Origin of the sequence: Nocardia sp. NPDC049220 (assembly GCF_040647855.1) — a bacterium.
Lineage (GTDB): Bacteria > Actinomycetota > Actinomycetes > Mycobacteriales > Mycobacteriaceae > Nocardia.
Map to the genome: position 1 here is coordinate 1 of NZ_JBEZDA010000024.1, position 50,139 is coordinate 50,139.

The window sequence follows — 50,139 nt, forward strand, 5'->3', positions numbered from 1 at the left end:
GGTTCGCGGCCCCTTTGGGGCTCGCGTCCGAGTGACCGCTGCTCGCGACTGCGTCACATGCGCGGCGGTCACTCGGACGCGAGCCGGGCCGCGAACGCGCTCGCAAGACTCGCGCCGTGTGGGTTGCAAGGGTGCAATCGGCGAGGTTCGCGGTGTGTGCCCGTGGTGAGACTCACGGTGCGCGGGTTGGTGAGACTCGCGGAACGCGCGCGATGTGAGGTTTGTGGTGTGCGGGCGTTGTGAGGCTTTGCCGTTAGGAGGCACTCGGCCCAGCAGGGGGGCGATCATCCGCGCAACTGGTAACCCGCCGCCGCGACCAGTGCCGTCGCAAACGTATACCCGATGACCACCGCGAGGGCGAGCTGCACGAGCGGGACGACCTGCACGGATGCGAATCGTGTGGTTACCTCCGCTACCAACTCGACCAGCGGAGTGGGTCCGGGGGACGAAGCCCCGCCGGGCGGGGCGTGGGGGTCGCATCCCACAAGAAATGACGAAGTGAGCCCTGTACGCGCTTTCTGCGTACAGGGCTCACCCAGTGAACGGAGTGGCAGGTGTAGGATTCGAACCTACGTAGGCTCACGCCGACAGATTTACAGTCTGCTCCCATTGGCCGCTCGGGCAACCTGCCTTTTGCGCTTCGTTCTGCGCGCTGAGCAGAATACATCGAACTGGCACCCTAAATGCAAACCGGCTGGCTATCGGCCATGCCGGACGACTAACCTCAGCTCTCCGGGTAGAACTTGGCGATGGCCGGAAGCATCCGGTTGTGGTGACCCGTTCGGACCGTCAGGACAGGAGCGCAGCGTGGCTGATTCGTCTTTCGATGTTGTGAGCAAGGTTGACCGACAGGAGGTCGACAACGCCCTGCATCAGGCGGAGAAGGAGCTGAACACCCGCTATGACTTCCGTGGCACCGGTGCCACGATCGAATGGTCCGGTGAGGACAAGATCGTGCTCACCGCCGAGGCGGAGGAACGCGTGAAGGCCGCGCTGGAGGTGTTCAAAGAGAAGTTGATTCGCCGCGACATCTCGCTGAAGGCGTTCGACGCGGGCGATCCCGCCGCGTCCGGCAAGGTGTACAAGATCACCGGTTCGCTGGTACAGGGGATCGATACCGAGCATGCGAAGAAGATCTCCAAGAAGATCCGCGACGAAGGCCCCAAGGGTGTCAAGGCGCAGATCCAAGGCGACGAACTGCGGGTGAGCAGTAAGAAGCGCGACGATTTGCAGGCCATCATCGCACTGCTGAAGGGCGAGGATTTCGGTATCGCTCTCCAGTTCGTCAACTACCGCTGACCGCCGAGCCCGCAGGTTTCACCTAGCGGCGCGGACCACCCACCATTTCCTCGAGGCGGGTGATGCGCTCGGCCATCGGTGGGTGCGTGGAAAACCACCGCGCCGCCCGCTCACCCGGGCGAAACGGGTTGGCGATCATCAGGTGCGACTGCGCGGTCAACTGCGGCTGCGGCGGCAAGGGTGCGGCCTGCACGCCGCGCTCCAGTTTGCGCAGGGCGGAGGCGAGGGCCAGCGGGTCGCCGGTGAGCTCGGCGCCGGACCGGTCGGCCTGATATTCACGCGAGCGGGAGACGGCCAGTTTGATCAGAGTCGCGGCGATCGGGCCGAGCAGCGATACCAGGAGCACGCCCAGGATGTTCGGACTTTCACCGTTGCGGTTGCCGCCGAACATGGACGCGAAGAAGGCCAGATTGGCCAGACCGGAGATGACGGCCGCGAGCGCACCCGCGATCGAGGAGATCAGGATGTCGCGGTTGTAGACATGCGAGAGCTCATGGCCGAGTACGGCGCGCAATTCTCGCTCGTCCAGGATCTGCAGAATGCCGCTGGTCACGCATACCGCGGCGTGGCGCGGGCTGCGACCGGTGGCGAACGCGTTGGGCGCGTTGGTCGGGCTGATGTACAGCCGCGGCATCGGCTGCCGCGCGGTGGTGGCCAGTTCGCGCACGATTCGGTAGATCATCGGCGCCTCCAGCTCGCTGACCGGCTGTGCGTGCATCGCCTTCAACGCGATTTTGTCGCTGTTGAAGTACGCGTACGCGTTCATCCCCACAGCCAGCAGGATCGCGATGATCAGAATCGTCGGGCTGCGGAACATCGCACCGGCGAACACGATCAACGCCGAGAGCCCCACCATCAGCCCGAAGGTCTTCAGTCCATTCCCCAACGCGTGCCCGTGCATGCCTATCCGCCTCTCCGCGTCTTCAGCTATACAGGTCGGCGCCGCGAGACTTGATAACAGGTCCTACGTCGGATTCCTGGTCGACTTCCGCGTGTACCCGACGAGTTACCCATGTGCTCACGAAATCAGTTGTCGCGCCGAGCCTGGTCTCGACTCTCTGTGCGCCAGCGCCTCGTCGATTGCTCTACACCAGGTCAACGATAGGAGACCGAACAAGGTTCCTGACCACAACGCTGGTTCGCTGTGAGTTTGTGCCGTTATCCGACACGTTCGATGGTGTAGCGGACCAGTTTCTCGAGCGCGGCGTTGGCCGGCCCCGCGGGCAGCGCGGACAGCGCGGCGTACGCGATATCGGCGTAGCCCTGCAGCTTGGCTTTGGCAAGCGCCATGCCGCGGGAGCGGGCAAGCAACTCGAGCGCCTCCGCGACCTCGTCGTCGGTCTGCAGCGGGTGGGCGAGTAGTTTGCGCAGGCGTTCGCCCTCGGCGCCCTCGTCGCGCAGCGCGTACAACACCGGCAGGGTGTGCACGCCCTCGCGCAGGTCGGTGCCTGGGGTCTTGCCGGACTGCTCGGAGGCCGAGGAGATGTCGATGATGTCATCGGAGATCTGGAAAGCGGTGCCGACCGCGTCACCGAGGCGGGCCAGCCGCTCGATGTGCTCGATGTCGGCTCCGGAGAAGGTGCCGCCGAACCGTCCAGCGGCGGCGATCAGCGAACCCGTCTTCTCCCAGACCACGCGCAGGTAGTGCTCTACGGGATCCTGGGATTCGCGGGCGCCCATGGTCTCACGCATTTGACCGGTGACCAGTTCGGCGAAGGTCTCGGCGATGATGCGTACCGCGTCGGGGCCGAGTGTCGAGGTGAGCCGGGAGGCGTGTGCGAACAGGTAATCCCCCGCCAGGATGGCAATGTTGTTGCCCCAGCGCGCGTTCACGCTCGACGCGCCACGGCGCATCGACGCCTCGTCCATCACGTCGTCGTGGTAGAGCGTGGCCAGGTGCACCAATTCGACCACGGTGCCCGCCGTGATCAATGCGGGATCGGTGGGGCGCGGCCCGAGCTGCCCGGTCAGGATCGTGAATAGCGGCCGGAACCGCTTGCCGCCCGCTTTGGCCAGGTGTAGGGCAGCTTCCTGCAGGAACTCCTCGCCATCGGACAGTTCGTCGACCAGGAGTTTCTCGACTTTGCCCAAGCCGTCGCGCACTGTCGCGGCAAGCTCGATGTCACCTAGATCGACCCCGGCCACCACCGTGCTCACGTCGCTCCCGACTCCGGCTCGCTGATGCTCGCCCCCGTCGTACCTGCCGCGCGCTGTGTTCATGATTCGCTCGCTTCGCTCGCTCATGGCCGATGTGCTCATTTCTTCTCCCAGCGATGCGTCCGACCCCACGGTAGAGAACCTAGCGTGTCCCCGTCCGATGGCCCATGAACACCGTCACTCTGCGGGCGATCCGACAATTCCACGCAGCGTTGTTCGCGATCGCCGATGACTCGGGTGCGACCGCCGTCGACACCGCCGAGACTGCCCTGCGAGTATTGAGCCCATGGGTTCACCGGAAGTCACTCCCACAGGCGGCAACCGGGGCGCGTTGCCCACCCGGGCCGAGGTGCTGGTCATCGGTGCCGGCCCGGCCGGTTCGGCCTCGGCGGCCTGGGCCGCTCGAGCGGGTCGGGACGTACTGCTCATCGACTCCGCCGTCTTCCCGAGGGACAAGACCTGTGGTGACGGCCTGACCCCGCGCGCGACCGCCGAATTGGAGCATCTCGACCTGGGCGACTGGGTGCGCGCGCACACCGTCAACCACGGCCTTCGGATGACCGGTTTCGGCCGCGAGGCCCTGCTGCGTTGGCCGAGCGGTTCCTTTCCGACGTACGGAAGTGCCATTCCGCGAACCGAACTCGATGACAAGCTACGCGAGACTGCGGTGAAGTCCGGCGCACGGATGCTCGACGGGACAAAGGTGGTCGATGTCACCCGCGCGGACGACCGGGTCACCGGGGTGACGGTACGCACGGCCGACGGCGCGCGAACGATCGCGTGCCGCACGTTGGTGGTCGCCGATGGCGTGCGCTCATCGGTCGGACGGCTACTCGGCCGGACGTGGCACCGGCAGTACGCCTACGGCACCGCGGCCAGGGCCTACATCAGGTCCGGCCGCAGCGACGACCCGTGGATCAGTTCGCATCTGGAATTACGCGACGCCGCCGGCGAACTGGTTCCCGGATACGGCTGGGTCTTTCCACTCGGCAACGGCGAGGTCAATATTGGTGTCGGGTCCCTGGCGACAGAGCAGCGACCGTCGCACATCGCGCTGAAACCGCTGCTCGAGCACTACACCTCGCTGCGCCGAGCGGAGTGGGACTTCGAAGGCCCGCTGCGTGCGGTGGCGTCGGCGCTGCTGCCCATGGGCGGCGCGGTGTCGCATGTCGCCGGACGCAACTGGGTGCTGGTCGGCGACGCGGCGGGCTGCGTGAACCCGCTCAACGGTGAAGGTATCGATTACGGCCTCGAAGGTGGCCATATGCTGGCCGAACTGCTGGACGAGCCGGATTTCACGAGCATCTGGCCGCAGCTGCTGCGGGCGCGCTACGGTCGCACCTTCTCCGTCGCCCGCAGAATCGCGGGCCTGGCCACTCACCCCCGGGTGGTTCCGCTAGCCGGTCCCCCCGTGATGCGCTCGAAGTATCTGCAACGTACGGCGGTGCGCGTGATGGGCAACCTCGTCACCGACGAGGACGTGGACCTGACCGCACGGGCTTGGCGCACCGCGGGACGCGGGTCCATGCGCTTCGACGAACTGCAGCCATTCACGTAGGAGGTTGCGGTGGGTGTGACGGACGGACAATGGATGGCGGGTCGACCGACGCTGTCTCTGCTTCCACACCTGCGCCGCGCCAAGGACCTCGCCGACCGCCATTACGCGCAACCACTGAACCTGACCGAGCTGGCGGCGGCCGCCGGCGTGTCCAAATACCACTTCCTGCGCGCCTTCGCCGCGGTTTACGGATCGACTCCCGCCGCGTATCTGGCCGAGCGACGCATCGAGCGCGCACAGGATCTGCTGCGGGCGACCAACCTGACTGTCACCGAAGTGTGCATGGTGGTCGGATACAGCAGCCTCGGCTCGTTCAGCAGCAAGTTTCGCCAGCTTGTCGGGGTCACTCCCTCGCAGTACCAGGCGAAGTTCGCCGACGGCGCCCCTCGGATTCCCGGCTGCTTCGTGTTCATGCACGGATTGTCGGATCGCAAGCGTCCCATTTGACCAGCACCGCCCCGCCTGAGGCATAACACCGCAATTTCGGAGAAGCCTGCGCTTCGGCGCCCGCCCTAGCCTGGTCGCATGACGACAATTACGAATGTCTCCCTGGTCACGGTGTATGTCACGGATCAGGACGCAGCCAAGCAGTGGTATCTCGACAAGCTCGGATTCGTCGAGACCGCCGATGTCATGATGGGCGACAACGGCTTCCGTTGGGTCACCGTCGCGCATCCCGCGCACCCGGAGTTGGAGATCACGCTGATGCTCCCCGGCCCGCCGTTGGACGAGAACTACGCCGACGCGGTTCGGCGCGCGCTGGCCAGCGGCACGCACGGCTCACTCGGCCTGCGGACCGAGAACTGCCAGAAAACCTTCGAGGAACTCACCGCCAAAGGGGTGGAGTTCATCCAGCCGCCCGCCGATCGGCCCTACGGGATCGAGGCGATCATCCGGGACAACTCCGGGAACTGGCTGGTGTTGGTGGAGCCGAAGGAGTTCTCCCCGGGAGACTTCGCCTGATCCGCGCGCCAGGTATCCGCGACGGGTTCGCCCACCGGGCCGTTGCGGGCGACTGGTGCGTCTCGGGCGCTCAGGCGTCGGGCCGAGTATCCAACCACTCCTCGATGGAGTGGCACTCGCCCGCCAGCACCCTCCGGTGCAGCTTCTCGGCGAGCGGCTCTATGGCTTTACCTACCAGAGCAACCTTGACCCGCACGCTGCCGATCACCTCGATCTCGGAACCTTCTGCGGTGGGATGCATCTCGTAGGTCCCGGACATCTCGGTTTTGATTCCGCCGGTGGCGATCTCGAAGGTGCCCTTGGCCACGGCGCCGTCGAGCGGCTGCCAGTTGTCGACGCGGGAGAAGGTCAGTTCGCTCGTGAGCACCTTGCGCACGAGGCCCGGAATCTTGTCGTCCGGGGCCTTTTCGGTCATGTGGATGCGAATGGAGTCGGCGCCGTCGGGATGCGACAGATCGAGGGTCGCCGTCTCGGCCACCGCGAAGCGCGTCTGCCAAGCGTCGTCGGTGGTGATTGCCCGGTGGAGATCTTCGACCGGGACGGCATAAGGCACGGTGAAGTGGAATTTTCGGGACATGGCCGCCACCGTAGTCGAGCCGGTAGCCTGTGGCGGTGTCGGAAACCAGCGAGTCCACGCGGCGGTCGATCCGTCTGCGGCGGGCCAGGATCGGGGTGCTGACCGCGGCGACGGTGATCAGCGTGCTCGTCGGACTGCTGGTGCTGGCCGCGTGGCGCAACGACTATCTGATCAGTTCCGACAAAGGCAGCACCACCGCCGAGGTGCTGTCGGCGGGCCGGCTGCGCTCGGCGGTCATGTACGTCACACCCGACGGCGAGACACATAACCCCAAGGTCGGCGTCTTGTATCCGACCAACCTCACCGCGGGTGAGCGCATCCGGGTGGAGTACAACCGCGCTGATCCCGACCTGGTGCGGGTGGAAGGCCGCGACATGCGCGTCGCGGTCCCGCCGGCCCTGTCGGTCATCGTCGTGGTCTGGCTGCTCACACTTCCGGCGCTGTGGCTGCTCACCCGCGCGTACAAACGCAGACTCGTGCCGGCGGTCTGACCTCCCCGACAGTTCGCCGGAACTTTCCGCGCTCTTCACACCGGTGTGACGGCCTGGCACATTGTGCAGGTCAGGCTGGGCGGGTGCGTGTAGCGATCGTTGCGGAGTCGTTTCTGCCGAACATGAACGGCGTCGCCAATTCGGTGCTGCGGGTGCTCGAGCACCTGGACCGGCACGGGCACGACGCGATGGTCATCGCGCCGGACACGCCGCGCGGACTCCGCCCTGCCCTGCGCGGACACGGACGCTTCCCGGTGTACCGGGTGCCCGCGGTGAACGTGCCGAAGATCAGCTCGTTGCCGGTCGGGCTGCCGGAGCCGGGCATCATCTCGGCCATCGCCCACTTCGACGCCGACGTGGTGCACCTGGCTTCGCCGTTCCTACTCGGCGCCGGCGGTCTCGGCGCGGCGCTGCGCTTGGACCTGCCGACGGTGGCGGTCTACCAGACCGATGTCGCTGGGTTCGCCAAAAGCTACGGGCTGGGGCTGGCGAGCCGCGCGGCGTGGAGGTGGACTCGGCGCATCCACGAGGGCGCCACCCGCACCCTCGCACCGTCCCGGGCCGCGGCCGAGGACCTGGCCGGGCACGGCATCCCCCGCGTGCACCGATGGGGCCGCGGTGTGGACATCGCGCGCTTCACACCATCGGCCAGGTCCGCGGCGCTGCGCGAGGCCTGGCGGCGCGGGCCGGCGAAGTTGCTGGTCGGCTTCGTGGGGCGGCTCGCGCCGGAGAAGCATGTCGAACGACTGGCGGTGCTCGCCGCCGATCCCGACATCCAGTTGGTGATCGTCGGCGACGGGCCGGAGCGCCGCCGACTGACCCGTCTGATGCCGAACGCCGTATTCACCGGCGAGCTCGGCGGTGCCGACTTGGCCAGGGCGTACGCGAGCTTGGACGTGATGGTGCACGCGGGTGAGCACGAGACGTTCTGCCAGGGCGTGCAGGAAGCGCTGGCCTCGGGCGTTCCGGTGATCGGCCCCGACGCGGGCGGGCCGCGCGACCTGATCGCGCACTGCCGAAACGGCTACCTCCTGCCTGTCGACCGATTCTGCGAGCTGCTGCCGAGCGCCGTCGCGGCGTTGCATGATCCGGCCCTGCGCACCAAATTCGCGGGGGCTGCGCGGAAGTCGGTGCTGTCGCGGACCTGGCCCGCCGTCTGCACCGAGTTGGTGGGGCACTACGCCGAGGTGACCGGGGCACGGATTCGGTTGCCGCATACAGCCTGAACACCGCTCGTCTCGCGGTCGCGCGGCCACAATCGTCGTGCCACGCTGAATACGTCCCGGCGAGCAAGTTAGTGTCAGTGGCGTGGCGAAAACGCAATCGTATCGGGCTTCGCTGGACAAGCAGCCGCACGAGGTCGCGTCGATGTTCGACGGTGTCGCACGGCGATACGACCTGACCAATATCATCATCTCCGGCGGTCAGGATCGCTACTGGCGTCGGGCGACCCGCAAGGCGCTCGCGCCACGGCCGGGTGAGCGTCTGCTCGACCTGGCCGCCGGCACCGGTGTGTCCACGCTGGAGTTACAGAAGTCCGGCGCGTGGTGCCTGGCCGCCGACTTCTCGCAGGGCATGTTGGCCGCCGGGCAGTTCCGCAGGGTGCCGATGGTAGCGGCCGACGCGACGGCGCTGCCGTTCGCGGACGACTCGTTCGACGCGGTGACCATCTCCTACGGGCTGCGCAATATCGTCGACGCCGATCTCGCGCTGCGCGAGATGCTGCGCGTCACCAAGCCCGGCGGCAGGCTGGTGGTGTCCGAGTTCTCCACCCCTACCTTCCCGGTGTTACGCACGCTCTACATGGAATACCTGATGAAGGCACTGCCCGCGGTAGCGCGCACCGTGAGCAGCAATCCAGACGCATACGTCTACCTGGCCGAATCCGTCCGGGCCTGGCCGAATCAGCGCCAACTCGCGATGCGGATCGCGGCCACCGGGTGGGCGTCGGTGCAGTGGCGTAACCTCACCGGCGGCATCGTGGCCCTGCATCGGGCATACAAACTCGGCTGAGCCGGAGACCCTCGTCACACCTCACCAACGAATGGTGCGGCGGTGCGGCGGAATGTCACCTGCCGCTAACGCGCGGTAAATTCCGCGCAATCGGCGGTCAGCATGATCGGAGGTATGTCCGACGCACTGACCAGCCGCAGCGGCGGCACCGCCCGTACGGCGTGCTCGTACTGCGGCGTCGGCTGCGGAATCACGGTGCAGACCGCCCCCGGCGACGCGGGTAACCCGGTAATCGCCAAGGTCGCCGGCGACAAACTACACCCGGCCAACGCCGGCAAGCTGTGCACCAAGGGTGCGACGCACGCCGAGTTGATGCGCAGCACCGGACGCATGCAGACCGCTTACCGGCGTTCCGAGCGTGGCCAGGTCCCGGTGCCGTTTCCGGTCGACGACGCGGTGCACGAGGCGGCGACCCGGCTCCGGGCGATCCTGGACGAGCACGGTCCGGACGCGATCGCGCTGTATGTCTCCGGGCAGATGTCACTGGAGGCGCAGTACCTCGCGACCAAGCTGGCCAAGGGGTACCTGCGGACGGTGCACCTCGAGGCGAACTCCAGGTTGTGCATGGCCAGCGCGGGGACCGGGTACAAGCAGTCGCTCGGCGCGGACGGGCCGCCCGGTTCTTATGACGACTTCGAGCACGCGGACCTGTTCTTCGTGATCGGCGCGAACATGGCCGACTGTCATCCCATCCTGTTCCTGCGGATGGCCGAACGGCTCGCGGTGGGGGCGAAGTTGATCGTGGTCGACCCGCGCCGCACCGAGACCGCCGTCCGAGCCGACCTCTTCCTCCAGATCGCGCCGGGCACGGATCTCGCCTTGCTCAACGGACTGCTGCACCTGCTGGTCACGAATGGCGACATCGATGCGGGGTTCATCTCCGAGCACACCGAAGGCTGGGAAGCGATGCCGGAGTTCCTCGCCGACTATCCGCCACAGCGGGTCGCCGAGATCACCGGACTCGTTGAAGCCGACATCCGCACCGCCGCACGGTGGATCGGCGAGGCCGGCGAGTGGATGTCGCTGTGGACGATGGGACTCAATCAATCCACGCACGGCACCTGGAACACCAACGCACTGTGCAACTTGCACCTGGCCACCGGCGCCATCTGTCGCCCCGGCAGCGGCCCGTTCTCACTCACCGGGCAGCCGAATGCCATGGGCGGACGCGAAATGGGTTACATGGGGCCGGGACTGCCCGGCCAGCGCAGCCTCCTGTCCCCCACCGACCGTGAATTCGTCGAGACCGCATGGGGCCTCGAACCCGGGACACTGCGCACCGAAGCCGGGCCGGGAACGATCGACATGTTCCGCGCGATGACGACGGGAGAGATCCGGGCGGCCTGGATTATCTGCACCAATCCCGTTGCCACCGTGCCGAATCGACGACAGGTGATCGCGGGCCTGGAGGAAGCCGAACTGGTGATCGTCCAGGACGCCTATACCGATACCGCGACCAACGCCTACGCCGACCTGCTGCTGCCCGCCACATTGTGGGCGGAATCCGATGCGATCATGGTGAATTCGGAACGCAATCTGACCCTGTTGCAAAAGTCGGTCCCGCCGATCGGCGCCGCGCGGCCGGATTGGCGACTGATCGCCGACATCGCTGCCGCCATGGGGTTCCCTGGTTTCCACTTCGGCTCCAGTGCGGAAGTGTTCGCCGAGATAAAACAATTCGCGAATCCCGCGACCGGCTACGACTTGCGCGGCGTGAGTTACGCAGCGCTGCGTGCGGGACCGATGCAGTGGCCGTGCGCGGAGCCCGGACACAGGCGCAATCCGATCAGATACCGCAACGACGGTGTCAGCCAAAAGCTTTTCCTCGACGCGAACGGGCATCGGCCTCGGCTCGCGTTCGCCACGCCGACACGTCGCGCGGTGTTCTGGCCGCGTCCGCACCTGCTTCCGGAGGAGATGCCGGACGACGACTACCCGTTCCTGCTCAACACCGGTCGCCTACAGCATCAGTGGCACACGATGACCAAGACCGGAAAGATCGATAAGCTGAGCAGACTGACCGGCGCCCCGTTCGTCGAGGTGCATCCCGCCGATGCCGAACGACTCGGTCTGCGCGCGGGCGATCAGCTCGAGATCGCTTCGCGCCGCGGTCGGGCTGTGTTGCCCGTGGAGGTGAGTGACCGAGTTCGTCCGGGCGATTGCTTCGCCCCATTCCATTGGAACGACGAGCAGGGCGAGTACCTGACCATCAACGCGGTCACCAATGACGCGGTCGACCCGGCGTCACTCCAGCCCGAGTTCAAGGCATGCGCCGTGGCTTTGCGGCGGGTCGCGACCATGCCCGACACCCCGGCCACGCTTGCGCACGCGTCCTCAGCGCACCCGTTGGCCGCCGTGCTCGGACTCGACAGCGCCACACCGCCCACGCTGAGCGAGACCGAACGCGTCTACCTGAGCGGGTATCTCGCCGCACTACAGTCGATTACGGTGTCCGGCCAGCCGGTGGTTCCGGAATCGGCGCCGATTTCCGCGCGCAGCAAGGTGTGGATCGATGGGCTGCTTGCCGGAATATATTCGCGCGCAGCAGTGCCGACGACTGCGGTGAATGACGCGCAGGAGCATGCGATCACCGTGTTGTGGGCGTCGCAGACCGGCACCGCGGAGGAATTCGCCGCGCGGGCAGCGGCGCGCCTTGCCGAAGGGGGCTTTCACCCCAGGTTGCTCGACCTGGACTCCTGCGAGCTGAGCGCGGTGACCGGTGACGTGCTGGTGATCAGCAGCACCTTCGGCGACGGAGGTCCGCCGGACAACGGAGCCGATTTCTGGAATCGGCTGGCCGCCGCCGCGATCCGGTTGACCGGTGTGCGATACGCGGTGTTCGCCTTCGGCGACTCCGCGTTCGACGACTTCTGCGGGTATGGTCGCAAACTCGACGAGAAGCTGGCCGAACTCGGCGCGACGCGGCTGCTACCGCGCGTCGACAACGAACCGGACTATGCGGACGCGGCGGCGGACTGGCTCGAAGACGTCCTCGTCGCGTTCGGCGACAGTCACGCCGATGAGCGGGGCGACTCCCCCGCCGATCCCCCTGTGCGGACCGGAAACGGTGCCGGGCGCACGGCGAGCCGCAGCGCAGTGACCACTGAGCAGTCGCCTGCCGCCGACCCGATGCTCGACCACACCCGGATCAGGTCCACGCCGTTCACCCGCGCTGCGCCGCTGCGCGCTGCGCTGATACGCAACCAACTGTTGTCCGAGCAGAGCTCGCCGAAAGAGGTGCGCCAGTTCGGGTTCGACCTGAACGGGCTCGATGTCGGATACCAGGTGGGCGATTCGCTGGGCATCTGGCCGGTGAACAGCTCGTCGCTCGTCGCGGAGTGGCTGTCGGCCACCGGGCTCGACGGCCGCCGCATCATCGAGGTCGACCACCACGAATTGCCACTCGCCGAGGCGCTGCACGCGCACTACGACATCACCAAGGTGAGTCATGACTTGCTCGGGTTCCTCGCCGAGCGCAACCACAGCAACCAGCTCGCCAAACTGCTGCGCAAAGACAACCGGAACGAGCTGGAGAACTACCTGTGGGACCGCCAGGCCGTCGACGTGCTGCGGGACTTCCCGGTGCGCGCGGACCTGGTCGAGTGGCTCGGTACGCTGAAGAAGCTACAGCCGCGCACCTATTCGATCTCGTCGAGCCCGCTGGTCAGCCCGGATGAGATACAACTGACCGTCAGCGTGGTGCGCTACGGTGACCCGGCGGCCATCGGGTCGGCCGCCCGGCGCGGTGGGGTGTGCTCCACGTTTCTCGCCGACCGAGTGGGCGCCGGACGCGCGGACGCGGCGGTGCCGATCTTTCTGCAGCGAGCGCCGCACTTCCGTCCACCTGCCGACCAAGGCGCGCCGATGATCATGGTAGGTCCGGGCACCGGCATCGCGCCGTTTCGCGGCTTCCTCCAGGAACGCAGGGCGTTGGGCTGTCTCGGACGTAACTGGCTGTTCTTCGGCGATCAGCACGCGGCACAGAATTTCTACTACCGCGCCGAACTGGAGGACATGTTTCGCTCAGGCTTCCTGACCCGCCTCGACCTTGCCTTTTCCCGCGACCAGCGGGAGCGGATCTACGTGCAGCACCGCATGATCGAGCACGGTGGCGAACTGTGGTCCTGGCTGCGCGACGGCGCCCACTTCTACGTCTGCGGTGATGCCGAACGCATGGCCAAGGACGTCGACGAGGCCCTGCTGCGGATCGCTCGCGTGCACGGCAAGCTCGATGAGGACGCCGCCCTCGCTTTCAAGAAGCAGCTGATCGCCGAAAAACGCTATGTTCGAGATGTCTACTGACTCGCCGCACCGACCGCGGCTCATCGCGATCGGCTGCACGGTGTCGCGATCGCGAGCGTGACACCAGATTCGCTCACACCAGGGGCGGGTTCAGGCGGGCGAAGTCGGCGAGGCGATAGTACTGGTAGTAGGGGTAGGGCGGGGTGGTGGCGCCGGCCTTGTCCAAACGCGCGATCTGGTCGGCTTCGAGTTCCCAGCCGACGGCGCCGAGGTTCTGCCGCAACTGGTCCTCGTTGCGGGCGCCGACGATGACCGTCGAGACGGTGGGGCGGCGCAGCAGCCAGTTGAGGGCGATTTGCGCAACCGTCTTCCCGGTCTCGGCGGCGAGTTCGTCCAAGACGTCGACCACGTCGTAGAGTTTCTCGTCGTCCACCGGCGGACCTGCCTCGGCGGTGTGGTGCAGCCTGCTGCCTTTCGGAAGGGCGTGGCCGCGGCGGATTCTGCCGGTGAGCCTGCCCCAGCCGAGCGGACTCCAGACGACCGCGCCGACTCCCTGATCCCGCCCGAGCGGCATGAGTTCCCACTCGTAGTCGCGCCCGACCAGCGAGTAGTAGACCTGATGCGCGACATACCTGGTCAGGCCATTCCGGTCGGCGGCAGCAAGCGATTTCATGAGTTGCCAGCCCGCGAAGTTCGACGCGCCGACGTATCGGATCTTGCCCGCGCGCACCAGGTCGTCCATAGCTGTGACGACTTCGTGCACGGGGGTTCCGGCGTCAAAGGCGTGTAACTGGAACAGGTCGATGTACTCGGTGCCCAGCCTGCGCAGCGAAGCCTCCACCGCCGTGACCAGCCTGGCCCGGCCCGACCCGGCGTCCACAGGGCCGGGACCGGTCGGCAAGGACGCCTTGGTGGACAGCAGCACCTGATCGCGCCTGCCCTTGATAGCGGCGCCGAGCACTTCTTCGGAGTTTCCGTCGGAATACACGTCGGCCGTGTCGAACATGGTGACGCCGGCCTCCAGGCTGATGTCGACCAACCTCCGCGCCTGTTCGGCGTCGGTATCGCCCCAGGCGCTGAACAATGCGCCGCGACCGCCGAAGGTGGCGGCGCCGAAGCTCAGGGCCGGGACGAGTAGACCTGATGCGCCGAGCCGCCGGTACTCCATAAGAACTCCTAAGGGGTCTATTGTCCCATTAACCATCGAGACGATACGCCCACTCGGCATTAAATGAAACTGGAGTCCCGTTATGGATCACGACGAGCCCGCACCCGGTTCGGTTCGCCCTGGCGGACGGACCGCGCGGATCCGCGCGGCAGTGCTGCGCGTCGCGGGCGATCTGCTCGCCGAACGCGGCTTCGGCGCATTGGATCTGGGCGAGGTCGCCGCCGCGGCCGAGGTGGGCAAGACCACCGTCTACCGGCGCTGGCGCACCCCGGCAGGCTTGGTCACCGACCTACTGGCGGACATGGCCGAACAATCCCTTTCGCACGTCGACACCGGCACACTGCTCGCCGATCTCACCACCAACGCCCGCCTGGTCGCCGAGACCCTGATTGCCCCTCGCCAAGGACGATTGTTTCGGGCTGTCATCGCGGCCGCTACCTGCGACGAGACCGCCGCCGCCGCGCTTCGCCGGTTCTACGACATCCGACTCACCGAATGGGCTCCCTGCATCACGGCTGCCATCCGCCGCGGCGAGGCCCCTCCCGGCACCGACGCCCGAGCCGTCCTGTCCGCCGTCGCCGGACCGCTCTACTATCGCCTGCTCGCCAGCGGCGACCCCATCGACGACACGACGATCCGCGCCGCAGCCGCAGCCGCCACATGCGCAGCACGGGCCGGGGTGTTCGTCACCGATACGGAAACGATCGCGCCCAGCAAACTCTGTGACTCGAGTTCGGTGGGTGCGCATCGATCCGGGCACCGTCCGCCGTCTTGAAACACTGTCGCGGCACCCTCGGTCGGATTCGACGCAGACTAGGCGATCCAGCCCGGATCACGCCCGGTGCGGCCCAGAATCCGGTGCAGCACAGACGCATCGGCCGGGACAGGTACCACCGGGCCGAACAGACCCGGCGCGCCTTCGGGCGGCGTATCGCGCAGGAATTCGATAAGTACCGCGAGGTCGGCAGCAGCAAAGTTGGATTGCTGACCAGTTGCCACAGCGAGGTCCCAACAGTGGATGACCAATTCGTCCAGCGCGACCACAGCCATCACCGAGGCGAGCATCGAGACGCCGCCCGCCTCGGTAACACCGTCCCATGCCGCGGGTTCGCGCCACGCGGAGACAAGACCCTTCAGTTGGGCGGGAATTCGGTCGCGCCAGTCGGTCACGAGCAGATCGGCCGGCACCGAATTCGGCGCGACGGAGCCACCGACCGCTTTTTGGTGGCAGCCTGTCGAAAAGCCTCGGTCAGGTCGACGACGTGGACAAGCAGGTCACCCACAGTGGTGTCGACGCACGGCGTCCGAACGCCGAGCTGATCGTCGGTAATGCCGCCGACGACTGCCGCTAGCGCGGTAGCGGCTGGCTCGAAATCGAATTCGGGGTTCATCGAAACTCCTGAGGGCGGTGACATCTCCGCATGGTGAGACGCGGTAGTCCGACAGAATTCATCGGTCCGAGTAGACGCGCCGTAGTGCGCGGCCGCCTCCGGGCCGGCCGTTGAGGACCTCGACGACGTCGCGGGTGCGGTAGAAGCGGCGCGGTCTTCGTGTTCGCATTGTTCGTCGATGAGGTCGCGGTATTGGCGCACGGTTTACCGTCCAGGCCAAGTAGTTTCGCGATCCCGCCGAGGGTGCGCAGGGTATCGGGATCTTCGGGCATCGGGTGCGGGTCGGGCCGCTGCTGTGCTTCCGGTGGCTGACCACCGGCGCGGTGGAAGCATCCGCGGCGGCGGTGAAGGCCGAGGTCGACAAGCTCGGGTTTCTGCGCAATCTTGGTGCGGACCGTTTGGACCTCTCGGTTCTGCCGGCGGAGCGGCGCCGGTTTCTGGCCACGATGGGGTGCCGTCTGACCGGGCAGGCGTTGGAGCGGCGTGACCCGCAGCGCAGGTATCCGACCCTGTTGACGCTGCTGGCGCAGTCGGGCACCGACGTGCTCGACGAGGTGGTGGCGCTGTTCGATCAGGCGATCTCGGCGAAGCTGAGCCAGGCCGAGAACAGGATGCGCGACGCGCTGGCCGAATGCGGCCCGCTGTTGGGTGCCTTTTCCGGGATAGGTTGCGCATGTAATCGCGGCCGATGACGCTCCGACCGGTGTCACGCGGCCCCGATCGGACTCAATAAAACTCGGGACTTGACCGCCGGAACCGGACAAGGTCATGACCGGACTCGTGTAGCCGGGTGGATCGTAGGGTATTCCCTAATACCTGTTGCGGGCTTGGGTATGTCAGCATCGCTGTGAGGCTTGCTGAGCAGCTGAAATGACGTCGACATACGGGTGGCAGGACATAGCGTTGGGAGGATGAGGTCTTAGGGCTGGACATGGCTGGTGCCGGGCCGGTCGAGATACTCGAGCCAGCGGAGGTCCGCACTGTCGCACGGTGCAGACCCGATCCATGACGTTTTCGAACAGGCGGAGCGAGGTCACACGTATGTATCGTGCGGCTTGAGCGACTGCCGTCGATTCGCATAGTTCGTGAGTCAATGCCTGTGCATATTTTCGGCAGACCCGACCATCGTGCAGTTATTTCGATCTTCTATCGGTAACAGTGGGGTATCCAAAGGTGAGGGTATTCAGGGTGTCAGCATTCGAGGAATTCATAGGTATCGAGAGTCTTTCGCGCAAGAAGCAAGGGAACTTATGAGTGACTGGGAAATCGCTGTCGATCGTGACGCGTGCCTGGGGTCGGGTTTGTGCATCGCGGCGTCGGGCGGTGCATTCGTGCTGGATGGCGACCGCTCACGGCCCGTGGCTTCACCATGTCGCGCCGGCGAAGAAATCCACTTGGCCGCCCTGGGCTGCCCAACCGAAGCCATCACGATCGTCGAGGTCGCCACCGGGCGGTCTCTGTTTCCCGAGGAGTACTGATGCCGCGTGCATTGGACGCACAGCTCATCTTTCCGTTCACCATGCAACCGGGGCTCGAGATCGAGCCCGAATATGCCCGTCTTCGAACGCATTCTCCGATTGTGCCGGTCCAACTGCCGGGGGGTACCGCATGGCTGGTGACTCGCTATGCAGATATCCGGGCGATCATGACGGACAACCGGTTCAGCCGGGCACTGGCATGTGAGCCGGGTAGGCCTCGGATGACGCCTGTGCCACCGCCGAATTCGACGATCCCCAGTATGGATCCACCGCATCACACCAGGATCCGAGGCATCGTGGCGCGGGAGTTCACTGTCCGTCGCGCGGAGCAGTTGCGTAGAGGTACGGAGAAGATTCTGGCGCAGCTGCTGGATCGAATGGAAAGCTGCGGCACGCCAGCCGATTTCATATCAGAGGTGGCCGAGCGCTTCCCGGCGTTGGTCGTTGGCGACCTACTCGGTGTCTCGGAGTCCGACCGGGATGTGTTCCGTGAGTGGGCTAGAGACCTGCTGAGCATCACTTCCGTGCAACCCGAGCAGGGTATGGCCGCGCTGATGCAGCTGGCCGACTACGTGCGCGGCATCGTCGAGCAGCGGCGGGCCCATCCCACCGACGATCTGATCGGCGCGTTGGTCCGGGCTCATGACGATCAGGGCAGGCTCACCGACGACGAGCTGGTCACCTTCGGAATCACTCTGCTGGCAGCAGATTTCGACACGACCTCCGACCAAATGGCCAATTCGCTGTACGTGCTACTCACCGAGGAAGACCAGTACGGTCGGCTCCGTGACCATCCCGAGCTGGTGCCTACTGCGGTCGAGGAACTCGTGCGCTATGTCCCGTTGGGGAGCGGAAGCGGCCTGCCGTATGTGGCGACCACCGATGTGGAATTCGGTGAAGTTACCGTGCGCAAAGACGACACCGTCGTGCTGTCGATCATTTCCGCGAATCGTGATCCGGAGGCGTTCCCCGACGCCGATCGGCTCGATCTGGAGCGAAATCCGAATCCGCACATCGGCTTCGGGCATGGGGTGCACCATTGCCTGGGCGCCCAGCTGGCCCGGATGCAGTTGCGGGTGCTGTTCACCATGTTGCCGCAGCGGTTCCCGAATCTGGCGCTCGCTACGTCGGTCGACGAAATTCCTTGGAAGCAAGGGAAGCTCACCCGCGGTCCGGAACGGCTTCCCGTCACCTGGTGATCAATGGCCCCTAGTCTTCTCCGTTCTTCGGGATTCTCCTACAGGGTCGAGGCAAAGTACGACCGTAGGGATCTAGTGCCGCACCCGGGAACCTCCCGGAACGAGCATTCCAAACGAGTGCTGGGCTGATTGGTGGCCGATCATATACGCACCGAGTTGGTCACCGACACCCTGGACATGACGGTGCCACACGCGGTGGACACGGCCGCGAGGTCGTTCTACATGCCGGCCGCGGCAGCCTATACACCGCTTCGGCTTGCCACCGTCATGGCCTGCACCAGTCGATAGGCACCATCGGAATATGCCGGGAAAACGCCGCCGCCAAATCGCTGTGGTCGGCGTTCGAATACGAGTACTACTACCGGCACGTTTCTACGCTACAAAATTGAACTTGTTGCCGCAGTTGACAAATAGATGAATCGGCACAACACCCAACGCCGTCATTCATCGATCGGGGTGATTGCCCGATCGTTTATGAACAATCACTCGCAGCGGTCCCTACACCTGCATAATCCCCTGTCCACCATTCGGGGAACCTCACGCAAAGAGAGAAACCATGAGAAGAGAGAAAACCATGAGTGGCGTAAGCGAAAAAGTTGCTGTAATCACTGGTGCCGCACGCGGGCAAGGGCGTTCACACGCGATGCGGCTGGCTGAGCAGGGGGTGGACATCGTTGCCGTGGACATCTGCGAACCGATCGCCTCGATGCCTTACCCGATGGCAACCCCTGATGAGCTCGCCGAAACAGTCTCTCTGGTTGAGCGAGCAGGTCAGCGAGCCGTCGGCGTGCAAGCCGATGTCCGAGACGGAGCTGCCTTGTCTGACAGCGTCGCGAAGGCCGTGGCAGACTTCGGCGGCAGGCTTGACATCGTGGTCGCGAATGCCGGGGTGTCGACGATTCGGCCGACCGAAGGAACGTCGAACGAGCAGATCTGGCAAGATACTGTCGACATCAACATGACGGGTGTCTGGCACACCGTCGAGGCGTGCCTTCCTCATATGCTCGAAGCCGGATACGGCGGCTCGATCATCCTCATCAGCTCGACAGCCGGCCTGAAAGGTTTGGTTGGCGCCACCGGTACCCCGGCAACTCTGGCATACACAGCCAGCAAGCACGGGGTTGTCGGACTGATGCGAGCGTACGCTGTTCGTCTAGCCAAACACTCCATCCGGGTCAACACAGTGCACCCGACCGGCGTGCGTACACCGATGGTTGAGAACCCTGATCTTTACTCCTATTACACCCAACATCCGGAGGATGCGGCCATGATGCGGAATGCGCTGCCGGTCGAGGCAGTTGACGCGCGAGACATCAGCAGTGCGGTAGTCTGGCTTGCGTCTGATGCTGCACGGTATGTCACTGGTGTGACGCTTCCGGTGGATGCGGGATTCAACGTCCTGTGACGGGAAGAGCTGGCTGGACGTACTCTCGGATTCACGGACCCAGCAATCTTCAGCCCTCCTAGTACCAAGGCCGCGCAGTTAGCCGAGTGGGCTGGTTCATCAACTGGGTGGGGGGTGGTGAATTGGGACAGCGGAACTGCTGGTAGAGAGGTGCTGTCGGCCAAGACAATCCACTCACCCGAGGAGTACGCTGTCGGTTCGGTGTGTCATTGATCGTTCCGCACGGGTTGCGGATCCTATTCGTCATGCCGCGAATTATGAAGCGCCCCACCGACATCAGAGCCTTTTGAGGGTAGTTGGGAAGCGACCAAGGATTACGGGGCAAGCTCTCCCGCTGAGGGAGAGCGCGGCAGCACCTCAAGACGGGGGATACAGACCAGTTGAATACGGATCCTTACCAGTCTCGACCCCCGGATAGCACAATCAAGCGATGCTTGGGTGGGTGAGCGCCGTCCTCTCGCCTCCAACGCAATGGGCAATTTCTGCTTCGATGTCACGCTGAACTACCGGCGGCTGGAACGTCTTCGGCGCATCGCGGGGGCGATGTGACATGTCTGTTGTTATCTTTGTGTCATGCGTGTTGCTGATAGTCGTTGTGGCGCTGTGGAATTCGCGCTTCGGGTCAACACGGCGGTGGGGTTGTTGGAGGCGGGTGCTGAGGCTGCGCGGGTGTTGGCGGCCGAATTCGACTGCTCGTCACGGCAAGCTCGCCGGTATGTGGAGCGAGCCGCGTCGGGCGGTCGGGTGGTCGTTCCGGAGGAGATGGTGGTGTTCACCGTCAAAGTTCCTGCGGCGCTGGCTGTTCGGGTGCGTGAGCGGGCCAAGGAGTCGGGCGGCACGATCTCCGCCCTGGTCACCGCGGCGTTGATCGGTTTCTTGGCGCGGGGTCACACACAGCCCCGGCGCAGGTGAACGACAGGGTGGTCGAGACGGAATTCGTTTTCGACCGCCACGCGGCCACGGATTTGTCGGTGGCTTACGACATTCTTGTGCCACATCGCCGGGCCCGCGTCACGCGGACCTGGGAGGAAGGACTACCGCCTGATGACGAGCGCGGTGATATACGCCCGGGTGTCTTCGGCCCGGCAGAAGAAGGACGAGACGATTCGCTCGCAGACCGCAGCGTTGCGCGCCCACGCCGAGCAACTGGGACTTGAGGTCCCCGCGGAGTGGGTCTTCGAAGACGAAGGACACTCCGGGGCCACCCCGCATCCGGCCGGCGCTGGAACGGTTGCGTGACCTGGTCGCCGGGGTCGGGGTGGATGTGGTGCTGTGCTACTCCCCGGACCGGTTGGCCCGCAAATTCGCCTACTAGGCACTGTTGATCGAGGAGTTCACTCGCGCCGGAACCCGGGTCGAGTTCGTCAAGGGCCCGCGCGGGGACACCCCGGAGGATCAGCTGTTGGTGCAGTTCCAGGGCATGTTCGCCGCAAGAAGTGGACCGAGATCCCAGTGCCCGCGATCGTGACCGAAGAGACCTTCGACCGGGTCACCCAACGCCTGACCGACAACAAGCGATTCGCTTCGCGCAACAGCAAGATCCCCTCGCTGCTGCAAGGCATGGCAGCATGCTCGAGCTGCGGATACGGCTAGTACCGCACCTCGACCCGCACCACGAACAAGAAGATCTACTACTACCGGTGCCTGGGCTCTGACGACTACCGCTACGAGGGTGGGCGGGTCTGCGCCAACAAACCGGTCCGCGCCGACTACCTCGACACCGTCGTCTGGGACCACATCACCGCGATGCTCGCCGACCCACAGCTGATCCGCACCGAGATCGACAATCGCCTCGTCGCCGAACGCAGCAGCGACCCGGTCATCAAGCAGCACAAGCAGCTCGACACCGCACTGGCCAAGGCTCGTGCGGGGATCGCCCGCATGATCGAAGCATTCGGTGAGCAACTGATCACCATCGACGAGTTGCGCTCCCGCATGCCGGACCTGCGAGCACGAGAAGTCAACCTACACAACCAGATTCAAGCACTCGACAGCCAACTCGCCGACCGTGAAGGCTACCTCGCGCTCGCCGCCGACCTCGAAGGATTCCTCGGCCAACTCCACAGCAAAGCTGAGGCCTCGACAGTCCCCGAACGCCAACGCGTGCTGCGGCTGCTCGTCAAAGACGTCCTCGTCGGAGCCGACAAGATCACCATCCGCCACCGCATCCCCATCCGGGAACGCACCGGCAACGACACCCCAAACGCCGAGAACGCCGACTCGGAGGGCGAACATTGCCCATTGCGTTGGAGGCGATCTCACCCGGCGAACGGAACGGGCGAGCGCGACGGTGAATAGGGGTCACCGACGGATCCACCGCTGCCCACCGTGTCGTTCCCGCATTGCTGCGCCGAAGCTGGTGGCCACGCCGAGCTGCCGCCGCCATGAGTGAGTGCCGCTGACCCCCAACCGACACGCGGACATGGTTGCCCCGGAGCCGTACGGCGGGCATCCTCGAAGCTGTCGGATTCGGTGTGCCCGGGTCGATGGTGGCGTGTCACGCCGGGTATGCCGATCGGGAGTACTACGCGGAGAGGAGTGCACGATGACAGATCCCATCACGGATGCGGTCCCGGAGGCCGATCTCGCGGAGCAGTCGGTTCTCGCGTACCCGGACGAGCCGGTGACGCTCGATGACGTACCCGGGCCGGACGACAGCGACGAGTTCGCGCTCATCGAGCGCAACGAATGGGATGCGAACCCGGCGGACGTGGTCGAACAGTTGATTCCGGTCCCGCTCGACGACGAGGCCGACCTCGAATACTGACCGGTCGAGCCTTGTCAGGCGATCTTCGCCCGCACTGTCGCGTGTAGCTCGCGCAGGCTCGACCGCTCGGTGGCCACCTCGAGCACGCGCATGCCGTGCGCGTGCCCGATGAGTTCGGCGGCCAGCTGCTCCGGATCGACCTGGCGGTGCGGAATGCGGTAGGCGGCGCACAGCGCGGCCAGATCCATTCCGTGCGGGGTGCCGAAGACCCGCTCGAACACGCCCGCGTATTGCGGATCGCCCTGTTCCAGCAGCTCGAAGATGCCGCCGCCATCGTCGTTGGCGACCACGATGGTCAGGTCGGTCGGGCGCGGTTCGCCGGGCCCGATCAGCAGACCGGACGCGTCGTGCAGAAAGGTGAGGTCGCCGATCAGCGCGATGGTGCGGCCCTCATGGTGTAGCGCGGCGCCGACCGCGGTGGACACCGTGCCGTCGATGCCCGCGACACCACGATTCGACAGCACCTTGACGCCTGGCCGCGGCGGCGAGACCAGCGCGGCGTCGCGCACCGGGTTCGACGCGCCGAGCAGCAATTGGTCGCCAGCACGCAACGCGTCCATCACGACCGCCGCGACGTGCAGTCCGGTCGGCTTCGGATGACGCGCGAGTTCGGCGCGCACCACCTGATTGGCCTTCGCGTCGAGCTCACGGCAGTGCGCCAGCCATCGGGCGCTGGGCGTGCCGCTGGTGACCGCGCGCGTTCCAGTGCCGAGTACGTTGCCCGACACGTCGGGCCAGCGCGGGCCGGTAGTGAGCGCGTACACCCGAACGTCCGGATCGGCGAGCACCTTCGAGACCTGCCGGTGCAGCGTAGGGCGCCCGGTGATGATCGCCTGCCGCGGCTTCAGTAAGGGCAACACGAGCGGGTGTAGCGCTGGGCCGTGCACGGGAGCGGTGGGCTCGGCGACGGTCGGCAGATTCACCAGTTCCGGGCGAAGTCCGGCGCCGTGGCCGGAGATGACGACGGTGTCGGGGGTGAGATCGAGGTCGAGTGGCACGTCCAGCGTCGCGTACTGGGTCTCGGTCCAGGCATGCCCACCCGCGCGGCCCGCCGGGGCGGACTCGCTCGGCGCGAGATCCGGAACCAGTGGCTCACGCAAGGGAATGTCGAAGTGCACCGGGCCCGCGTTGCCGGAACGAGTGCCACGGGCCGCCGCCAGCACACGGCAGACGGTCGAGCGCCACTGGCTGTTCTGGTGTCCGTACGACGCGTGGTCGGCGTCACTCGCCTCCTGTTCGGCGAGTCCGAGCGAGATGGCGGCGCGCACCTGGCTACCGAACAGGCCGAACTGTTCGACGGTCTGATTCGCGCCAGAGCCGAGCATCTCGTAGGGCCGGTTGGCGCTGAGCACCACCAGCGGCACCCTCGCGTAGTTCGCCTCGAGCACGGCAGGTCCGAGGTTGGCCACGGCGGTTCCCGAGGTCATCACGACCGGAACTGGAAGACGGCTCGCGATGGCGAGCCCGACGGCGAGGAAGCCGGCCGTCCGTTCGTCGATCCGCATGTGCAGCCGCAGCCGGCCGGCCGCGTCGGCGGCCTGCAGGGCGAAAGCCAGCGGAGCATTGCGGGAGCCTGGGCACAGGACGACATCCCGTACGCCCCCGCGCGCGAGTTCGTCGACGACGACCTGCGCTTGTGCTGTTGACGGGTTCACGGCTCCAGCCTCCCAGACAGTGGCCGCGCAGTCTCCCTTGGGAGGAGGTGTCTGTTGTGCGGCGCATACTCGCGACCCTTCGATGGCTCGCGACCGGCGACCGAGGCTCGCGACTATGGTCGCTTGTGCTTCGGCCGCCTGGGCGCGAACCGGACCACCAACGGCGTCAGAACTCGCGCGGTGGTGGTCGATGGTGACGGAGCCCCTGGCGGGCCGGGGACCGTCAGAGGCGTCGTGCGCGCGCACATCGAGAGCCGAGTCGTGTCCGCGCTCTCGATGTGCGATCGACGCCGCACCGAATCAGTTGGCGTGCTTCTGGATCAGGTCGCCGACCCGAGGAAGCGCCTCGATGACGTTCTTCTTCGCCGAGGAACGCATCGAGGAGTAGACCTTCTGCAGTGCGGGGCGGGTGGACGACTCGGCACGCGCGTCGGTCACCGCGAGCAGCGCCTCGGCGACCTCGTCGGACTTGGCGACCAGCAGGTCGGCGAAGGTGCCCGCGCCCGACGCGGCGTATTCCTGCCAGAACGGCTCCAACTGCGCGACCAGCTTGGGCGCCAACGACTCCAGCGCGTCGGACACGATCGACGGGCTGATCTTCTTGACCGCCGCGTAACCACCCTTCACCGCCAGGCCGGACGCACCACCCTTGTCCGAGACCTCGGCATCAAGAACCTCGACGGCATCGGCAAGGAATGCCGTGCGCTTGGCGTCGTCGAGCAGGGATTCAGACAGTGCTGCAACCACTTTCAGGTTCCTCCGGATCAGTTTCAATGAACGAGCGAGGGAAACTATACGCACCTGCGCCCGCATTCACCCGGCTACGGCTGCCAGGGCAGCAACTGGACCATCAACCCTTCGCAGTCCGCGAGCAGATTGCCCTGCTCATCGAGCAATTCGGCGATGATGAAAGTTTTGCGCCCTTCGATCCGGTCCACCCGCCCGCGAACGGTCAGCGGCGTTTCCAACGGCGTGATCTTCCGGTAGTTCACGTGCAGATAGGCCGTGCGGCTGATCGGCCGTCCCGCGTAGTGCACGATCATTCCGAGCAGATCGTCGAACAGCAGCGGCAGTACGCCGCCGTGCGCGGCGCCGTTGCCGCCGAGATGGAAACGGCGGAATTCTCCGGTCATCCTGATGCCGTCCGGCCCCGCCTCGACAACCTGCCACGGCAGCAGCAGAAGGCTGCCACGCCCGGGCAGTTCGACGGCTCGGCCCGCGGGGCCCTGCAACTCCGGCGCCCGATGGGGCTCGAGCAGATCGATCAACTCGCAGGCTTTCGCGAGCGCGTCACCGTATACCGCGTCCGGCGCGTCCACCGAGACCGCGAGATCTTGCAACGTCCGCATAGCCTCGACGAACGGACCGAAGTTGGGCCCGGTCCGCGCGCGGGAGACCTTGGGAAATCCCCCGTGCTGCTCGTAGCGGGACTCGTCCACCGCACTCCGGTCGATAACCGGCTTCACTCGCTCGCTCATACTTGCACGGTAACGCCTGGTTTTACACCGTCAAGTCGGAACCATCGCACCCACCCGCGACCGACGGCGCGGCGGCGCGGGGCCGATGCCGAGCAATAATCACAGGCGTGACGTTCACTCCGAAGCTGTGGCGACCCGTACCCGGGTTCGAGAATCTGACCGACATCACCTACCACCGGCATATCGAACAGGGCACCGTCCGCGTCGCGTTCAACCGGCCGGAGGTGCGTAACGCGTTTCGCCCGCATACGGTCGACGAACTCTTTCAGGCTCTCGACCACGCCAGGATGACGCCAGACGTCGGCGCGGTATTGCTCACCGGTAACGGTCCGAGCCCCAAAGATGGTGGCTGGGCCTTCTGCTCCGGCGGCGATCAGCGCATCCGCGGACGCAGCGGATACCAGTACGCCAGCGGCGACACCGCGGACACGGTGGACCAGGCCCGCGCGGGCCGGTTACACATCCTGGAGGTGCAACGACTGATCCGTTTCATGCCGAAGGTCGTCATCGCGCTGGTGAACGGCTGGGCCGCGGGCGGCGGACACAGCCTGCACGTGGTCTGCGACCTCACCCTGGCCAGCCGCGAGCACGCCCGCTTCAAGCAGACCGACGCCGATGTCGGCAGTTTCGACGGCGGCTACGGCAGCGCGTACCTGGCCAAGATGGTCGGCCAGAAATTCGCCCGCGAGATCTTCTTCCTCGGCCGCCCCTATACCGCCGAGGAGATGCACCAGATGGGCGCGGTCAACAAGGTGGTCGACCACGCCGAACTCGAAGACGTCGCGCTGGAGTGGACCGCCGACATCAACGGCAAATCCCCGCAGGCGCAACGGATGCTGAAATACGCGTTCAACCTGCTCGACGACGGGCTCGTCGGTCAGCAACTGTTCGCGGGCGAAGCGACTCGGATGGCGTACATGACCGACGAAGCCGTCGAGGGCCGTGACGCGTTTCTGCAGAAGCGCACACCGGACTGGAACCCCTACCCCTGGCACTTCTGACATGGACATCCTCAGCAGCCGAATCATCCTGCGCCCCGCCGATTACGTGGTCACCCTCGCGTTCTACCGCGACGGGCTGGGGTTGGCCATCGCGCGCGAATATCCCGCCGGCACGGTCTTCTTCGCGGGCCAGTCGTTGATCGAGGTGGCCGCGCACGGCGGATCGGGAGACTCGTCGTCGTTCGAGGGCGCCATCTGGTTGCAGGTTCGCGATGTGTTCGACGCGGCCACCGAACTCGCACTGAAGGGAATCGCGCTGGACCGGCCACCGGTCGAGGAGCCATGGGGACTGATCGAAATGTGGGTGCGCGATCCCGACGGGGTACCGATCGTCTTCGTCGAGGTCCCGCGCCTGCATCCACTTCGACGGGATTCGCGCTGGTCGACAGAGTGACATCGGTCCGTTCGGCATGTCGGAGCGCGTGACCGAGTTGCCGACACGGCAACCATCGAGGACGATGACGGTCCATGGTCACCGACCGCCGATGTCCGGGAACCACGTCCGCGTTACGTCCGACGAATGAATCGCAGTCTCGATGCTTGGCGACCCTGAGTCCGATCTGTCCGAATGGCCGCACCCTGGTGCGCTCGACTCCGCTAGACCGACCCGTTCCCCATGCGGCGACGCGGGCATGACACGATCCCTACCGTGAGGGAGCGCAGCGAGCGAGCCATGTCCACCGTGCGGGAGCGCAGCGAGCGAGCCATGTCCACCGTGCGGGAGCGCAGCGAGCGAGCCATGTCCACCGTGCGGGAGCGCAGCGAGCGAGTTCGCGCGGCAGCGCCTCTTGGCACGACGGAGTCGGGCGAACGGCGAGGCGAGTCGTGAGCAGGACACTGCGGACCTTGCCGATGCCCACCGGATCAGGCATCGGCGAGGTCATACCGCATCTGCGGGAGGCGATGGAGGGCAGCGGGCCGGCTTGGCTGCCGATTCCCACCAGCGACCGCCGCGAGGCACGGCGTCTGAGTGACGCTCTGTCACCGGGTGAGCCGATCGATGACGAGGTCGCTCTCGTGGTGACCACCTCCGGTACTACCGGCGTGCCGAAAGGCGCGATGCTCAGCGCGTCGGCCCTGCGTGCCAGCGGCACCGCGACGCACGACCGCCTCGGGGGTCCGGGCAGCTGGCTGCTGGCCTTGCCGACCCACCACATCGCGGGCATTCAGGTGCTGCTGCGCAGCGTTCTGGCGGGCGCCGAACCCACGGTGCTCGACGTGTCTGGCGGCTTCCTGCCCGAGGCGCTGGCCGGCGCCATCGCCGGTATGCGCGGCGACCGCAGGTACACGGCGCTGGTCCCGACACAGTTGATCAAGGCGCTGGACGCACCGGTCGCGACGAAGGCACTGGCCGGCCTGGACGGCGTGCTCGTCGGCGGCGCGGCGACCCCCCTTCCGGTCTACGAGCGCGCGCGGGCCGCCGGAATCACCGTGGTTCGCAGCTACGGCATGAGCGAGACCTGTGGCGGCTGCGTGTACGACGGCGTCCCGCTGCACGACACGACGGTGCGCATCGAGGACAGCCGGGTGGTGCTCGGTGGCGCGATGATCGCCTCGGGCTACCGCAACCAGCCCGACCATCCCGCCTTCGCCGAACCGGACTGGTTCCGCACCGAAGACGCGGGCACCTTCGAAGACGGCGTGCTGAGCATCACCGGACGACTCGACGAGGCCATCATGACCGGCGGCTTGGTGGTGTTTCCGCAGGTGGTCGAGGCGGTGCTGATCACTCATCCGGCGATCAACGAGGTCGTCGTACTCGGGCTACCGGATGATCGACTCGGGCAACGTGTGGCGGCCGCGGTGGTCCCGAACGCGGGCACAGCGCCCAACCTCGCCGAACTACGCGACCATGTACTCGCGGAACTGGACTCCATCGCCGCGCCGCGCGAACTGGTGTTGCTCGACGAACTCCCACTGCGCGGCCCGGGCAAGCCGGACCGGGCCAAGCTCCGCGAACACCTTCTCACCAACTCGACACACTAGGTCCTCGGTCCTCGACGACGATCCAGCTTTCCGATACTCACCCACTTGAATTCCCGCGTCCAGCACGAGATGCTCGGGCCGACATGACAGCTCGACCCGGCCACAAGCATGGTCGGCGAATAAGCCAGCGCCGCAAGCCAGCGCCGCAGCCACTGTCGACATCCCGCGGAGCACGGCTGAAAATTCCGAGTAGGTCAATCGGCGGTACGGACCTTGATACCGTGAGAACTCATCTCATCGCGGTGGAGGACCTCGTGCGCCATAACACGCCGAATATCATCGCCGCTGGAGCGATCTCTCTAGCACTGAGTCTGCAGTCCACGATCGCGGCAGCAGCCCCGGACGAAACACCGCCGGAACCGGCACTGTCCGCGCGAATCCACACGACAACTCCTTTCGATCCCATCTGTCCCCTGTGCTTCCTGCGCGAATTGCTCGAGAGCGGCTCCAGCCAGCGATAACTGTCGCCGCAGGGCTCGCTGCGGCCTGGGCTGCCGCGACCTACGGCGAAGGGGCGAGTCTCAGTCGGAGAAGGCTGACCAGCAGATGCTGTTGCGTCGTTTTTGGTCTTCGAGGACAAGCCCGCGGACCGAATCGGGGAGCTGATCGCGTTGCCAATCACGCTCGATCCGGCCTGCCTGGGAATTGTCAGGTTGTGCGCTTCGCACTGCTTTGATCGCGTACGCAGCGGCGCCGAGATCGTGTTCGGCGACGTGTCCGACGCATGCGGCCTGTCCGGCCGAGTAGGCCGCGAAGCGGACGGCCCCGATCTGGGCCCGGGCAGCGCTCATCGCGTGCCCCCCTATCGCGCGCGCCCGCATCATCGGCATATCGCCACGCGCCCACGCTCGGGCAGCGGCGATTGCGTCTCGTGGCCGTGGATCGTCGGGCCGCTCGCGCTCGAAATAGCCCAGAACATGTTCCGCGCATACTGCTGCCCACAGCGCGAGCAACCGATGATCTACATCGGTCAGCGAGCCACCCCGACGGATGGTCACCAGGCGGGGATCGCGGACCTCGGGCAGGATCATCGCCACTCCAACGCTCGGTCGTGCCGTCCGAGCGGGATTGGAAGCTGGTCTCGTAGATGGACGTCGAGTTCGTGCACGAGTCGGCTGATCCTATTCGTGCCCGCACCGATCCTCGGGTAACGGTGCAGGACGTCGATCAGCACCGGGGTTGCGAGGTTTGCGATGTGCTCGACCGAATTGCCCACAGCCCCTTCTTCGCCGGGGCACATCTCGAAGACGCGGATGGTATGCGCAGATGCGCGCAGGATGTGGTTGACCTGGGCTGCCTCTGCCAGCGGATGCAGGTATGCCGACGCGGCGGCATCTCCGGCGGCCATCGCGGCGTGGAATGCGACAGGCGACGCTGATTCCTTCGCGGCCCGGTGGGCGGCGGGCGCCGTCACACGCTGGGCGCGGGACCGGTGGTCTCCTCGAATAAAACCAGTGGCGGCCTCGAGCGCCGCACGAGGTCTGCTGTCGTGGGGGCGGTGCGCCTCGAAGAGCGGGAGCGCTCGCTCAGCTGAGGCCACGGCGAAGGCAGTCACTGCCTTCAGCTCGTCCACGGTCAACATGAAGTCTGGAGTACGCGGCTCGCGGCGGGTGGGACGCTCGGGTTGGATGTTCACACCCTCTGATCGTAACTTTGAACTGTCGGTTGAACGTCTCGGTGGTCGGCCGTCGCCTACAGTTGGACAACCTTCAAAAGATCGACGCGGCCGGTGGATCTGGCATGAGCAGTAGCCCTCTCCCAGCAGACGGTGCGCAACTACGAAGAGGCTGGCATTCGGCCGCCCGCCACCCGCTGGCCCCAACGGCTTCCGCAGTTACAGCGAGACGCATTGCCAGCAAACCGGACCTACCAGGCGAACCAGCCCTAAAAGCAGGCGTCGCGGCCCAAAACGGCCCGGCTCGCGTCCGAGTGGCCGCCGCGCCCGCGACGAAGTCGCGAGCAGCGGTCGCTCGGACGCGAGTCACACAAGGGCCGCGAACGCGCAGCGCCGCAGGCGCTGCCGACGACAGAGCCATGCAAGGGCGACGCAAGTCAGGGCCGCCACAGTCATGGCATGACTTCTTTCGCACCAACCGCAGCGCTCGCCGTCGAGGCGGACGGCCTGGTCAAGGTGTTCGGCGAACAGCGAGCCGTGGACGGGGTGAGCCTGGCGGTGCCGCGCGGCTCGGTCTACGGTGTGCTCGGACCGAACGGCGCGGGTAAGACTACGACCATCCGCATGCTCGCGACGCTGTTGCGCCCGGACGGCGGCCGCGGCCGGATCTTCGGCCACGACGTGGTCGAGGAGCCGACGGCTGTTCGGTCCCTGATCGGCGTCACCGGCCAGTATGCCTCGGTCGACGAGGATCTCAGCGCCACGGAGAACCTGATTGTGTTCTCTCGTCTACTCGGCCTGAGCCGGACCGATGCCCGACGCAAGGCGGTCGAACTGTTGGAGGAGTTCGACCTCACCGAGGCGGCGAACAAGCCGCTGCGGAACTTCTCCGGCGGCATGCGGCGCAGGCTCGACCTTGCCGCCAGCCTGATCGCGACTCCGCCGCTGCTGTTCCTCGACGAGCCGACCACCGGCCTGGATCCGCGTACCCGCGCCCAGATGTGGGAGACCATCCGTCGTCTGGTCCGCGAGGGTGCCACCGTATTGCTCACCACGCAATATCTGGATGAGGCCGACCAGCTGGCCGACCGGATCGCGGTGATCGACCACGGGAGGGTGATCGCCGACGGCACCGCCGACGAACTCAAGGCATCGGTGGGCGGTTCTTCGCTACATCTGACCCTGGTCGATCGCGGCCAACTCGACGACGCGCGCCGTATCGTCGGCGATTTCCTCGGCACCGAGGCGCAGGTCACCGCCGAGGCGGGCAGGCTGACTGCCCCGCTGTCCGACGCCGGCGTGACCGCTGACCTGTTGATTCGCCTGCGCGAGTGGGAGATCGAGGTCGACGAGATCACGGTGAGCAAACCCAGCCTCGACGAGGTCTTTCTCACCATCACCGGCCACCCGGCCGAAGATGGCACCGACGAATCCGAAAGGAGCGCGGCATGACCACGCTCACCGCGACCGACACTACGGCACCTCATCCGGCACCCGCGCCGATTCCCGAGGTGCGCAACCGCATTCCGCTCGACCAGGCGGTGGAGAACTCGTTCACCATGGCCTACCGTGGGCTGCTGAAGATCAAGCACAAACCTGAGCAGCTGTTCGATGTGACGGTGCAGCCCATATTGTTCACCGCGCTGTTCGCCTACATCTTCGGCGGCGCGATCGGCGGCAGCGTGCGTGACTATCTGCCGATCCTGATTCCCGGCATCTTGGTGCAGACCGTGGTGCTGACTTCGGTTGTCACCGGCACCCAGTTGCGCGAGGATATGGAAAAAGGCGTGTTCGACCGGTTCAAATCCCTTCCGATCGCGCGCATTTCCGCGCTGGCCGGAGCGCTGATCGCGGACATGGTGCGCTACGTGATCGCGACTGTGCTGACCATCCTCGTCGGGCTGTGCATCGGCTACCGCCCTGCTGGCGGTGTGGTGGGCGTGGTCGCGGCGGGCCTGGTCATCGTGGCCTGCTCGTTTGCGATCAGTTGGATTTGGGCGCTGGTTGGTGTCACCGGCAAGAGCGCGGCGGGCGTGCAGGGCATCTCGATGATGATCATGTTCCCGTTGACGTTCATGTCCGGCGCCTTCGCTCTGGTGACCACGATGCCGGGCTGGATGCAGGGGCTCAATCACGCAAATCCGGTGTATTACATGGTGAACGTGTGCCGGGCGCTGATGAACGGCGGCGAGTATGGCGGCGACCTGGCTTGGTCGCTGATCGGCGCGCTGGTCGTCATAGCGATCTTCGCCCCGCTGACCGTCAAGGCGTACATGCGTCGGGCATGAGGTACGAGGTGGTACGCCGGGTGGCATCGGGTCACCCGGCGTACCGTCGTCGGCTGCGCCGCGGGCGGCGTCAGCGAGGTATGTTCAGCTCACCGAGTATTCGCATGATGCGCTGGGCGGAGTCCCTGCGGCGCAGGTGGCGTACCCGGTCGCGCGCCTCGGTCACCCGGCCGGCACCGAGTGCCGCGTCCGCGGCGTCCGCGTGCCTGGCCCAGCGCATCGAGGGAAAGTCTTGGCGGCAGTGGATATTCGGGGCCAGCGAGAGCAGCTCTAGACCGCGCGCCACGTCTCGGTCGGTGGCGATCAGATACGAGCCGATCGCACCGGCGACGGCACCGATCTGCGGCAGATCCTGAAATGGCGTCATTATCGGCAGCGTGATCTCGATCAGTCGCGCGGCCAGTGTCGCGGCGGAGTCGGTTGCTCCGTGCAGCACCTGTGCGTCCAGTGCGGCGGAGGCGAGCATCAGCGGGCCGGGTCCTGGGCCCGCCGAGCTGTCCGGCCAACCACACAGGTCGAGGGCGCGCTGGTAACGGCGCAGTCCGCCCTCGATGTCGCCCTCCGCGAACGCCACCTCGGCCGAACTCTGCACGACGGTGGCCAGCAGCCAATTGTGCCCACCGGTCGAACTCTCGATATCCACCGTGGCGAGCGCGAGGTCGAGTTCGTGCGCCGCCTGCTCGAGTTCGCCGATGCCGACCAGCGACGCCACCAGCATGCTGCGGGTCTCCACCGTATCTTCGTAGGCGCCCAGTTGCTGCAGCATTTCCAGCGAACGGCGGTAGTACGTCACCGATTCCGCGTAGTGCGCGATCTGGCCGCATACTTGGCCGAGGTGCCGGCACACTATGGCGGTGTTCCAGACCTTGTCATGCTCGAAGAGCTCGAGCGCTCGGGTCGCGTCGACGGTCGAGCCGCGCACGTCGCCGAGGTTCTCCCGGATGTTGGCGCGCAACAGCAATGCGGTGGCACGGGTCTGCGGATCGTTCGATCGGATGGCGTCGGCGATCAGTCTGCCGAGGCCCGCACCGTCGGCCCGGGCGAGAAGGACCCGGCCGATGAAGAGGTTGCTCTCGGTGAGGTCGACGCGGCTGCGCAGCAACCGACGCACGCGCAGGCGCAACCGGGCGAGCATGCGAGCGTTGCCACCGGCGTACGCGAGGTGCACGAACATCATCTGGTAGGTGGTGAGCACAAGGTCAGCCGACGGCGCGTCGGCGCCCGTGTAGCGCGGTTCCAGTTCGATGACTCGTGCGGTCCAGCTGATCACCTCGGTGTGCGAGCCGCGAACCACCCACAGCACGGACATGACCGGGAAAACCGTGTACGCCGTTGTCGCATCCCGCCGTTCGACCGCGCAGCGTAGCGCCGCGAGGAGGTTGTCCAGCTCCAGCGCGACCGAGAGCGCCCACTCGACCTGGTCGCCGGTCAGGTATCGGTGCGCGGCGTTGTCGGCGTAGTCCTTGGCCCACCGCATCACCGCGGTGTCGACCGATTCCGCCTCGCCGCCGCTGCGGATCAGTTGCTCCTCGCCGTACTCCCGCACGGTCTCCAGCATCCGGTACCGGGTGCCGAGCGCTTCGTGGTCCAGCACGGTGAGCAGTGACTGGTTGACCAGACCGTCGACCGCCGCTGCGACGTCGTCCACCGCCGTCCCGCCCGCTACCGCCTCGGCGGCCGCCATCGTGAAACCGGCCGGGAATCGGCATAATCGGCGCAGCGCCACCTGCTGCGGGGTGTCGAGCAGGTTCCAGCTCCAGTCGATGACCGCGTGCAGCGTGCGATGCCGTTCCGGTGAGCTGCGGTCGCCGTGGCGCAGCAACGCGAACCGATCGGCCAGCCGCTCGGTGATCTCCTCCACACTCATCACCCGTACTCGGGCGGCGGCCAGCTCGATGGCCAACGGTAGTCCGTCGAGGGTGTGGCAGAGGCGGGCGACGACGTCCGGGTCCAGCCGAACCCCAGGGCGCACCGCCTTGGCTCGCGCCGCGAACAGCTCGGTCGCGGGCGAACCCGCGGGGTCGATAGACAGGGGCGGCAGCGGATACACGGTCTCGGCGGTGATCATCAGCGGCGCCCGGCTTGTGGCGAGCACGGTCAGACGCTCGGCGCTGCCGATCAGATCGGCGACCACCACGGCAACGGCGTCGATCAGATGCTCACAGTTGTCCAGGATGAGCAGCATCGAGCGGGCCGACACCGCATCGCGCAGGCGCTGCCTGGCGTCGAGGGCTTTCCGGGAACGCAGCGTGGCGGTGTCGAAGGTGACCTCGCCCACGCCGAGCACCCCGGCGATCGCTGCTTCGACCTCGATTCTGGCTTGGGCGCCGTCGGCACGCACCGAGGCCAGTTCGACAAGCACCACCGGACGGGCGGCCGCCACGCGTGCACCGATCTCGTTGGCGATCCTGGTCTTTCCCGCGCCACCCGGGCCGAGCACGGTCAGCACCCGAGAACCGTGCAGCAGTTGCGCGATCGCGCCGAGATCGGCTTCTCGGCCGAGCAGCGCATTGGGCGCAGCACGCAGGCCGATCGCGTTGTTTTGTTGGAATTCCGCTGCGACATCGGTGTTTTCGCTCGAGCGCGGTGCGCTGGACAGGGAAACGGTCCGGGAGACACCGGCAGCGTGCGATACCGCTGCCCCGACGGTCGCGGACTGCGGCGCTATCGCCACCTGGCCCACCGGTTCCCCGCGCAAAATCGCGGTATTCAACGCGACGAGCGCCGATCCTGGGTCCATGCCGAGGTGCTCGGCCAGCCGGGAACGGAAGGCCGCGAACGACTCCAGCGCCTCGTTGGCGCGGCCGGCTCCGACGAGCAGACGCATCAGGGTCTGTTGTGCGGGCTCGTCCAACGGGTCAGCGGCGGCGCGGTGGCGGGCGAGGCGTAGCGCGCCGTCGATGTCGCCGCCGGACTCCCGCGCCGCCAGTTCGAGGGCGTCGAGTTCGGCGAGCCGATGCCCGGCGACGGCGCGCAATTCGTCGGCTAGATCACCGGAGGGCAGGTCGGCGCCGGGTTCGCCGCGCCACAACGCCCGCGCATGCCGCACTGCCATCAGGCACCCGGCGAGATCGCCCACCGCGCGGCGTCGGCCCGCTTGCTGCGCCAGCTCGCCGGCCAGGGTCAGATCGACCCGAGCAGTGCCGAGGGTCAACCGGTAGCCCGCGGGGCCGATCTCCAACGCACCGTCGGGCAGGGCGGACCGCAGCCGGGAGACCTGCGTGTGCAGCGCATTCATCGGCGCTCGCGGCGGGTGCTCGTCCCAGACCTCGGTGATCAGGGCCTGCGCGCTGCGGCTGCGACCGGGTCGCAGCGCGAGCGCCGCGAGCAGCAGCCGGGAGCGGGCGCCCGGCAGCGGTGTGAGCACGCCATCGCGTCGCAGCGCGACCTCGCCCAGCAGGGCCACGACGACCGATTCGCCTGCGGGCGCCGTCAATGCTCGACTGTGGCCGTTCGGGCCGCTCTGATCCGAAAACATTCCGCGGTCATCGTATGCGAGCTGGGCTGATCGGGCCGACACGATTTCGGTGCCCCCATTCCTGGTGGTCGGTGGCTTAGGCTGACCGCATGGCTGAGTTCGAAGTGGTCCGGTCGGCCGTGATCACGGCCGAACCCACCCGAGTGCGCAAACTGATCGACAATTTTCACGAGTGGACCAAGTGGTCGCCGTGGGAGGATCTCGACCCGCAGATACAGCGCAGCTATTCCGGCGCCGCGTCCGGTGTCGGCGCGCGCTATGCCTGGAGCGGAAACCGCAAGGCCGGCGCGGGCAGCATGGAGATCGTCGCGAGCGCCGAACACGAGATCGGTGTCCGCCTGCGATTCCTGAAACCGATGAAAGCGACCAATAAGGTGACCTTCACCCTCGACCCGGTCGAGACCGGCACCGAGGTGACCTGGCGGATGTCCGGACAGCAGTCCGGACTGATGGGCCTGGTCGGGAGGTTCATCCCGATGGACAAACTGGTCGGCAAGGACTTCGAAAAGGGACTCGCCCGGCTGCAGCAGGCGGCGTCGGCCGAAACGACCTGACTGCGCGGCGCGCATTAGGCTGCGGAGATGGCTACTGCAGCGCAATGGATCGAGGGTGCGCGACCGCGTACCCTGCCGAATGCGATCGCCCCGGTGCTCGCCGGGACCGGCGCTGCCGCGTCCGTCGACGGCGCGGTGTGGTGGAAAGCGATTCTCGCGCTGCTTGTTTCGCTGGCGCTGATTATCGGCGTCAACTACGCCAACGACTACTCCGACGGTATCCGCGGCACCGACGACGTCCGGGTCGGCCCACTGCGGCTGGTCGGGCAAAAACTGGCTTCGCCGGCCGCGGTGAAGAGCGCCGCGATCGTCAGTCTCGCCATCGGTGCGGTCTTCGGCCTGATACTCGTCGTCACGAGCGCGTGGTGGCTGCTGCTCGTCGGCGTGGCCTGTCTGGCCGGCGCCTGGTATTACACCGGAGGAAGCAAGCCATACGGCTACAGCGGCTTCGGCGAAGTGGCGGTCTTCGTCTTCTTCGGCCTGGTCGGCGTGCTCGGCACCCAGTTCGTGCAGGCCAAGTCGATCGACTGGGTCGGCGGGCTGCTCGCGGTCTCGGTGGGCGCGTTCTCCAGCGCCGTGCTCGTCGCCAACAACCTGCGCGACATCCCGACCGACACCGAGTCCGGGAAGGTCACCCTCGCGGTGAAGCTCGGTGATCCGCGCACCCGCACGCTGCACCTCGCGTTGCTCGCGGTGCCGTTCCTCGCGACGGTGATCCTGGTGGCCCGGACCCCGTGGGCGCTGGTCGGCCTGGTCGCCGTGCCGCTGGCGGTACGCGCCAACACGCCGGTGCGCCACGGTAAGGGCGGACTCGAGTTGATTCCCGCTCTGCGGGATTCCGGCCTCGCACTGCTGGTCTGGTCGGCGGTCACCGCGCTGGCGGTCGGGCTCGGCTAACGAGCCCGCGTCAGTTCCTAGTCGCCGTCCGGGACCAGGATGCCGAGTACCCAGTTGACGATCGAGACAATGATGCCGCCGAGTACCGCGGCCCAGAAACCCTCGACTCGCAGCCCGTAGTCGCTGAACGCCTTGGTGATCTCCGCGGTGAGCCACAGCATGAGCGCGTTGATCACCAGCAGGAACAGCCCGACCGTCACGATCACCAGGGGCAACGACAGCAGTTTGACGATCGGCTTGACCAGCGCGTTCACTACCGTGAACACCACGGCCACGATGAGCACGACGACGATCTTGACGCCGTCGCCTTGGTCGGTGGGGCTGACGATGTCGATATTGGTGACCCAGGCGGCGGCCAGCCAGATGGCCACCGCGTTGATGATCAACCGAATCAGAAGCTGCATGCGCCAATGCTAGGCCCGCGAGCCGGACATGTGCTGCCAGAAAACGCATATCGCGACAGCGCATCTCCGCGCGCTCACGCGGCATGGTCCAGTAGCGCGTGCACCTTCGGACGCAAGTCGTCGATCGCGCCGGAGCCGCCGAACAGGCGCACGGTGGTCTGATTGGGCGCCCGCAGGATCCCCAGTAATACGTGCCCGGATTCGATGGACTTGTCCCTGCGGCCGAGCGCCTCACGCAGTGCGAGTTCGAGCACTTTCTTCGAGTCCTTGCCGAACGGGATGTGCCCGAAGTTTCCGCCGCCGCGCCCCCAACCGAACGGCCCGCGCCGAGGTTCGGGCAGCGCGCGGTCGAGCGCGTCCTCGCCGAACTCGGCCTTCAACGACTCGCGCACGGCATCGAGATCGATGCCGATGGAGCGCAGGGCGTCGGCGTCTTCCGCACCGAGCGGTTCCCCTTTCCCCTGGGTGGCCAGCGTTTTCAGCACGCTCTCGTGGGTCAGTCCGGCCTCGCCGAGCAGCGCCTTCAGTTCCGGGTCGCCGTGCGAGAGCAGCCCGAGCAGCACATGCTCGACCTCGATGTTCGGCGCCCGCAGCCCCCGTGCGTCCTCGTGGGCGACGACGACGGCCGCCCGCGCCGATCTGCTGAACCGTTCGAACATCAGTGGGTCCTGCCTCTCCGGTGGTATTTCTGGTGGACCGCCTGCTTGCTGACCTCGAGCGCCGCCGCGATCGCTTGCCATGACCAGCCCTGTTGGCGGGCGTTGGCCACCTGGATCGCCTCGAGACGTTCGAGCAGCCGACGCAGCGCGAGCACCGCGCGCAGCCCGACCTTGGGGTCGGGACTGCCTGCTGCGGCCGCCAGGGTGGTTGCTTCCGTCATATCGTCAATTTTGATTGACCCCCCGCTTGATGTCAATCAAAATTGACGGACCGAGCCGCGCGGAAGCTCGAATCCACTACCGAAGAACGAACGACACCGGGTCGCTCAGCCAGATCCGCCAGCCGCCCATACGCAAGGCGCGGCACCAGGTATTTCGTTCAGCCTTCCCAGATTCCGGTCGCCATGAACTCGTCCAGGATCGCGGCGGGCTCAGCCAGACTCAACCCCTGCGAGGCGACCCAGGCGTCATCGAAATACGTTCCCGCGTAACGATCTCCGCCGTCACAGAGCAATGTGACCACGCTACCGCTGCACTTCTCGGCGATCATCTCCGCGACAAGGGCGAACGCACCGCACAGATTGGTACCGGTTGATCCACCGACCCGGCGGCCGAGCCGCGCGCCGGCGTGCCGGGCGGCCGCGATGGAGGCAGCGTCGGGCACCTCGAACATACGATCCACCACCTGGCCGACGAACGACGGTTCCACCCGGGGACGGCCGATGCCCTCGATCCGCGAGGACATCCCGGTCCGATAGCCGTGATCCACGCTCTCGTAGCCGCCGAAAAACGCAGAGTTCTCTGGATCGACCACCGCCAGCTTCGTCGCATGCCGGCGATACCGAATGTAGCGGCCGATCGTGGCACTGGTACCACCGGTCCCCGCGCCGACCACGATCCATTCCGGCACCGGATGGGTCTCCAACGCCATCTGCTCGAAGATCGACTCAGCGATGTTGTTGTTGCCACGCCAGTCGGTGGCGCGCTCGGCGTGCGTGAACTGATCCATGTAGTGACCACCGCACTCGGCGGCCAGCCGAGCCGCCTCGGTGTACATATCCGGTGGATGTTGCACGAAATGACAACGGCCACCCTGCGCTTCGATCAGCGCGACCTTCTGCGGCGACGTCCTCGCCGGCATCACCGCGACGAAGTCCAGGCCGAGCAGTTTCGCGAAGTATGCCTCACTGACCGCCGTCGATCCGGAGGACGCCTCCACCACGGTGGTGCCTTCGGTGACCCAACCATTGCAGATCGCGTACAGAAACAGCGAGCGGGCCAGCCGATGCTTGAGACTGCCGGTGATGTGCGTGGACTCGTCCTTCAGGTACAGCTGGACGTTCCACTCGACGGGCAGCGGGTAGCGCAGCAAGTGCGTGTCGGCACTGCGCTGAGTGTCGGCGTCGATCAGTCGGACCGCGTTGTCGACCCAGTGTCGCGGCGTGCTTCGGTCGCAGGTTTTCACGAGGACGCCCCAGAGTCCTCCGGGTTCTCGCCCCGCAACCGCGCACGCAACTGCGCTTTGTCCTTGCGTCGACGCTCGTCCACGAGGGCGATGTCCTCGTTGACCCTGGCACGCAGTCGCTTGAACAGCGTCAGCGACAGCGGCATCGCGATGATCAGCGCGAACAGGGCGGCGACCACCAACGGAATGTCCACCGATACCAACCGCGCGGCCAACACGATCACGGCCGTGATCACTACGACGAGAGCCAGTCTCGCGAGTGTGTAGAGCGCCAGATCGCGAATCAGCCGACGGCCCGTGCCAGCAGTTTGCTGCCCAGGAACACCTTCCGGTGGAGTTGCTTCACGCACACCTGTCAGCCTATGCGAAGCTGTTGCCCACCCCTGGTGCGATCCCGTGGTCGGGGGTGCGGCGCACATCCGTTTTGTCTATTACCTCCCCTTTACCAACTGTAGGTGGTTCGAGTACCTAGGGGTTTCAGTGCGACGATGGCGCCATCTGATGAGGGAACTGTCGAGAACGGAGAGGTTTGCTATGACTGCGATCACCGTCGGCGGCCAGGACACCCTGCTGACACCGGGCCAGGTTGCTGCCCTGTTTCACGTCGACCCGAAAACCGTGACGCGCTGGGCGCATGCCGGGCGCCTCGGGTCACTACGCACACCGGGGGGTCATCGCCGGTTCCGCGAATCAGAAGTACTCCAACTGCTGCAGTCGCTCACCACCGAGGCGACCGCACACTGATCGCAGGACGCGCGGGCCCGGCGCGTTCGGGCCCGCGCGGGCCCGCGGACAGAATTTCCTGTGCGCGGTGTGCGGGATTCACGGACGCGACTACCCTCGGTATCAGGAGGTGAGCGACGTGATATACCTGTTGGCACTCATCGCGGTCGTAACTATCGCGGTGTTGTGCTGGAAGGCGTTCGGCCCCGAGAAAGCTGGACGCACCACACCCCAAGCGCATTCTCCGCGACGTCGGCGCGCTATCGGGCCCGACGACGACCCGGAGTTCCTCTGGCGACTATCCCACCAGCAACGCGACGGCGAGTCCGGCCCAGCCGACCGCTGACGCGGTTGCTTGCCTTACCTCCATAGACGCGGTCCGAGTGGACCGGCGACGCCGTGACGTTGTGCCACGGCACTTCCTCGGCACCGTGGTATCGCACGCGTACCGAGCGCGGAGTCCAGACCACGTGACCCGCCCGATGACGAGTCGGTACTTGCGCGGTTACCCGACGGCCACCCATCGGGATGCCGCCGCCGGCGGCACAGTAATGCCACGACGGCGATCAAAGTGATATTCACCACTATCCACTCGACCGGACGGGCAGGCGCGCTGCGGTGCGCCTGCCCCTCACGCGAGCGACTGCCGATCAGGGCTCGCCGTTGACGACCGCCATCAGAGCGTCCATGAACGGCTGGCCACCCATGATGTATCCACCCGCGATCGCACCGACGACCAGGCCGATCGGTCCGGTGATGATGCTGAAGAAGCCGAGACCGATCAGCGCTCCGAGCAACCCGCCGAGCAGTCCACCGACGACGACGCCGGCGACGTTCTTGTTGAGTTCGGTCATCAGCCGGTTCATCGAGCTGATCGGCTGCATCTCGCCGATTTCCTTGGCGTCCGCGACCGGCGTGAGCGCGAGCCTCGTTCCGTTGTCACTGATCTCGTGCGCGACCGGCAGTTTGCTGCCGGAAACCTCGTAGGTCAGCGGAACTTCGGCGACGACAGCGCCGGTGTCGGACGTCAGCGCGATCTTGGCGCCGTTGTCGACGACCGCGAATGTGCCGTGCTCGACGGAGGTGGTGATCGTTCCGGTCTCGTCGGAGACCGTGGTGTGATAGTCGACGCCCTGATCGACGCCGGTCGAGACCATCTCTCGATCCGCTTGCGCGGGTTGCGCATTCGCGGTACCCGCGGCTATTCCCACTGCGGCGACCGCACTGAATGTTATGGCGGCAATTGTGCCGAACTTCATGCTGTAATTCCTTCTCACCAAGACCCGGCGCCGGAGGCCGGATGGCGTGGACTGTACAACCCCCATACCTTGTTGCCAGACCTGGCGAACGGCCAACCGCCTCAGTAGAATTCGTTATTCGATTGTGACCGAGGCGGATATTCGACGTGAATGCGCTCTGGCAACCCGGCCGAAGAGCGCATCAGCTCGACGCGGACGCGCCGAATAGTGTATGCATGGCGTGGTCTTCAATTCGCAAGACTCACAACTCGGATCTCCTCGAGAGCGAGTTCGAAGGGTTACAGCCGTGGAGGACGTGTCGTGTCGCGCCAACGTATTCGTGCCGGTATCACTCTGACGGTCTTCATAGTTGGGACCGCGCTATCGGCGGCGCTCGTAGCCTTTGCCGCGGTGTCGATGAACGGATCCGACGAAGAACCAGCGCAGGCTGCTCAGACCAGCAGCACGACGACCACATCCACACCGCCCACACCGCCGCCGCCAGCTCCCGAAATGCCCTCGTCCACTGCCGAGGCTCCGCCGACCGCCACCTCGGGCATGCGCGGTGCGGCGAACAAGAGCGCTACCACGCTCCAGGTGAACGTCGGCGATTGCGTGCGCCTCGCCGGCTCCGGCGGAATCGAGAAGTCGTCCTGCGGTGGCACCGGCGCCACCTACAAGGTCGTCGAGAAGGCTCCAGCGAACAGCCCGTGCCCCAGCGACGCCGACCACACCTACAACGACACCCTGCAGGGCGCCGCGCAAGCCGCGTTGTGCATGGACATCGACTGGGTGGTCGGCGGCTGCATGGAGCTGATCCCCGGCAGTCCGAAACGCCTCGACTGCGCGGCCCACGGCACACCGAACGGAGTGCGCGTGGTGGAAATCAAACAGGGCACCGTCGACGTCAACTCCTGCGCCGCCAGCGATAGCGGAATCGTGTACGGGCAGCGTCATTTCATCGTCTGCGTCGCCCGCCTCTGAACCACCCCGCAGTGGGCCGGCCCTCGGCGGAGCGAGCAGTGGAGTGCCGACCGTCCTGTGCCGTGGGACGAGATGACAGCGATCGGCACCGATCCGGAAGACTCCGCAGAAACAGTTCGGGTGCTGTCGCCGAAGTCGATCGGGCGGGAGCCTCGCTCCGGTGCTAACCTCCGGTTCTCAGTTGATCTGGTTATCGGCCGTGGGAGCTGGCTTCAATGACGAACCCCCAGACGTTCATCGACCATATGATTCCGACTGTTCTCGGCACGGTTCGGGTTCGAATCACCGGTTCGGGTGCACCCATACTGTGCTGGCCCAGCCTCTTGATGACCGGCGACATGTGGATTGCCCAGGCCGAGTGTCTGGCCGAACGGCACACCGTGATCATGGTCGATCCGCCCGGGCATGGCCGCAGCCAGCCGTTGACCGCAATGTTCGGCTTCGATGACTGTGCTCAGTGCATCGTCGACATCCTCGATGCGCTGCACATCGACGTCACGCACGTGCTCGGCAATTCTTGGGGCGGGATGATCGGCGGCACATTCGCCGCACTTCACCCCGATCGCATCGGTCGCGCGGTCCTGATGAATTGCACCGGCTCAGCGGCCGGGCTCGGACAGCGGATCGAGTACGGCGCACTGTTGCGCCTGGCCGGTCTCATCGGCGGATTCCGCGGACCGCTGGTTCGATCCGCAGTGAAAGCGTTCCTCGGGCCGACGACTTTTCGGACAAGACCCGACGTGGTGGACTATGTTCGCGCATCCGTGCGGTCGGTCGATCTGTCGTCGGTTTCCTTTGCCATTCGAAGTGTTGTGCCGGCTCGTGTCGACCAACTCGAACTGTTGGCAACGATTTCAGCCCCGGTGCTGGTCGTCGCCGGTATCGAAGACGCGACCTTCGCCGTGCCGGAGACCCGCGCGATGGCGAATGCGATACCCGGGTCGACATTCCAGGTGCTCGATGGTGTCGCGCACCTTGCCGCCCTGGAGAATCCGCCCCTGATCAACGCATTGGTAGCGGATTTTCTGACCGGATAGTCGCGCCAGCGCGCCGCAGACGTGGCCACCCACCGCCCGTCGATCTGCTCGAACACGCAGGGTAGTCGGCGGTCGGACCATCGAGTCACCGACGATCAGACCGTCGGCGAACTCGCGGTGCTCGGCAACCTACCTCGTTGGATGTCCTTGCAGTTCTCCCTCTGCGGCGTCGAGCAGCACCGAGATTTCTCCGGGTACACAGTGCAGCCGGAAATCCGCCGCGATGCGCTGGATTCCCCGTTCGACTTCGGCGCTGGTCGCGCCCGCGAACCGGAATCGGGCTCCGCAAAGCTCATAGCTCGCCACAGCGGGCAGCACCGAACCTGGTTCAGGGAGCACACTCGCATACAGGCTGCCGTCGACCTGCTGCGGCTGCGAGACGGCCGTGACCGTGCACGGAGCCGGAATCGACGGCTTGATGATAAGCCAGCCGGCCACAGCGGAATTCGGGAGCGGATCCGACTCGGGCCGGCGGCCCAGTTGAATAGCGGTGGCGGCCGCCATCAGGTCGAAGCCATGCACATCGCGCCACAGGAACGGAATCTCCGCGCCGCCAGGGCGGGCGGCGATCTCCAGAAACTGAATTCGCGGTGTGCCGTCCGGCTCGCGACCCAGGAATGCCTCGAGATGAAAGACCAGTGGCGACGGGCCGCTCATCGCGGCGCACACCGTGCGGGTGAACGCCTCGATATGCGACAGCACCTCCGGATCGTCGATCTCCACGGAACTGAGTACGTTGTCGCGGTCGAAATCGCCGCACTTGGTCAGGTACCGCGACGCGCGCCATGGTCGCAGTTCGCCATCGCTCCACAGACCATCGATGTGCAAGATGTCGTCGGTGCAGAACTGTTGCACCAGACGCGGCTCGGTCGCAGACTCGGCCAACAAGGCGGCATCGGACGGCGAATGCAATTGGATCACTCCTTCGCTCCCACCACCCCATCGCGGTTTCACGATCACCGGCCAACCGTGCGAGTCGGCGAACTCCAGCACGGCGGCGGTATCAGGAGCATCGGCGAAGGCAGGCAGCGGAAGCTGAGCATCCGAGATGACCTGGCACATGACCAGCTTGTCTCGGAACTTGGTGATGTCGAGGGGCCGATGACCGGGGACATCGAGATCCTGTCGCAACTGCGCGACCACCTCGAGGTCGTCCTCATAGAGGGCGACGATTCGATGGGGGTTTCCGAATCGTCCGGAGAGTTCGAGGACAGCCGCGCGCACCGCGGCGACATCATCGAGGTCGGCGACGATGACGGCTGCTGCCACAGTGTCCGGGACCGACGGCCGTGCGATTTCGCGGCAGATATACGTCACGGCATAGTCGTCGTGATCGATATAGCGAGGGTACTCGGCGTAACGGTCACGCCAACGGTGGAGTACGACAATGTGTGGCTTCATTCCAGTCCTAGCACACTCGAGCGACTACTGCGATATTCCACCCGGAGCAGTCTGCGATTCCGGGTTTCGATTTGATGGCCGACGTTGTTCTCAGCCTTGTCACGACCTCTGTCGGGCCGCGTGTCCAATCGCCTCTGCTTACGCGGGTCCCATACCTGACATGTCACACAATACGGTGGCGTCGCGGTCCGAAACATGGTGCGTACGCACGAAATACCCCGAAGAACACCGGACTTCCTTGTGCGGATACAACGGGCGAAATTGGGATGTTTCGACGACTGCCGCAAACTTGCGGCGAATACCGCTCGATTCCACGGTCGGGTCAGCCGGCATCTCGGCTCGAACGCGACGTTGCGCGGTCTCGGCAGAAGTGTGTACGACAGCCCAGTGCACCACCGGTAGTCCAGTCCGGTTGAGGTGAGGTTTCATGACAGCCTTCTGGGTCGACCCGACAGCATAGTCCCGTCGTAACCGACGACACGCAGCAGCGAATGCACGAAACCGGGTGCCGCGACAGCCATCCCGTCGGGGACCATGGGACCGGTCAGCGAGGTTTTCGTCACGGTGTCGGCAATTTCCGCAAGGTCGGTCCACGAACGTACGGTCCACAATGGCGCGCATGCCCCGGGCCGCCGCCGAATATCTTCCGCGCCAGCCGGTTTCAAGCATCCTCACATACCCATCTACGGGTTTCAGAAATGCATGGCGAACTGTGGGCAAAAACGAGGGGAACCAGTGTGATCGGCCACTGAGGCTATTGCGCAACGACCGACTGATCGGACTCCGAATCTCGGTCCTGTTCGCGGGACACCCGGAGAACCAGTCTCTTTTCGATCAAGTCGAGACGCTCGTAGGCTTGTGCCTGACTGTCGGCGGAGACAATCATGAACCCGATTCGAGCTGTCTCCACATTGCCCTCGGGCGGCAGGATGACATTGTCGCCGACAGGGCGTTCCCAGCAGATCCGCTCCAGCCAGGGATATTCCGCGGCCGGCGCGCCGGAGACCTCCCGTGCCGTGAGGATGCCGCTGTGCGTCGGATACAGCATTCTGATCGCCGCGCTCTGCTGCTCCGATGGGATCAGTTCGGGTGTCCGGCCACAGGCGATGTCAGCTGCGATGCGCGGTAGGTCGAGACCGGTGGCGAGCCGGACGAGAACACCGATCAAGTCCCCAGCGATGCGCGAGTTGACCTCGATGATCCGTGGCCCCGTGGCAGTGAGGCGCATCTCCACATGTTGCACCCCCTCTCGGACACCGAGAGCCTGCACCGCTGCGGCAGCCACGGGAGCGACCTCGGGCAGCAGTGGGTCGGCCGCGGTCACCGCGTGGCCGAGCTCCTCGAAGTATGGCGCGAAACCGAGCTCTTTGCGGACTACCGCGAGCGCCGTCGTGCGTCCCTCGATGGTGGCGCACTCGACGGAGATCTCTGGCCCCGCCAGGTATTCCTCCACCAACACGCCACTGCCTTCACGGCCTTGGCCGGTCGCGCCCGCAGTGCTGAAACTCCATGCGGCAGGTAAGTCTTCGGCAGCGTCCACTCGGATGACACCGATGGCTCCGGCGTACGACGCAGGTTTGAGCACGATCGGATATCCGGTGTGGTCGGCGGCGGCGGCTGCGGCCGCCAGACTGTCCGTCGGCGTGGATTTGGCTGACGGAACACCGTTTTCGGCGAATTTTCGCCGACTGGTGGCCTTGTCACGGGAGGCGCTCATCGAGGAGATCGAATTGCCCGACAAGCCGAGATCAGCGGCCAGGGCGGCTGTCGGAATGAGCGCGAACTCATCCCAGGTGAGCACACCGGCAATGCGGTGGCGGAGGGCCAGCGACCGCCCTGCCGCCCGGACCGAGTCGGAATCACGGGTATCGGCGACTTCGTGATCGACAATGAGTCGGCGTTGCCAGGTAGGCGGTTCGGCGGTGATCACCGCGATCGAGTAGGCCGCTGCGATCCATTCGTGACTGTACTCACGGTAGAGCTGATCGGATCCGCCGACGATAATGATCAGCGACTGTGCGGTGTCGGGCATTGTGTGAACCTCGCGAACTGTAACGAAGGGACTCGGTGACTTCACAGGTCAGTGCGGCCTACGGAAACACAGCCAGAGCAGGATTGCCTGTAGTGCGGCACAGACCGGGAAGAGCAGGGTGAGGCTGTCGAATGGCACCACTGCGACCAAGACGCCGGCCAATGGCATCGGCAAAAGCACCACAAGGATCGAAGCCGACAGTATCGAGCCGAACCCCTCAGCGGGAATGAGTTGGCTTCGTAGCGTGCGCAACACCACGGTCAGCGCTCCCTCCGCAGCCATGAACACCACCACCGCCATCGCATACGCGAGGAATTCGGGCACAATCGCGACAGCCAGGCAGGCCGCAGTGGATGCCGCGGCCGCTGCCGCACCGACGAAGTTCACCTGCCAGCGGTCGATAGCTCGCCGTGCTCCCCAGACCGCGAGCAGTGCCGCGACCGCGACGGCGCTCCACAACATACCGACGTCGGCAGCGGAACGTTGGAACCGCACCAGCAGAAGGGCCGGTGTGGCCGCCTGCAATACGGCGCTGCTCAAGTTGCACGCGGCCAAACCGACAACGAGCCAGAACAATGCGCGACCGCGAAGTAGCGCCTGCATCCCCATACGTAGATTGCTCGGGGTGGCGGAATGCCGGGCGTGGGCAAGATCGCCCGGTATTCCGATGGCCGCCGCCACCGAAAGGCCAGCCACGACGAAAAGCACCGTCGACGTGCCCGCTTGCACCAGCACACCGACGAGCAGCGGACCGGCGAGCAGCGCGCCCTGGTCGATTCCGGTGTTCACAGACTGTATGTGGTGGGCCTGGTGTTCGAACCTTCGGCCGAACTCGGCCCCGATTGTTTCCAACGCGACAAACGATATTTCGGCCAGCAAACCGGATATGGTTCCAAAGGCCAACACGACACCGGTGGTCGCCGCCCCGGACGCGGGAAGGATCGCCAGGCACGCTCCGGCCCCAGCCATACTCACCGAGCGGATGAGATTGGCGTAGCGTGCCATGAGACCAGCACCCCAGCGGTCGACGAGCGAGCCGGTGAAACTGAATGCCGCCAGCCGCGGCGTCCACTCGAGCACGAAGGCTATTCCGGTCATACTGGTCGATCCGGTGGTCATCAATACCAGCAGCGGGATGGCAAAACTTGCGGTCGTACTCGCCAGCGCATCAGTAGCCCGTGTCGTATAAACACTAGCCAACGTGGCCTGCCGCGCCGGAGCGAGTTTCAGCGCATTCACTCGGGGGCTCCCGGCAGGCGAACGGCATACTGCGCCGGGTAGTCGGCGTCACGGTCACGCCAACGGTGAATTACGTTAAGGTGCGGCTTCATTCCCGCTCTCTACACAAACGAACGACCACTGCGATATTTCGGCTCGCGGAATGCAGGTGAGTCGCGGCACTCGCGCAACTCCGAAACCTCGACGGCACAGCAGACAAAGGTAAATCCGGTTGCGCGCCTCGCACGGCAGATGATGCCGCTGACCTCGACCCGACCATGCGGTTCGCAATCAGTTGCCCTCGGACAGCTGATGCTTGAATTTGCCTAGTTCTTCTGCAGGGGCTTTGACGCGATCATCTACACATTGGAACCAGAGTGTTTACAGGGACTGTGGCGGACCCCATCCCCCGTGATGGTCACCGGGGATGCCAGGCGGGCGTGGTTCGTGTTCCGGGTTCGACTTCATCGCCAGCGATGTCGGCTCCCGGCCTCGCCATGACCTGTCACGCGGCGTGTTCGATAGCGGCTCCTTGCACACCAGGCTCTAGCTGACGCGTCATAGAGTACGGCAGGACCGCGATCCGAAGCATCTCGAGCGCGCACAAAATACCGCGACGAATGACGGCCATTTTTGGGCGCAGAGCATGGATGCCCTCGGTGGCACGAGGATTGGCCGCGGTCTGTACGGCAGAAATCGCAGGCGGACCCCGCCGTCGAATCAGCTCAGGTGTGACCAGCTCAGCGCTGCCGCACGTCGTGCAAGAAGACCAACCCATCGGTCAGCGCGGTCACGGCAAGGTGAATACCCGGCAACGGCAGTTCGAAACCTCCTGTCGCTACCTGCCCGTGCCACCGCAGCCGCAGAAGACAATCGGCAGTTCCCCACCGACGTCCCGGCCGTTGACACACCGGACCGACATCGAACCCACGCCGGCACTGGCACCACAGACCGCGAGGAAAAGGCCGTCCTGTCGGGTTATCGTGTTTGTTCGGGTATGGGGGTGTTGGTTTTGGGTCGGGTTTTTTCTGCCCAGCGGATTGTGGCGGGTGTGAGTGTTCCGGCGGTGAGGAGTAGTGCTCCGGTGATGTACCATCCTGGGCGTCCTAGTCCTAGGCATAGTCCTGTGAGTAGTACTGGTCCGATGGTTTCGGCTAGTCGTAGGCCGGTGCCGAAGACGCCGAGGTATTCGCCGATCGCGTGTGGTGGGGCTAGGCTGTTCGATACTTCGAATCCGCCTGCGCTTTGCCAGAGTTCACCGATGCTGAGGATCGCGACTCCGGTTAGCACGATGATGATGGCGAGCCAGCTGGGGCGT

General features: G+C 65.7%; 52 protein-coding genes, 1 tRNA gene and 2 pseudogenes. 31 read left to right on the forward strand and 24 right to left on the reverse strand.

Features of this window, described 5'->3' with window-relative positions; genetic code table 11:
• Positions 1–548: 548 nt before the first annotated feature.
• Positions 549–631: transfer RNA gene (locus AB0C34_RS28925), tRNA-Tyr, on the reverse strand.
• A gap of 176 nt (positions 632–807) precedes the next feature.
• Between AB0C34_RS28925 and AB0C34_RS28930 the strand changes: the two genes are divergently transcribed.
• Positions 808–1,299, forward strand: a complete 492-nt coding sequence (locus tag AB0C34_RS28930) for a YajQ family cyclic di-GMP-binding protein (protein WP_357079728.1) — start codon at positions 808–810, stop codon at positions 1,297–1,299.
• Positions 1,300–1,321: 22 nt separating this feature from the next.
• Here the strand turns inward: AB0C34_RS28930 and htpX are convergent, their stop codons facing one another.
• Entirely contained in the window at positions 1,322–2,200 is an 879-nt protein-coding gene (gene htpX / locus AB0C34_RS28935) for a zinc metalloprotease HtpX (RefSeq protein ID WP_357079731.1), read from the reverse strand.
• 257 nt (positions 2,201–2,457) lie between these two features.
• Positions 2,458–3,543 (reverse strand): polyprenyl synthetase family protein, encoded by a 1,086-nt coding sequence (locus tag AB0C34_RS28940; RefSeq protein ID WP_357079733.1) that lies wholly within the window; start codon positions 3,541–3,543, stop codon positions 2,458–2,460.
• 199 nt (positions 3,544–3,742) lie between these two features.
• Between AB0C34_RS28940 and AB0C34_RS28945 the strand changes: the two genes are divergently transcribed.
• The 3 genes from AB0C34_RS28945 (at position 3,743) to AB0C34_RS28955 (ending at position 5,977) form a co-directional block, all read left to right on the forward strand.
• Positions 3,743–5,014 (forward strand): geranylgeranyl reductase family protein, encoded by a 1,272-nt coding sequence (locus tag AB0C34_RS28945; protein WP_357079736.1) that lies wholly within the window; start codon positions 3,743–3,745, stop codon positions 5,012–5,014.
• Positions 5,015–5,047: 33 nt separating this feature from the next.
• On the forward strand, positions 5,048–5,461 hold the full coding sequence (locus AB0C34_RS28950) for an AraC family transcriptional regulator (protein ID WP_357079864.1): 414 nt from the start codon (positions 5,048–5,050) through the stop codon (positions 5,459–5,461).
• 78 nt (positions 5,462–5,539) lie between these two features.
• The gene (locus AB0C34_RS28955) at positions 5,540–5,977 is read left to right on the forward strand and encodes a VOC family protein (RefSeq protein WP_357079738.1); all 438 of its coding nucleotides are present in this window, start codon (positions 5,540–5,542) and stop codon (positions 5,975–5,977) included.
• A gap of 70 nt (positions 5,978–6,047) precedes the next feature.
• Here AB0C34_RS28955 and AB0C34_RS28960 read toward each other — a convergent pair whose 3' ends face one another.
• Positions 6,048–6,554, reverse strand: coding sequence for a DUF2505 domain-containing protein (locus AB0C34_RS28960; protein ID WP_357079867.1), 507 nt, complete (start codon positions 6,552–6,554; stop codon positions 6,048–6,050).
• 35 nt (positions 6,555–6,589) lie between these two features.
• Between AB0C34_RS28960 and AB0C34_RS28965 the strand changes: the two genes are divergently transcribed.
• From AB0C34_RS28965 to AB0C34_RS28980, 4 genes are all read left to right on the forward strand, one after another.
• Entirely contained in the window at positions 6,590–7,045 is a 456-nt protein-coding gene (locus AB0C34_RS28965) for a DUF3592 domain-containing protein (protein ID WP_357079741.1), read from the forward strand.
• Positions 7,046–7,128: 83 nt separating this feature from the next.
• On the forward strand, positions 7,129–8,271 hold the full coding sequence (locus tag AB0C34_RS28970; protein ID WP_357079744.1) for a glycosyltransferase family 1 protein: 1,143 nt from the start codon (positions 7,129–7,131) through the stop codon (positions 8,269–8,271).
• Positions 8,272–8,353: 82 nt separating this feature from the next.
• The gene (locus AB0C34_RS28975) at positions 8,354–9,058 is read left to right on the forward strand and encodes a demethylmenaquinone methyltransferase (RefSeq protein WP_357079747.1); all 705 of its coding nucleotides are present in this window, start codon (positions 8,354–8,356) and stop codon (positions 9,056–9,058) included.
• A gap of 114 nt (positions 9,059–9,172) precedes the next feature.
• Complete coding sequence (locus AB0C34_RS28980; RefSeq protein ID WP_357079750.1) at positions 9,173–13,360, forward strand: bifunctional nitrate reductase/sulfite reductase flavoprotein subunit alpha; 4,188 nt, start codon at positions 9,173–9,175, stop codon at positions 13,358–13,360.
• 73 nt (positions 13,361–13,433) lie between these two features.
• On the opposite strand, the gene AB0C34_RS28985 is transcribed toward AB0C34_RS28980, so the two are convergent.
• On the reverse strand, positions 13,434–14,468 hold the full coding sequence (locus AB0C34_RS28985; RefSeq protein ID WP_357079753.1) for an aldo/keto reductase: 1,035 nt from the start codon (positions 14,466–14,468) through the stop codon (positions 13,434–13,436).
• Positions 14,469–14,550: 82 nt separating this feature from the next.
• On the opposite strand from AB0C34_RS28985, the gene AB0C34_RS28990 reads away from it, so the two are divergent.
• Positions 14,551–15,243 (forward strand): TetR/AcrR family transcriptional regulator, encoded by a 693-nt coding sequence (locus AB0C34_RS28990; protein ID WP_357079756.1) that lies wholly within the window; start codon positions 14,551–14,553, stop codon positions 15,241–15,243.
• A gap of 38 nt (positions 15,244–15,281) precedes the next feature.
• Here the strand turns inward: AB0C34_RS28990 and AB0C34_RS28995 are convergent, their stop codons facing one another.
• Both AB0C34_RS28995 and AB0C34_RS29000 read right to left on the reverse strand, forming a co-directional pair.
• The gene (locus AB0C34_RS28995; RefSeq protein WP_357079759.1) at positions 15,282–15,638 is read right to left on the reverse strand and encodes a TIGR03086 family metal-binding protein; all 357 of its coding nucleotides are present in this window, start codon (positions 15,636–15,638) and stop codon (positions 15,282–15,284) included.
• Complete coding sequence (locus AB0C34_RS29000) at positions 15,635–15,859, reverse strand: maleylpyruvate isomerase N-terminal domain-containing protein (RefSeq protein WP_357079762.1); 225 nt, start codon at positions 15,857–15,859, stop codon at positions 15,635–15,637. The genes AB0C34_RS28995 and AB0C34_RS29000 overlap by 4 nt, the downstream gene beginning before the upstream one ends.
• A gap of 302 nt (positions 15,860–16,161) precedes the next feature.
• On the opposite strand from AB0C34_RS29000, the pseudogene AB0C34_RS29005 reads away from it, so the two are divergent.
• The 10 genes and pseudogenes from AB0C34_RS29005 to AB0C34_RS29050 all read left to right on the forward strand — a co-directional run.
• Positions 16,162–16,491 (forward strand): annotated as a pseudogene (locus AB0C34_RS29005) (Tn3 family transposase); the annotation flags it as partial.
• Between the two features lie 618 nt (positions 16,492–17,109).
• Positions 17,110–17,337, forward strand: coding sequence for a ferredoxin (locus AB0C34_RS29010; protein ID WP_357079765.1), 228 nt, complete (start codon positions 17,110–17,112; stop codon positions 17,335–17,337).
• 260 nt (positions 17,338–17,597) lie between these two features.
• Positions 17,598–18,536 (forward strand): cytochrome P450, encoded by a 939-nt coding sequence (locus tag AB0C34_RS29015; protein WP_357079768.1) that lies wholly within the window; start codon positions 17,598–17,600, stop codon positions 18,534–18,536.
• Positions 18,537–18,668: 132 nt separating this feature from the next.
• Positions 18,669–18,824, forward strand: a complete 156-nt coding sequence (locus AB0C34_RS29020; RefSeq protein ID WP_357079771.1) for a hypothetical protein — start codon at positions 18,669–18,671, stop codon at positions 18,822–18,824.
• A gap of 268 nt (positions 18,825–19,092) precedes the next feature.
• Positions 19,093–19,941, forward strand: a complete 849-nt coding sequence (locus AB0C34_RS29025) for a mycofactocin-coupled SDR family oxidoreductase (RefSeq protein ID WP_357079774.1) — start codon at positions 19,093–19,095, stop codon at positions 19,939–19,941.
• A 573-nt stretch (positions 19,942–20,514) separates the two neighbouring features.
• Positions 20,515–20,853 carry a hypothetical protein gene (locus AB0C34_RS29030; RefSeq protein WP_357079777.1) on the forward strand — a complete coding sequence of 113 codons (339 nt, stop codon included), beginning with the start codon at positions 20,515–20,517 and terminating at the stop codon, positions 20,851–20,853.
• Between the two features lie 132 nt (positions 20,854–20,985).
• Positions 20,986–21,180 (forward strand): recombinase family protein, encoded by a 195-nt coding sequence (locus tag AB0C34_RS29035; protein ID WP_357079779.1) that lies wholly within the window; start codon positions 20,986–20,988, stop codon positions 21,178–21,180.
• Positions 21,181–21,393: 213 nt separating this feature from the next.
• Positions 21,394–21,534, forward strand: coding sequence for a hypothetical protein (locus tag AB0C34_RS29040; protein WP_357079782.1), 141 nt, complete (start codon positions 21,394–21,396; stop codon positions 21,532–21,534).
• Positions 21,535–21,687: 153 nt separating this feature from the next.
• Complete coding sequence (locus tag AB0C34_RS29045) at positions 21,688–22,239, forward strand: hypothetical protein (RefSeq protein ID WP_357079785.1); 552 nt, start codon at positions 21,688–21,690, stop codon at positions 22,237–22,239.
• Positions 22,240–22,486: 247 nt separating this feature from the next.
• On the forward strand, positions 22,487–22,708 hold the full coding sequence (locus tag AB0C34_RS29050; protein WP_357079788.1) for a hypothetical protein: 222 nt from the start codon (positions 22,487–22,489) through the stop codon (positions 22,706–22,708).
• Positions 22,709–22,722: 14 nt separating this feature from the next.
• Here AB0C34_RS29050 and menD read toward each other — a convergent pair whose 3' ends face one another.
• The 3 genes from menD to AB0C34_RS29065 form a co-directional block, all read right to left on the reverse strand.
• A complete protein-coding gene (gene menD, locus AB0C34_RS29055; RefSeq protein WP_357079791.1) occupies positions 22,723–24,363 on the reverse strand; it encodes a 2-succinyl-5-enolpyruvyl-6-hydroxy-3-cyclohexene-1-carboxylic-acid synthase in 1,641 nt (546 codons plus the stop codon).
• Between the two features lie 300 nt (positions 24,364–24,663).
• A complete protein-coding gene (locus tag AB0C34_RS29060; RefSeq protein WP_357079793.1) occupies positions 24,664–25,110 on the reverse strand; it encodes a hypothetical protein in 447 nt (148 codons plus the stop codon).
• A gap of 74 nt (positions 25,111–25,184) precedes the next feature.
• On the reverse strand, positions 25,185–25,841 hold the full coding sequence (locus AB0C34_RS29065) for a PaaI family thioesterase (RefSeq protein WP_357079796.1): 657 nt from the start codon (positions 25,839–25,841) through the stop codon (positions 25,185–25,187).
• Positions 25,842–25,948: 107 nt separating this feature from the next.
• Here AB0C34_RS29065 and AB0C34_RS29070 point away from each other — a divergent pair, with 107 nt between their 5' ends.
• From AB0C34_RS29070 to menE, 4 genes are all read left to right on the forward strand, one after another.
• A complete protein-coding gene (locus tag AB0C34_RS29070; RefSeq protein ID WP_357079799.1) occupies positions 25,949–26,842 on the forward strand; it encodes a 1,4-dihydroxy-2-naphthoyl-CoA synthase in 894 nt (297 codons plus the stop codon).
• 1 nt (position 26,843) lies between these two features.
• On the forward strand, positions 26,844–27,236 hold the full coding sequence (locus AB0C34_RS29075; protein WP_357079802.1) for a VOC family protein: 393 nt from the start codon (positions 26,844–26,846) through the stop codon (positions 27,234–27,236).
• A gap of 255 nt (positions 27,237–27,491) precedes the next feature.
• The gene (locus AB0C34_RS29080; protein WP_357079805.1) at positions 27,492–27,671 is read left to right on the forward strand and encodes a hypothetical protein; all 180 of its coding nucleotides are present in this window, start codon (positions 27,492–27,494) and stop codon (positions 27,669–27,671) included.
• Between the two features lie 23 nt (positions 27,672–27,694).
• The gene (menE, locus tag AB0C34_RS29085; protein WP_357079870.1) at positions 27,695–28,828 is read left to right on the forward strand and encodes an o-succinylbenzoate--CoA ligase; all 1,134 of its coding nucleotides are present in this window, start codon (positions 27,695–27,697) and stop codon (positions 28,826–28,828) included.
• Between the two features lie 521 nt (positions 28,829–29,349).
• Here menE and AB0C34_RS29090 read toward each other — a convergent pair.
• Complete coding sequence (locus AB0C34_RS29090) at positions 29,350–29,859, reverse strand: putative immunity protein (RefSeq protein WP_357079808.1); 510 nt, start codon at positions 29,857–29,859, stop codon at positions 29,350–29,352.
• Complete coding sequence (locus tag AB0C34_RS29095) at positions 29,856–30,464, reverse strand: putative immunity protein (RefSeq protein ID WP_357079811.1); 609 nt, start codon at positions 30,462–30,464, stop codon at positions 29,856–29,858. The genes AB0C34_RS29090 and AB0C34_RS29095 overlap by 4 nt, the downstream gene beginning before the upstream one ends.
• Before the next feature lie 438 nt (positions 30,465–30,902).
• On the opposite strand from AB0C34_RS29095, the gene AB0C34_RS29100 reads away from it, so the two are divergent.
• Positions 30,903–31,895 (forward strand): ATP-binding cassette domain-containing protein, encoded by a 993-nt coding sequence (locus tag AB0C34_RS29100; RefSeq protein ID WP_357079815.1) that lies wholly within the window; start codon positions 30,903–30,905, stop codon positions 31,893–31,895.
• On the forward strand, positions 31,892–32,731 hold the full coding sequence (locus tag AB0C34_RS29105; RefSeq protein ID WP_357079818.1) for an ABC transporter permease: 840 nt from the start codon (positions 31,892–31,894) through the stop codon (positions 32,729–32,731). The genes AB0C34_RS29100 and AB0C34_RS29105 overlap by 4 nt, the downstream gene beginning before the upstream one ends.
• A gap of 70 nt (positions 32,732–32,801) precedes the next feature.
• On the opposite strand, the gene AB0C34_RS29110 is transcribed toward AB0C34_RS29105, so the two are convergent.
• Positions 32,802–36,167 carry a BTAD domain-containing putative transcriptional regulator gene (locus tag AB0C34_RS29110; RefSeq protein ID WP_357079821.1) on the reverse strand — a complete coding sequence of 1,122 codons (3,366 nt, stop codon included), beginning with the start codon at positions 36,165–36,167 and terminating at the stop codon, positions 32,802–32,804.
• A 131-nt stretch (positions 36,168–36,298) separates the two neighbouring features.
• Between AB0C34_RS29110 and AB0C34_RS29115 the strand changes: the two genes are divergently transcribed.
• A complete protein-coding gene (locus AB0C34_RS29115; protein WP_357079823.1) occupies positions 36,299–36,763 on the forward strand; it encodes an SRPBCC family protein in 465 nt (154 codons plus the stop codon).
• A 27-nt stretch (positions 36,764–36,790) separates the two neighbouring features.
• Positions 36,791–37,660, forward strand: coding sequence for a 1,4-dihydroxy-2-naphthoate polyprenyltransferase (locus AB0C34_RS29120; RefSeq protein ID WP_357079826.1), 870 nt, complete (start codon positions 36,791–36,793; stop codon positions 37,658–37,660).
• Positions 37,661–37,677: 17 nt separating this feature from the next.
• Here AB0C34_RS29120 and AB0C34_RS29125 read toward each other — a convergent pair whose 3' ends face one another.
• The 5 genes from AB0C34_RS29125 to AB0C34_RS29145 form a co-directional block, all read right to left on the reverse strand.
• On the reverse strand, positions 37,678–38,064 hold the full coding sequence (locus AB0C34_RS29125; protein WP_357079829.1) for a phage holin family protein: 387 nt from the start codon (positions 38,062–38,064) through the stop codon (positions 37,678–37,680).
• Between the two features lie 74 nt (positions 38,065–38,138).
• Positions 38,139–38,723 carry a Clp protease N-terminal domain-containing protein gene (locus AB0C34_RS29130; RefSeq protein ID WP_357079832.1) on the reverse strand — a complete coding sequence of 195 codons (585 nt, stop codon included), beginning with the start codon at positions 38,721–38,723 and terminating at the stop codon, positions 38,139–38,141.
• A complete protein-coding gene (locus tag AB0C34_RS29135; RefSeq protein WP_357079835.1) occupies positions 38,723–38,944 on the reverse strand; it encodes a helix-turn-helix domain-containing protein in 222 nt (73 codons plus the stop codon). The genes AB0C34_RS29130 and AB0C34_RS29135 overlap by 1 nt, the downstream gene beginning before the upstream one ends.
• Positions 38,945–39,102: 158 nt before the next feature.
• The gene (locus AB0C34_RS29140; RefSeq protein WP_357079837.1) at positions 39,103–40,188 is read right to left on the reverse strand and encodes a PLP-dependent cysteine synthase family protein; all 1,086 of its coding nucleotides are present in this window, start codon (positions 40,186–40,188) and stop codon (positions 39,103–39,105) included.
• Positions 40,185–40,538 (reverse strand): DUF4229 domain-containing protein, encoded by a 354-nt coding sequence (locus AB0C34_RS29145; protein WP_357079840.1) that lies wholly within the window; start codon positions 40,536–40,538, stop codon positions 40,185–40,187. Before AB0C34_RS29145 ends, AB0C34_RS29140 begins: the two co-directional genes overlap by 4 nt.
• Before the next feature lie 184 nt (positions 40,539–40,722).
• Between AB0C34_RS29145 and AB0C34_RS29150 the strand changes: the two genes are divergently transcribed.
• Both AB0C34_RS29150 and AB0C34_RS29155 read left to right on the forward strand, forming a co-directional pair.
• On the forward strand, positions 40,723–40,932 hold the full coding sequence (locus AB0C34_RS29150; protein WP_327110406.1) for a BldC family transcriptional regulator: 210 nt from the start codon (positions 40,723–40,725) through the stop codon (positions 40,930–40,932).
• 118 nt (positions 40,933–41,050) lie between these two features.
• Positions 41,051–41,257 (forward strand): hypothetical protein, encoded by a 207-nt coding sequence (locus AB0C34_RS29155; protein ID WP_357079873.1) that lies wholly within the window; start codon positions 41,051–41,053, stop codon positions 41,255–41,257.
• A gap of 304 nt (positions 41,258–41,561) precedes the next feature.
• Here AB0C34_RS29155 and AB0C34_RS29160 read toward each other — a convergent pair whose 3' ends face one another.
• Together AB0C34_RS29160 and AB0C34_RS29165 are read right to left on the reverse strand one after the other, a co-directional pair.
• Complete coding sequence (locus AB0C34_RS29160; protein WP_357079844.1) at positions 41,562–42,170, reverse strand: hypothetical protein; 609 nt, start codon at positions 42,168–42,170, stop codon at positions 41,562–41,564.
• Positions 42,171–42,601: 431 nt separating this feature from the next.
• Positions 42,602–42,739, reverse strand: coding sequence for a hypothetical protein (locus AB0C34_RS29165; protein ID WP_357079847.1), 138 nt, complete (start codon positions 42,737–42,739; stop codon positions 42,602–42,604).
• Between the two features lie 7 nt (positions 42,740–42,746).
• Here AB0C34_RS29165 and AB0C34_RS29170 point away from each other — a divergent pair, with 7 nt between their 5' ends.
• Both AB0C34_RS29170 and AB0C34_RS29175 read left to right on the forward strand, forming a co-directional pair.
• The gene (locus tag AB0C34_RS29170; protein WP_357079850.1) at positions 42,747–43,133 is read left to right on the forward strand and encodes a hypothetical protein; all 387 of its coding nucleotides are present in this window, start codon (positions 42,747–42,749) and stop codon (positions 43,131–43,133) included.
• Positions 43,134–43,348: 215 nt separating this feature from the next.
• Entirely contained in the window at positions 43,349–44,170 is an 822-nt protein-coding gene (locus tag AB0C34_RS29175; RefSeq protein ID WP_357079853.1) for an alpha/beta hydrolase, read from the forward strand.
• Between the two features lie 129 nt (positions 44,171–44,299).
• On the opposite strand, the gene AB0C34_RS29180 is transcribed toward AB0C34_RS29175, so the two are convergent.
• The 4 genes and pseudogenes from AB0C34_RS29180 to AB0C34_RS29195 form a co-directional block, all read right to left on the reverse strand.
• Entirely contained in the window at positions 44,300–45,571 is a 1,272-nt protein-coding gene (locus AB0C34_RS29180; protein ID WP_357079855.1) for a hypothetical protein, read from the reverse strand.
• 754 nt (positions 45,572–46,325) lie between these two features.
• On the reverse strand, positions 46,326–47,603 hold the full coding sequence (locus AB0C34_RS29185; protein ID WP_357079858.1) for an ATP-grasp domain-containing protein: 1,278 nt from the start codon (positions 47,601–47,603) through the stop codon (positions 46,326–46,328).
• 48 nt (positions 47,604–47,651) lie between these two features.
• Positions 47,652–48,842 (reverse strand): hypothetical protein, encoded by a 1,191-nt coding sequence (locus tag AB0C34_RS29190; RefSeq protein ID WP_357079861.1) that lies wholly within the window; start codon positions 48,840–48,842, stop codon positions 47,652–47,654.
• 957 nt (positions 48,843–49,799) lie between these two features.
• A pseudogene (locus AB0C34_RS29195) lies at positions 49,800–50,139 on the reverse strand (hypothetical protein); the annotation flags it as partial.

Bases quoted from the DNA above. Each gene is read 5' to 3' on its own strand.
- htpX (WP_357079731.1), bottom strand. From the start codon at position 2,200: ATGCACGGGCACGCGTTGGGGAATGGACTGAAGACCTTCGGGCTGATG.
- AB0C34_RS28940 (WP_357079733.1), bottom strand. From the start codon at position 3,543: ATGAGCGAGCGAAGCGAGCGAATCATGAACACAGCGCGCGGCAGGTAC.
- AB0C34_RS28945 (WP_357079736.1), top strand. From the start codon at position 3,743: ATGGGTTCACCGGAAGTCACTCCCACAGGCGGCAACCGGGGCGCGTTG.
- AB0C34_RS28950 (WP_357079864.1), top strand. From the start codon at position 5,048: ATGGCGGGTCGACCGACGCTGTCTCTGCTTCCACACCTGCGCCGCGCC.
- AB0C34_RS28955 (WP_357079738.1), top strand. From the start codon at position 5,540: ATGACGACAATTACGAATGTCTCCCTGGTCACGGTGTATGTCACGGAT.
- AB0C34_RS28960 (WP_357079867.1), bottom strand. From the start codon at position 6,554: ATGTCCCGAAAATTCCACTTCACCGTGCCTTATGCCGTCCCGGTCGAA.
- AB0C34_RS28980 (WP_357079750.1), top strand. From the start codon at position 9,173: ATGTCCGACGCACTGACCAGCCGCAGCGGCGGCACCGCCCGTACGGCG.
- AB0C34_RS28985 (WP_357079753.1), bottom strand. From the start codon at position 14,468: ATGGAGTACCGGCGGCTCGGCGCATCAGGTCTACTCGTCCCGGCCCTG.
- AB0C34_RS28990 (WP_357079756.1), top strand. From the start codon at position 14,551: ATGGATCACGACGAGCCCGCACCCGGTTCGGTTCGCCCTGGCGGACGG.
- AB0C34_RS29000 (WP_357079762.1), bottom strand. From the start codon at position 15,859: ATGAACCCCGAATTCGATTTCGAGCCAGCCGCTACCGCGCTAGCGGCA.
- AB0C34_RS29010 (WP_357079765.1), top strand. From the start codon at position 17,110: ATGAGTGACTGGGAAATCGCTGTCGATCGTGACGCGTGCCTGGGGTCG.
- AB0C34_RS29015 (WP_357079768.1), top strand. From the start codon at position 17,598: ATGGATCCACCGCATCACACCAGGATCCGAGGCATCGTGGCGCGGGAG.
- AB0C34_RS29025 (WP_357079774.1), top strand. From the start codon at position 19,093: ATGAGAAGAGAGAAAACCATGAGTGGCGTAAGCGAAAAAGTTGCTGTA.
- AB0C34_RS29030 (WP_357079777.1), top strand. From the start codon at position 20,515: ATGCGTGTTGCTGATAGTCGTTGTGGCGCTGTGGAATTCGCGCTTCGG.
- AB0C34_RS29035 (WP_357079779.1), top strand. From the start codon at position 20,986: ATGACGAGCGCGGTGATATACGCCCGGGTGTCTTCGGCCCGGCAGAAG.
- AB0C34_RS29045 (WP_357079785.1), top strand. From the start codon at position 21,688: ATGCTCGCCGACCCACAGCTGATCCGCACCGAGATCGACAATCGCCTC.
- AB0C34_RS29050 (WP_357079788.1), top strand. From the start codon at position 22,487: ATGACAGATCCCATCACGGATGCGGTCCCGGAGGCCGATCTCGCGGAG.
- AB0C34_RS29065 (WP_357079796.1), bottom strand. From the start codon at position 25,841: ATGAGCGAGCGAGTGAAGCCGGTTATCGACCGGAGTGCGGTGGACGAG.
- AB0C34_RS29075 (WP_357079802.1), top strand. From the start codon at position 26,844: ATGGACATCCTCAGCAGCCGAATCATCCTGCGCCCCGCCGATTACGTG.
- menE (WP_357079870.1), top strand. From the start codon at position 27,695: ATGCCCACCGGATCAGGCATCGGCGAGGTCATACCGCATCTGCGGGAG.
- AB0C34_RS29090 (WP_357079808.1), bottom strand. From the start codon at position 29,859: ATGATCCTGCCCGAGGTCCGCGATCCCCGCCTGGTGACCATCCGTCGG.
- AB0C34_RS29100 (WP_357079815.1), top strand. From the start codon at position 30,903: ATGACTTCTTTCGCACCAACCGCAGCGCTCGCCGTCGAGGCGGACGGC.
- AB0C34_RS29105 (WP_357079818.1), top strand. From the start codon at position 31,892: ATGACCACGCTCACCGCGACCGACACTACGGCACCTCATCCGGCACCC.
- AB0C34_RS29115 (WP_357079823.1), top strand. From the start codon at position 36,299: ATGGCTGAGTTCGAAGTGGTCCGGTCGGCCGTGATCACGGCCGAACCC.
- AB0C34_RS29120 (WP_357079826.1), top strand. From the start codon at position 36,791: ATGGCTACTGCAGCGCAATGGATCGAGGGTGCGCGACCGCGTACCCTG.
- AB0C34_RS29125 (WP_357079829.1), bottom strand. From the start codon at position 38,064: ATGCAGCTTCTGATTCGGTTGATCATCAACGCGGTGGCCATCTGGCTG.
- AB0C34_RS29130 (WP_357079832.1), bottom strand. From the start codon at position 38,723: ATGTTCGAACGGTTCAGCAGATCGGCGCGGGCGGCCGTCGTCGTCGCC.
- AB0C34_RS29135 (WP_357079835.1), bottom strand. From the start codon at position 38,944: ATGACGGAAGCAACCACCCTGGCGGCCGCAGCAGGCAGTCCCGACCCC.
- AB0C34_RS29150 (WP_327110406.1), top strand. From the start codon at position 40,723: ATGACTGCGATCACCGTCGGCGGCCAGGACACCCTGCTGACACCGGGC.
- AB0C34_RS29160 (WP_357079844.1), bottom strand. From the start codon at position 42,170: ATGAAGTTCGGCACAATTGCCGCCATAACATTCAGTGCGGTCGCCGCA.
- AB0C34_RS29175 (WP_357079853.1), top strand. From the start codon at position 43,349: ATGACGAACCCCCAGACGTTCATCGACCATATGATTCCGACTGTTCTC.
- AB0C34_RS29180 (WP_357079855.1), bottom strand. From the start codon at position 45,571: ATGAAGCCACACATTGTCGTACTCCACCGTTGGCGTGACCGTTACGCC.
- AB0C34_RS29185 (WP_357079858.1), bottom strand. From the start codon at position 47,603: ATGCCCGACACCGCACAGTCGCTGATCATTATCGTCGGCGGATCCGAT.